General features: G+C 39.5%; 58 protein-coding genes, 1 other RNA gene, 2 pseudogenes and 1 other annotated feature (2 of these 62 running past the window's edge). Of the genes and pseudogenes, 49 read left to right on the top strand and 12 right to left on the bottom strand.

What is annotated here, in order from left to right; genetic code table 11:
- From DWV68_RS03740 to ilvC, 7 genes are all read left to right on the top strand, one after another.
- Positions 1-731, top strand: partial view of a hypothetical protein gene (locus DWV68_RS03740; RefSeq protein ID WP_118057346.1) — the 3' portion only. The gene continues 382 nt to the left of window position 1, outside the view; 731 of the gene's 1,113 nt are visible here — the last part of the coding sequence; its start codon lies beyond the left edge, outside the window; its stop codon occupies positions 729-731.
- Positions 732-750: 19 nt separating this feature from the next.
- The gene (locus DWV68_RS03735) at positions 751-1,725 is read left to right on the top strand and encodes a ribosomal protein L7/L12 (RefSeq protein ID WP_158552123.1); all 975 of its coding nucleotides are present in this window, start codon (positions 751-753) and stop codon (positions 1,723-1,725) included.
- 347 nt (positions 1,726-2,072) lie between these two features.
- Positions 2,073-3,032: a hypothetical protein gene (locus DWV68_RS03730; RefSeq protein ID WP_118665071.1), complete on the top strand. Its 960-nt coding sequence runs from the start codon at positions 2,073-2,075 to the stop codon at positions 3,030-3,032.
- Positions 3,033-3,355: 323 nt separating this feature from the next.
- Positions 3,356-3,580, top strand: a complete 225-nt coding sequence (locus tag DWV68_RS14655; protein ID WP_243089437.1) for a hypothetical protein — start codon at positions 3,356-3,358, stop codon at positions 3,578-3,580.
- Positions 3,581-3,651: 71 nt separating this feature from the next.
- Positions 3,652-4,020 carry an Hpt domain-containing protein gene (locus DWV68_RS03720; RefSeq protein ID WP_117698981.1) on the top strand — a complete coding sequence of 123 codons (369 nt, stop codon included), beginning with the start codon at positions 3,652-3,654 and terminating at the stop codon, positions 4,018-4,020.
- Between the two features lie 187 nt (positions 4,021-4,207).
- Entirely contained in the window at positions 4,208-4,708 is a 501-nt protein-coding gene (ilvN, locus tag DWV68_RS03715) for an acetolactate synthase small subunit (RefSeq protein WP_022242269.1), read from the top strand.
- Positions 4,709-4,732: 24 nt separating this feature from the next.
- A complete protein-coding gene (gene ilvC, locus DWV68_RS03710) occupies positions 4,733-5,755 on the top strand; it encodes a ketol-acid reductoisomerase (RefSeq protein ID WP_117698982.1) in 1,023 nt (340 codons plus the stop codon).
- 126 nt (positions 5,756-5,881) lie between these two features.
- Here ilvC and DWV68_RS03705 read toward each other — a convergent pair whose 3' ends face one another.
- Complete coding sequence (locus DWV68_RS03705) at positions 5,882-6,784, bottom strand: LysR family transcriptional regulator (protein WP_022243893.1); 903 nt, start codon at positions 6,782-6,784, stop codon at positions 5,882-5,884.
- A 131-nt stretch (positions 6,785-6,915) separates the two neighbouring features.
- On the opposite strand from DWV68_RS03705, the gene leuC reads away from it, so the two are divergent.
- Together leuC and leuD are read left to right on the top strand one after the other, a co-directional pair.
- Positions 6,916-8,175 carry a 3-isopropylmalate dehydratase large subunit gene (gene leuC / locus DWV68_RS03700; protein WP_022243892.1) on the top strand — a complete coding sequence of 420 codons (1,260 nt, stop codon included), beginning with the start codon at positions 6,916-6,918 and terminating at the stop codon, positions 8,173-8,175.
- Positions 8,176-8,187: 12 nt separating this feature from the next.
- A complete protein-coding gene (gene leuD / locus DWV68_RS03695) occupies positions 8,188-8,676 on the top strand; it encodes a 3-isopropylmalate dehydratase small subunit (RefSeq protein ID WP_022243891.1) in 489 nt (162 codons plus the stop codon).
- On the opposite strand, the gene DWV68_RS03690 is transcribed toward leuD, so the two are convergent.
- Positions 8,663-9,472, bottom strand: coding sequence for a hypothetical protein (locus tag DWV68_RS03690; RefSeq protein WP_117841096.1), 810 nt, complete (start codon positions 9,470-9,472; stop codon positions 8,663-8,665). The genes leuD and DWV68_RS03690 overlap by 14 nt on opposite strands.
- A gap of 281 nt (positions 9,473-9,753) precedes the next feature.
- Here DWV68_RS03690 and DWV68_RS03685 point away from each other — a divergent pair, with 281 nt between their 5' ends.
- Both DWV68_RS03685 and thrC read left to right on the top strand, forming a co-directional pair.
- Positions 9,754-11,169: a WD40/YVTN/BNR-like repeat-containing protein gene (locus tag DWV68_RS03685; RefSeq protein WP_118665069.1), complete on the top strand. Its 1,416-nt coding sequence runs from the start codon at positions 9,754-9,756 to the stop codon at positions 11,167-11,169.
- Positions 11,170-11,241: 72 nt separating this feature from the next.
- The gene (thrC, locus tag DWV68_RS03680; RefSeq protein ID WP_118665111.1) at positions 11,242-12,732 is read left to right on the top strand and encodes a threonine synthase; all 1,491 of its coding nucleotides are present in this window, start codon (positions 11,242-11,244) and stop codon (positions 12,730-12,732) included.
- 122 nt (positions 12,733-12,854) lie between these two features.
- Here thrC and DWV68_RS03675 read toward each other — a convergent pair whose 3' ends face one another.
- Positions 12,855-13,736 (bottom strand): chemotaxis protein CheX, encoded by an 882-nt coding sequence (locus DWV68_RS03675; protein ID WP_118665067.1) that lies wholly within the window; start codon positions 13,734-13,736, stop codon positions 12,855-12,857.
- A gap of 2 nt (positions 13,737-13,738) precedes the next feature.
- Positions 13,739-14,116, bottom strand: coding sequence for a response regulator (locus DWV68_RS03670; RefSeq protein ID WP_117698987.1), 378 nt, complete (start codon positions 14,114-14,116; stop codon positions 13,739-13,741).
- A gap of 216 nt (positions 14,117-14,332) precedes the next feature.
- Between DWV68_RS03670 and DWV68_RS03665 the strand changes: the two genes are divergently transcribed.
- Positions 14,333-14,677: a hypothetical protein gene (locus DWV68_RS03665; protein WP_117946991.1), complete on the top strand. Its 345-nt coding sequence runs from the start codon at positions 14,333-14,335 to the stop codon at positions 14,675-14,677.
- A 126-nt stretch (positions 14,678-14,803) separates the two neighbouring features.
- On the opposite strand, the gene DWV68_RS03660 is transcribed toward DWV68_RS03665, so the two are convergent.
- Positions 14,804-16,165 (bottom strand): citrate/2-methylcitrate synthase, encoded by a 1,362-nt coding sequence (locus tag DWV68_RS03660; RefSeq protein ID WP_118665065.1) that lies wholly within the window; start codon positions 16,163-16,165, stop codon positions 14,804-14,806.
- Between the two features lie 220 nt (positions 16,166-16,385).
- Here DWV68_RS03660 and deoC point away from each other — a divergent pair, with 220 nt between their 5' ends.
- The 9 genes from deoC to DWV68_RS03615 all read left to right on the top strand — a co-directional run bounded on the left by deoC (position 16,386) and on the right by DWV68_RS03615 (position 26,399).
- Positions 16,386-17,030, top strand: a complete 645-nt coding sequence (deoC, locus tag DWV68_RS03655) for a deoxyribose-phosphate aldolase (protein WP_117699001.1) — start codon at positions 16,386-16,388, stop codon at positions 17,028-17,030.
- 80 nt (positions 17,031-17,110) lie between these two features.
- Complete coding sequence (locus DWV68_RS03650; protein WP_022243882.1) at positions 17,111-17,518, top strand: cytidine deaminase; 408 nt, start codon at positions 17,111-17,113, stop codon at positions 17,516-17,518.
- Between the two features lie 83 nt (positions 17,519-17,601).
- Positions 17,602-17,781, top strand: a non-coding RNA gene (gene ssrS / locus DWV68_RS03645) — 6S RNA.
- A gap of 182 nt (positions 17,782-17,963) precedes the next feature.
- On the top strand, positions 17,964-20,192 hold the full coding sequence (locus DWV68_RS03640; RefSeq protein ID WP_197420808.1) for a SpoIID/LytB domain-containing protein: 2,229 nt from the start codon (positions 17,964-17,966) through the stop codon (positions 20,190-20,192).
- 2 nt (positions 20,193-20,194) lie between these two features.
- Entirely contained in the window at positions 20,195-21,049 is an 855-nt protein-coding gene (locus DWV68_RS03635) for a YihY/virulence factor BrkB family protein (RefSeq protein ID WP_117698998.1), read from the top strand.
- A 47-nt stretch (positions 21,050-21,096) separates the two neighbouring features.
- Positions 21,097-21,313, top strand: a binding site (T-box leader).
- A gap of 101 nt (positions 21,314-21,414) precedes the next feature.
- Positions 21,415-22,434: a phenylalanine--tRNA ligase subunit alpha gene (gene pheS / locus DWV68_RS03630; protein ID WP_117698997.1), complete on the top strand. Its 1,020-nt coding sequence runs from the start codon at positions 21,415-21,417 to the stop codon at positions 22,432-22,434.
- An 82-nt stretch (positions 22,435-22,516) separates the two neighbouring features.
- Complete coding sequence (gene pheT, locus DWV68_RS03625; RefSeq protein ID WP_118172546.1) at positions 22,517-24,940, top strand: phenylalanine--tRNA ligase subunit beta; 2,424 nt, start codon at positions 22,517-22,519, stop codon at positions 24,938-24,940.
- Positions 24,941-24,957: 17 nt separating this feature from the next.
- Complete coding sequence (gene queA / locus DWV68_RS03620; protein WP_117841091.1) at positions 24,958-25,983, top strand: tRNA preQ1(34) S-adenosylmethionine ribosyltransferase-isomerase QueA; 1,026 nt, start codon at positions 24,958-24,960, stop codon at positions 25,981-25,983.
- A 74-nt stretch (positions 25,984-26,057) separates the two neighbouring features.
- Entirely contained in the window at positions 26,058-26,399 is a 342-nt protein-coding gene (locus tag DWV68_RS03615; RefSeq protein WP_022243876.1) for a PilZ domain-containing protein, read from the top strand.
- Positions 26,400-26,546: 147 nt separating this feature from the next.
- Here DWV68_RS03615 and aroA read toward each other — a convergent pair whose 3' ends face one another.
- The 3 genes from aroA to aroF are packed head-to-tail and all read right to left on the bottom strand — an operon-like array spanning position 26,547 to position 29,993.
- Entirely contained in the window at positions 26,547-27,824 is a 1,278-nt protein-coding gene (aroA, locus tag DWV68_RS03610; protein ID WP_118665061.1) for a 3-phosphoshikimate 1-carboxyvinyltransferase, read from the bottom strand.
- A gap of 53 nt (positions 27,825-27,877) precedes the next feature.
- Positions 27,878-28,975 (bottom strand): prephenate dehydrogenase, encoded by a 1,098-nt coding sequence (locus DWV68_RS03605; protein ID WP_118172549.1) that lies wholly within the window; start codon positions 28,973-28,975, stop codon positions 27,878-27,880.
- Position 28,976: 1 nt separating this feature from the next.
- Positions 28,977-29,993: a 3-deoxy-7-phosphoheptulonate synthase gene (gene aroF / locus DWV68_RS03600; protein WP_022243873.1), complete on the bottom strand. Its 1,017-nt coding sequence runs from the start codon at positions 29,991-29,993 to the stop codon at positions 28,977-28,979.
- 319 nt (positions 29,994-30,312) lie between these two features.
- On the opposite strand from aroF, the gene DWV68_RS03595 reads away from it, so the two are divergent.
- From DWV68_RS03595 to DWV68_RS15045, 20 genes and pseudogenes are all read left to right on the top strand, one after another.
- Positions 30,313-32,406: an elongation factor G gene (locus DWV68_RS03595; RefSeq protein WP_117698992.1), complete on the top strand. Its 2,094-nt coding sequence runs from the start codon at positions 30,313-30,315 to the stop codon at positions 32,404-32,406.
- Between the two features lie 73 nt (positions 32,407-32,479).
- Positions 32,480-33,781, top strand: coding sequence for an InlB B-repeat-containing protein (locus DWV68_RS03590; RefSeq protein WP_118172550.1), 1,302 nt, complete (start codon positions 32,480-32,482; stop codon positions 33,779-33,781).
- A 111-nt stretch (positions 33,782-33,892) separates the two neighbouring features.
- The gene (gene leuS / locus DWV68_RS03585; RefSeq protein WP_117698990.1) at positions 33,893-36,313 is read left to right on the top strand and encodes a leucine--tRNA ligase; all 2,421 of its coding nucleotides are present in this window, start codon (positions 33,893-33,895) and stop codon (positions 36,311-36,313) included.
- A gap of 316 nt (positions 36,314-36,629) precedes the next feature.
- Positions 36,630-38,012, top strand: a complete 1,383-nt coding sequence (locus DWV68_RS03580; RefSeq protein WP_117841087.1) for an HNH endonuclease — start codon at positions 36,630-36,632, stop codon at positions 38,010-38,012.
- Between the two features lie 425 nt (positions 38,013-38,437).
- Positions 38,438-38,830 (top strand): annotated as a pseudogene (locus tag DWV68_RS03570) (YodL domain-containing protein); the annotation flags it as partial.
- Between the two features lie 299 nt (positions 38,831-39,129).
- Positions 39,130-39,336, top strand: a complete 207-nt coding sequence (locus tag DWV68_RS03565; RefSeq protein WP_012744284.1) for a hypothetical protein — start codon at positions 39,130-39,132, stop codon at positions 39,334-39,336.
- Complete coding sequence (locus DWV68_RS03560) at positions 39,314-40,504, top strand: CHAP domain-containing protein (protein WP_008703824.1); 1,191 nt, start codon at positions 39,314-39,316, stop codon at positions 40,502-40,504. The genes DWV68_RS03565 and DWV68_RS03560 overlap by 23 nt, the downstream gene beginning before the upstream one ends.
- Before the next feature lie 158 nt (positions 40,505-40,662).
- Positions 40,663-40,875 carry a helix-turn-helix domain-containing protein gene (locus DWV68_RS03555; RefSeq protein ID WP_008703822.1) on the top strand — a complete coding sequence of 71 codons (213 nt, stop codon included), beginning with the start codon at positions 40,663-40,665 and terminating at the stop codon, positions 40,873-40,875.
- Between the two features lie 5 nt (positions 40,876-40,880).
- Positions 40,881-41,582 (top strand): VanR-ABDEGLN family response regulator transcription factor, encoded by a 702-nt coding sequence (gene vanR, locus DWV68_RS03550; protein ID WP_004853366.1) that lies wholly within the window; start codon positions 40,881-40,883, stop codon positions 41,580-41,582.
- Positions 41,569-42,654, top strand: a complete 1,086-nt coding sequence (locus tag DWV68_RS03545) for a sensor histidine kinase (RefSeq protein WP_008703821.1) — start codon at positions 41,569-41,571, stop codon at positions 42,652-42,654. Before vanR ends, DWV68_RS03545 begins: the two co-directional genes overlap by 14 nt.
- Positions 42,655-42,791: 137 nt before the next feature.
- Positions 42,792-43,646, top strand: coding sequence for a hypothetical protein (locus DWV68_RS03540; protein ID WP_226841040.1), 855 nt, complete (start codon positions 42,792-42,794; stop codon positions 43,644-43,646).
- A gap of 4 nt (positions 43,647-43,650) precedes the next feature.
- Entirely contained in the window at positions 43,651-44,364 is a 714-nt protein-coding gene (locus DWV68_RS03535) for an ABC transporter ATP-binding protein (RefSeq protein WP_004853372.1), read from the top strand.
- Positions 44,354-45,538, top strand: a complete 1,185-nt coding sequence (locus tag DWV68_RS03530) for an ABC transporter permease (RefSeq protein ID WP_117456454.1) — start codon at positions 44,354-44,356, stop codon at positions 45,536-45,538. Before DWV68_RS03535 ends, DWV68_RS03530 begins: the two co-directional genes overlap by 11 nt.
- A gap of 27 nt (positions 45,539-45,565) precedes the next feature.
- Positions 45,566-46,069 carry a hypothetical protein gene (locus tag DWV68_RS03525; protein WP_118665059.1) on the top strand — a complete coding sequence of 168 codons (504 nt, stop codon included), beginning with the start codon at positions 45,566-45,568 and terminating at the stop codon, positions 46,067-46,069.
- A 43-nt stretch (positions 46,070-46,112) separates the two neighbouring features.
- On the top strand, positions 46,113-47,069 hold the full coding sequence (locus DWV68_RS03520; protein ID WP_118665057.1) for a D-alanyl-D-alanine carboxypeptidase family protein: 957 nt from the start codon (positions 46,113-46,115) through the stop codon (positions 47,067-47,069).
- 5 nt (positions 47,070-47,074) lie between these two features.
- Complete coding sequence (locus DWV68_RS03515; RefSeq protein ID WP_243089435.1) at positions 47,075-47,491, top strand: winged helix-turn-helix domain-containing protein; 417 nt, start codon at positions 47,075-47,077, stop codon at positions 47,489-47,491.
- A gap of 482 nt (positions 47,492-47,973) precedes the next feature.
- A complete protein-coding gene (locus DWV68_RS03510; RefSeq protein ID WP_015514507.1) occupies positions 47,974-48,576 on the top strand; it encodes a hypothetical protein in 603 nt (200 codons plus the stop codon).
- Between the two features lie 42 nt (positions 48,577-48,618).
- Entirely contained in the window at positions 48,619-49,203 is a 585-nt protein-coding gene (locus DWV68_RS03505; protein ID WP_012744277.1) for an SOS response-associated peptidase, read from the top strand.
- A 23-nt stretch (positions 49,204-49,226) separates the two neighbouring features.
- Positions 49,227-49,685, top strand: a complete 459-nt coding sequence (locus DWV68_RS03500; RefSeq protein ID WP_015514506.1) for a YaiI/YqxD family protein — start codon at positions 49,227-49,229, stop codon at positions 49,683-49,685.
- 132 nt (positions 49,686-49,817) lie between these two features.
- Positions 49,818-49,961 (top strand): annotated as a pseudogene (locus DWV68_RS15045) (tyrosine-type recombinase/integrase); the annotation flags it as partial.
- 151 nt (positions 49,962-50,112) lie between these two features.
- Here DWV68_RS15045 and DWV68_RS03490 read toward each other — a convergent pair.
- Together DWV68_RS03490 and DWV68_RS03485 are read right to left on the bottom strand one after the other, a co-directional pair.
- The gene (locus DWV68_RS03490) at positions 50,113-50,403 is read right to left on the bottom strand and encodes a hypothetical protein (RefSeq protein WP_117698642.1); all 291 of its coding nucleotides are present in this window, start codon (positions 50,401-50,403) and stop codon (positions 50,113-50,115) included.
- Positions 50,404-50,467: 64 nt separating this feature from the next.
- Entirely contained in the window at positions 50,468-50,797 is a 330-nt protein-coding gene (locus DWV68_RS03485; RefSeq protein ID WP_117841084.1) for a hypothetical protein, read from the bottom strand.
- A gap of 112 nt (positions 50,798-50,909) precedes the next feature.
- Here DWV68_RS03485 and DWV68_RS14535 point away from each other — a divergent pair, with 112 nt between their 5' ends.
- Positions 50,910-51,050: a hypothetical protein gene (locus tag DWV68_RS14535; RefSeq protein ID WP_197420807.1), complete on the top strand. Its 141-nt coding sequence runs from the start codon at positions 50,910-50,912 to the stop codon at positions 51,048-51,050.
- A 151-nt stretch (positions 51,051-51,201) separates the two neighbouring features.
- Here DWV68_RS14535 and DWV68_RS03480 read toward each other — a convergent pair whose 3' ends face one another.
- Together DWV68_RS03480 and DWV68_RS03475 are read right to left on the bottom strand one after the other, a co-directional pair.
- Positions 51,202-51,429 (bottom strand): hypothetical protein, encoded by a 228-nt coding sequence (locus DWV68_RS03480; protein WP_022243866.1) that lies wholly within the window; start codon positions 51,427-51,429, stop codon positions 51,202-51,204.
- Positions 51,430-51,494: 65 nt separating this feature from the next.
- Entirely contained in the window at positions 51,495-53,246 is a 1,752-nt protein-coding gene (locus tag DWV68_RS03475; RefSeq protein WP_118665055.1) for an Rqc2 family fibronectin-binding protein, read from the bottom strand.
- A gap of 151 nt (positions 53,247-53,397) precedes the next feature.
- Here DWV68_RS03475 and DWV68_RS03470 point away from each other — a divergent pair, with 151 nt between their 5' ends.
- The 7 genes from DWV68_RS03470 to DWV68_RS03440 all read left to right on the top strand — a co-directional run.
- Positions 53,398-54,276, top strand: a complete 879-nt coding sequence (locus tag DWV68_RS03470; protein WP_117698640.1) for a YicC/YloC family endoribonuclease — start codon at positions 53,398-53,400, stop codon at positions 54,274-54,276.
- Positions 54,277-54,318: 42 nt separating this feature from the next.
- A complete protein-coding gene (locus DWV68_RS03465) occupies positions 54,319-54,582 on the top strand; it encodes a DUF370 domain-containing protein (protein WP_117698639.1) in 264 nt (87 codons plus the stop codon).
- Positions 54,583-54,585: 3 nt separating this feature from the next.
- Positions 54,586-55,221 (top strand): guanylate kinase, encoded by a 636-nt coding sequence (gene gmk / locus DWV68_RS03460; RefSeq protein ID WP_117946976.1) that lies wholly within the window; start codon positions 54,586-54,588, stop codon positions 55,219-55,221.
- Positions 55,222-55,224: 3 nt separating this feature from the next.
- The gene (rpoZ, locus tag DWV68_RS03455) at positions 55,225-55,479 is read left to right on the top strand and encodes a DNA-directed RNA polymerase subunit omega (protein ID WP_022243861.1); all 255 of its coding nucleotides are present in this window, start codon (positions 55,225-55,227) and stop codon (positions 55,477-55,479) included.
- 89 nt (positions 55,480-55,568) lie between these two features.
- Positions 55,569-56,891 carry a 30S ribosomal protein S12 methylthiotransferase RimO gene (gene rimO / locus DWV68_RS03450; RefSeq protein WP_118057481.1) on the top strand — a complete coding sequence of 441 codons (1,323 nt, stop codon included), beginning with the start codon at positions 55,569-55,571 and terminating at the stop codon, positions 56,889-56,891.
- Positions 56,888-57,430 carry a CDP-diacylglycerol--glycerol-3-phosphate 3-phosphatidyltransferase gene (gene pgsA / locus DWV68_RS03445; protein WP_022243859.1) on the top strand — a complete coding sequence of 181 codons (543 nt, stop codon included), beginning with the start codon at positions 56,888-56,890 and terminating at the stop codon, positions 57,428-57,430. The genes rimO and pgsA overlap by 4 nt, the downstream gene beginning before the upstream one ends.
- A gap of 11 nt (positions 57,431-57,441) precedes the next feature.
- Positions 57,442-57,671 carry the 5' end (the start) of a CinA family protein gene (locus tag DWV68_RS03440; protein WP_118665053.1) on the top strand. It continues 265 nt past the right edge of the window, so only the first 230 of its 495 coding nucleotides appear in the window; its start codon is at positions 57,442-57,444; its stop codon lies beyond the right edge, outside the window.

Genomic DNA, 57,671 nt, shown 5'->3' with positions numbered 1-57,671 from the left:
GGGGGGAGATAGGAGATTATATTCAGCAAATATATCGCTGTGAGGATGTTACTCCAGAGATTCTTCAGGAGATGGAAGGCATTTTAAATGACGGCAGACAGATCGCTTTAGCAAGTCTTGGAAAGTCATTGAATGAGCGGAATGTACAGCAGAATGAGATTAGTTCTAAAATACAACAGGTAACTGAAATGTCTAAATTGCAGGAAAACACACTGACACGGAAAAAGGAAGAGTTTGCAGAGCGTTGGAGCCAGACTTCCCCTGTCCGCAAGGCAATTTCTATTGCAATCGGTATTATCTGTGCGTTAGTACTGGTATGGTGTGCTGTTTCCCTGTTCCGCTGGATTATTGATGTGAGACATTTATTTGCCAATGCAATGAATTATGGATTTTTTGCAGGAATTTTACGCATTTTATGGAGCTGTGTCCGGACAATTCTCCGTGTTGCAGTGTCTGTTGGTGTAATTATTCTGGGTATTTTGATTTACTTTGTTATTCTTGGGTTCATTACGGCAAATCCACAGAAAGATGATGCACAGCTTAATATTGATAAAATGGATGAACAGATTCAGAAATTACAGGAAAGACATGAGATTTTACAGCGTCGCTTTGATGAGGAACAAATGAATATACAGAATATCAATCGTATCGGAAGCAGATTAGAACAACTGCAGCAGATAAAACCGGAAGAAATTATTCCTTTATTAATTGAAGCCGGAAAATACTACTAGTAGAAAAGGAGAAATGAAAATGGGATTCATGAAATCATTATTTGGAAATAAGGGAGTACAGCAGGAGATACCGGAATATAGAATTGTAATTACAGATGTTGGTCCTAACCCGGTACAGATTATATCAATTATTCAAAAATATCTGCAGTCAGATTATACGGAGTTAAGCAATTTAATTAATGGCAATATTTTAGATGAACAGTCAACCGTGTGTACATTAGAGTCTTTAGAATTATTACAGCAGATGCAACAGGAATTGGATGAGGCAGGTGCATTTACTTATATTCAAAAGAATTGGCAAGATGAAGATGATGCAGAAATGAATACATCTATTGCAATTTTTTCATTAGGAGATCAGGGAGAAAAAGTAATCGAAGCATATCATCAGATACTTGGATTAGATAGAAAAGATTTGGAATTAAAACTTTTAAATGATTTGTCAGAAAATAATGGATTTCAAATTTCAGCCAGAAATGAAAGAGTAGAAGAGTTAATAAAAGTTTTGGATAATCTTGGAGCAGATTATGAAATGGATATGAATGAAAATGATTCAGATGTGGATGAAGATGATATGTATGTAGAAATGGACACAGAAGCAGCATTGATTATTACATCTACAGGAGACAAGAGGGTTCAGCTGATTAAATTGATTCGAGAATATACAGGATCAGATCTTAGGGAAGCAAAAGAATGTATTGATGAAATTGAAGCTGGAAATGGTTTCTTTATAAAAGGTTCTTTGGAAGTATTAGAAGAAATGAAACAGGAACTTGATGCAATTGGTGCAACAAGTAAAATGAAGTATAGAGATAAACAGGAACAAGGTGGTTGTTATTGCAATAATTGTGGTGCCGAACTTGCATCCGGCACAAAATTCTGCCCGAAATGCGGCACCAAAGTTGAGGAAGCTCAGAAAATGTTCTGTTCACAGTGTGGAAATGAAATTATGCCCGGGGCAAAATTCTGCACAAAGTGCGGAGCAAGATGCATGTAACAGATACAAAAATAGAAGTTGAAAGAAATTGAGATGGAAAACATCTGCTTATCCGATTAAGGGAGGGCAGATGCTTTCTTTTTTTACTGACATTTTCATTTCATCATGTTATAATGCAATCAAAGCTTGATATTTCTATATACATTTCAATGGCACATAGCCTGTCAGAAGTATACCGGTATTCTATCATTTCGCCGGGTTCACCACATAACCTGATATGATAACAGGAATTTTCAAAGCTTTTATTTCACATTAAATGAAGCGGAGAGAATTCTTTCAGACAAAGGTTGTTGCGGTTAAGTGACATTGCAAAAGTATACTCTCCAAGACAAAAGAAAGGAGAAGAAATGTCAGGAAAAGCAGAAAAATTACAATGGCATCCGGCGTTTTGTGCAGCAACAGAACTGGAACTGCGACAAGATCTGGATGTACTGGAATTAATTCCGGAGTATAATTTGAGTAAGAAACCACTTCAGATTAATCTTGTGATTATTAAAAAGATGGATTGGAAGCGGACGTTACAAAATGAAATTGGTCATATTATGAGGGGACACAATATTTTAGAGTATAAGGGACCGGGAGATGAATTGACGATAGATTCCTTCTTTAAGGTAATTGGATACGCCAGCTTATATAAGGCGCAGGGGATAGCAGTCAATAAAATTCCAGCATCTGAGGTGACCGTATCCTTTTTTCGGAATGCTTATCCGAAGGCACTTTTTCTGGAACTGAAAAAAGAAGGATATATCCTGAAAAAAATGTATCCTGGAATTTATTATGTAAGAGGAAAAGTTCCGTTCCCAGTACAAGTTGTAGTAACAAGTCAGTTGGAAAGAAAAGCTCATTGCAGCCTGCGGGTATTGACTACACAGGTAGAGATGCAGGATGCAGAACTATTTTTGGAACAGATACATTATTTGGAAAGTAAGAATGAACGGAGCAATATTGATTCGGTACTTCAAGTAAGTGTAAATGCAAATAAGCAGGTATATAGTCTGTTAAGGAGGCAAAATGAGATGTGTGAAGCATTGCGTGAATTAATGAAAGATGAAATTGAAAAAGAACTGGAAAATAAATTACAGCAGGGACGAAAACAAGGTCTGGAACAGGGGTTGGAAGAAGGTTTGGAGCAGGGCGAAAAACTGCAACTAATTCGTCAGGTAATCAAGAAACTGCAAAAAGGCAACTCCGTAGAAGAAACATCTGATATGCTGGAAGAAGAGCCGGAAAATATCAGGAAGATATATGAAATTGCAGCAACTATGGCGCCGGATTATGACGTAGAAAAAATATATCAAAAACTGTAGAAATTCAAATGGAAATATACCGGAAATATACCCAAGTAAGTCCCTAAGAAAAATTGTAGGGAAACACTTGACAAACATATTTTTATAAGATATAGTATAAAAGTACTAGCTATTAAGCTAATATAATTTTTCATAACTCATGCCTCTCGGGCTCTTCGGAGTTCGGGAGGTACTCCCCGAAAATATAGTCAGGATTTTATCCTGGCTTTTTTATTTTGTAGGAAATTGCTTTCCTGCAAAATGTGTTTTCTATAGTTCCAAAATGCTTGTAGGAAGCTAGCTATGGTATGCCTGACAGGTTATGCAGCAAGGAGGATGTTTTTATGAAGTTACTCTATGCAGAAGACGAAGAAAGCATGGCAGAAGCTGTTACAGATATTCTTGTATTTCGTAAGTACCAGGTTGATACGGTATATGATGGAGAAGAGACATTGGAATATGCAAGAAAAGAAATAGCCTGGACGCTTATTATGCTCTCGGAAGGACAACAAAGTGTAAAGCAACAGAATGAACTGCCGGTGCAGCCGGATGGAAACACCAGACAATAAGGAAGAATTGCTTGAAAAAGAAAAAACGGTGGTGTACTATAATGCTATGAGAAAATCAACAGAAAGGGAATATGAGTATGGATTTAGAGCAATGCTACAAGGAACTGGAGGGAGATTATGCAGAGGTCATGCGCAGACTCCGGAAGGAAGAGCTGGTACACCGTTTTTTGATAAAATTCTTAGAAAGCGATGAAGTACAGCGGATTGATGAAGCTTTACAGGAAAGGGATTATGAGAAAGCCTTTGATCTGGTACATACCTTAAAGGGAGAGACCATGACGCTCGGGTTGGGACGGCTGAGCAAATCAAGCATAATTCTGTGCGAACAGCTCCGCTATAAAATATACGGAGAAGAGATGCTGCAGCAATTTAGGAAAGTCAGAATGGATTATCAGAAGACAATTGATATTATCCGGAAATACAGGGATTCACAGCCGTAATTTATGCAGGCAGCCTGCCAGATTGCAAAATGTGTTTCTTGTAGTTTTATGTTATTGTTATCAATGATATAACCATAGGTTATTGCATAAAAAAATATTATTACTTTAAGCCATTTTAGTATTGACAAACAGAACTGATATGCTAGAATAACTGTAATGTGAATGAAAGAAAAAGGATGGTTTTCGCATGAGAAAACAGGCATTATCTATTTTAGTAGAGAATACTTCTGGTGTATTAAGTCATATTTCAGGACTTTTCAGCCGGAGAGGATACAATATCGATAGTTTTTCTTCTGGTGTAACTGCAGATCCAAGATATACCAGAATTACGATAGTAGCAAGTGGTGACGAACAGATTTTAGAGCAGATTGAGAAGCAGTTGGCAAAGTTAGAAGATGTGCGCAATATTAAGAAATTAGAGCCGGGTACATCCGTTACAAGAGAACTGATTCTGGTTAAGATTAAAGCAAAGGATACAGAACGTCAGGCAATCTTAAGCGTTACCAATATTTTCCATGGCAAGGTGGTTGATGTCACCAACGATTCCATGGTAATTGAACTGACAGGGCATCAGGATAAATTAGATGCATTTATGGATCTGTTACAGGGCTATGAGATATTAGAGCTCGCTAGAACCGGTATCACAGGTTTGACCAGAGGGTCTGCCGATGTTACATATTTAGATTAATCATTAAAACAGGAGGCTGAAAAAATGGCAGCAAAAATTTATTATCAGGAAGATTGTAACCTTTCCTTACTGGATGGTAAGAAAATCGCCATCATTGGTTACGGTAGCCAGGGACATGCACATGCATTAAATTTAAAGGAATCAGGCTGTGATGTCATTATTGGACTTTACAATGGTAGCAAATCCTGGGCAAAAGCAGAAAAACAGGGATTCAAAGTATATACAGCAGCAGAAGCTGCAAAACAGGCTGATATTATTATGATTCTTATCAATGACGAGTTACAGGCAGATATGTATAAGAACGATATTGAGCCAAACCTTGAGCCAGGAAACATGTTAATGTTCGCTCACGGATTTAACATTCATTTCGGATGTATCAAACCTCCAAAGGATGTTGACGTAACAATGATCGCTCCTAAGGCACCAGGACATACTGTACGTTCTGAGTATCAGGCTGGAAAAGGAACTCCTTGTCTGGTAGCAGTAGAGCAGGATGCAACCGGTAAAGCACTTGACCTGGCATTAGCATATGGTCTTGGAATTGGTGGAGCAAGAGCAGGACTTCTTGAGACAACCTTCCGTACAGAGACAGAGACAGACCTCTTCGGTGAGCAGGCAGTTCTTTGTGGCGGTGTTTGTGCGCTTATGCAGGCTGGTTTCGAAACACTTTGCGAAGCTGGTTATGACCCAAGAAATGCATACTTCGAGTGTATCCATGAGATGAAACTGATTGTTGACTTAATCTACCAGTCAGGATTCGCTGGAATGAGATATTCTATCTCTAACACTGCTGAGTATGGTGATTATATCACAGGACCTAAGATTGTTACTGCTGAGACAAAGAAAGCAATGAAACAGATTTTAACAGATATTCAGGATGGTACTTTTGCAAAAGAATTCTTACTTGATATGTCACCGGCAGGACGCCAGGTACACTTCAAAGCTATGAGAAAGCTTGCTTCTGAGCATCCATCAGAGAAAGTCGGCGAAGAAATTCGTAAGCTGTATAGCTGGAACAACGAAGAAGATAAGCTGGTTAACAATTAATCTGATACTTCAAAAAGATGATAAAAAAGCTGTCGCAATTGCGGCAGCTTTTTTTGACGAGAGAAACGCTCAAAGTATGTTTCTCGTAGCTGACAGGCATTTGTAAGAAACTGACAGAGATGCATCTTATTCGCCCGGATGAAAATTCTGGTAGAAATCAATAAATAATTCCAAGGATTTCGAAGGCTTTAAGGTGTTTTTATAAGCGAAGCCAATTTCACGCTTGTGAATTGGAAAACCAAGTGGAATCTCTAATAACTCTTTATTTGCAAGTTCGTTCTGGACAAATTGGCGGATGACGCAGGCAACACCCAGATTGGTTTTGGCAAAGTCAATTAAGAGGTCCATCGTAGAGACTTCGATTAAATCTCTGGTCTCGATTTTATTTTCCTGTAAATAATCATCAATATACTGACGGGTCATGTTGTGCTTATCAAGAAGCATCAGTGTAGAATGCTGTAAGATTGCATCGGAAGAAATGCCCCTTGCATTCAATACGTTTAAGTAAGCTTCCGTTGCAACAAAAATATCTTCAATTTCAGCCACATTGCTGAAATTTAAAGTTTTCTGGTTTTCCGGCCTTGCAATCAGACCGATATCAATTTTGTTTTCTTCTAACATCTGTAAGGATTCGTTAGTAGACTGGCATACGATAGAAATATTAATATGCGGATAACGTTTTGTGAAATCCTTTAAATAAGGCAAAAGCATGTATTTGCAGAGAGTGGAACTGACACCGATTTTTAAGTGGCCGACACCAAGTTCTAAGGAGTTCTTTAATTTATCTTCCCCTAAAGTCAGGGTTTCGAAAGCGGAACTGACATGAGTAAAAAGAAGTTCGCCTTCTTCGGTCAGCAATACGCCGCGGGAACTTCGGCGGAAGAGTTCGCAGCCCAGGCTTTCCTCTAGTTTCTGTATGGATTTACTGATGGCAGGCTGGCTGATATAAAGCTCTTTGGCTGCCTTTGATATATTCTGTGTTTTTGCTACGGTATAGAAAATACGGTAACTGGATAAACTCTGCAACATTTATAGATTCCTCCGTGTTTATAACTAAAAATCATAATAAATATGTTTAATATGTATTTCCATTATACCACTAGCTGTGCTATAATAGCAACAGTATAGAAAAAATGATTTAATTTCAGGAGGAATTTCAAATGGGAATGACAATGACACAGAAGATTCTTGCGGCACATGCGGGACTTGATTCTGTTCAGGCTGGCCAGTTGATTGAAGCAGATTTAGACTTGGTATTGGGAAATGATATTACTTCACCGGTGGCTATCCATGAGATAGAGAAAATGAAAGTAGACGGAGTGTTCCATAAGGATAAAATTGCACTGGTTATGGACCACTTTGTACCAAATAAAGACATCAAATCTGCACAGCATTGTAAATGCGTCAGAGAGTTTGCATGCAAAAACGAAATCACCAACTACTTTGATGTAGGAGAAATGGGTATCGAACATGCACTTCTTCCGGAAAAAGGACTGACTGTTGCAGGAGATGTTATTATCGGAGCAGATTCACATACCTGTACTTATGGAGCATTGGGAGCATTTTCCACCGGTGTTGGAAGTACTGATATGGCGGCAGGAATGGCAACCGGAAAAGCATGGTTTAAAGTACCATCCGCGATTAAATTCAATATCACAGGAAAACCAGCACCATGGATTAGCGGTAAAGATGTTATTTTACATATCATCGGAATGATTGGTGTGGATGGAGCATTATATAAGTCTATGGAATTCGTAGGTGATGGTATCCGGTATCTTTCCATGGATGACCGTTTTACCATTGCAAATATGGCAATTGAAGCCGGCGGAAAGAACGGAATCTTCCCGGTAGACGAGAAAGCAGAAGCATATATGAAAGAGCATTCCAAGCGCCCTTATAAAGTATATGAAGCAGATGAGGATGCTGTATATGATGAGGAGTATACCATTGACCTTAGTACACTTCGCCCAACCGTAGCATTTCCACATCTTCCGGAAAATACAAAGACCATTGATGAAGTAGGCGACATTACTATTGATCAGGTAGTAATCGGTTCCTGTACGAATGGAAGATTAGATGACCTTAAGATTGCAGCTTCTATCCTGAAAGGAAAGAAAGTAAAGAAAGGTTTACGTGTAATCGTAATTCCTGCAACCCAGCAGATTTATCTGGATGCCATGGAAGCCGGATATATCAGAACCTTTATTGAAGCAGGTGCTATTGTCAGCACACCGACCTGCGGACCTTGCCTTGGTGGCTATATGGGAATCCTTGCTGAGAATGAAAGATGCGTATCTACAACCAACCGTAACTTTGTGGGACGTATGGGACATGTGGATTCGGAAATTTATCTGGCAAGCCCGGCAGTTGCAGCAGCAAGTGCAATTACAGGAAAGATTTCCAGCCCGGAAGAAGTATAGGAGGATTAGAACATGAAAGCAGCAGAAGGAAAAGTATTTAAATTCGGTGACAACGTAGACACAGATGTTATTATACCGGCAAGATATCTGAATTCTTCCGACCCTAAGGAACTTGCCTTACATTGTATGGAAGATATTGATAAGGAATTCGTAAATAAAGTATCTGCAGGAGATATTATTGTAGCGGAGAAGAACTTTGGATGCGGTTCATCCAGAGAACATGCACCAATTGCAATTAAAGCCGCTGGTGTAAGTTGCGTCATAGCAGAGACTTTTGCACGTATTTTCTATCGTAATGCAATCAATATCGGACTTCCGATTATTGAATGTAAGGAAGCAGCTTTGGAAATCAAAGCAGGAGATGAGGTAGAGGTAAATTTTGATACTGGTGTCATTACCGACAAGACCACTGGAAAGAGTTTCCAGGGTCAGGCATTCCCACCATTTATGCAGAAGATTATCGATTGCGAGGGACTGGTAAATTACATCAATCAGAAATAGCAGAAAGTGTAGAAAGATAATTGATATATTTTGGAGAGATTTTAAGATTAGTATAAATTTCTGCATATTCTCTAGCGGATAGCTCTGTAATATAGTTTTCTTCAAAATTCTTATGAATACCGGCTGCCTTTGCCAGATCAACAGCTTTGTTGTAGGCAATGGCAGCTTTTTCTTCGGAAGAATAAGTACCAATGGAATAATTGCCATTGATATGGATAAAAGCCTGATAACGGAGGAGTCCGTTGTGTTCTGTTTGGGCAACTCCACGGTAGCGGTTAATGACAATAATATTGGCGTAGCTGTAATCGAAGGGGTTACCATTGGCGAAAGTGTAATCTACATCCAGTACCGCATGATTACGGACTCCATAGCGGGAAAGAATCCCGGTCTGCATGCCGTATTCATTTACAAAAAGCCGGCCACCACGCTGCATAATCTTGTGGCTGGAATAAAAGAATAAATCATCAATATCAAATTTATATTCCGTCTGTGGTGCGAGAAAATAGAGAAAATAATTCTGCTTCAGATAAATCGGATTCTTGATATAGACGCCGTTGTCACGGAAATTTAAAAGTGTAATGGCTTTGGCAAAATCTAAAAGTTTAATATATGCGGTATAATTTTCCAGTGTGATTTCAGACTCAGAAAGTAGAGAAGTCCCCTCTTTATAGGCAAGATGGGCTTCTTCTTCCGTTGGAAAGCTTCCAAGACTAATATGTTTTCTTTTATAGGTAAGGCTGGAACGGTAGTAGATGGTTCCGTCTTTTGTTTTGGCTGAAAAAGCACCGGAAAGCATGGTAAATCCTCACATTCTAAAATTCTTAGTTACAAATCATCTGTAAGAAGCTGCCGGTGGCGAGTTCTTACGGTAAGCGTCACTTTAAGTATAACATTTTTAGGAAAGCATGAAAACAGGAAAATATCTTAAGAAAATATCAAACTTTTGAAATGAAAAATATGCTATGATGCCAATATATATTGGAAATTGCAAGGATATAAAAATTCGTGGAAATATCAGGAATATTTGGCGGCGTTATTGGAATAGTGATATGATTGCAGGTGGAAAGGAGCAATTCGTTGAAGCAGGAAAATACAAGAAAGAAATATCAATTAAAAAACTGGCTAAAAGCAGGGATGATTCTGTTGCTGGTATGCCTTGGAGGGTTATATTTTTTCAAGACATCCGAACGGTTTCAAAAAAGTGATGAAGTAAAGATAACATTAAAGCATGACAATTTCTTTGATGACAGTGTGGCAGGGATATTGGAGGATCTGGATAATGAAATCGGGCTTCCTAAGAAAATTTATCTGGTGAACCATTTTAATGTGACTTTCTATGCTACCGGAGAGATTGCTGCAATAGATACGTTTTTCTATGGTGAGGATGAGAATGGAGAAACCAGAACCTATCTTGTGGACTATAACCGGAAGAAAAGCAGCAAAATGACAGTTTACATCAATAATTATGCCAAGACAGATTATGAAGAAGATATGTGCCTGACACCGCTTTTTGAACTATTGGGAAATATAAAGGTGAAAGAACGTGTAGATAGCTGGGCAGAAGAAACAAAGAGCCATACCTTTGGAATAAGTTATTCGGGGAAAAGAGCTTTTACCAGTGCAGATAGCCTGCAGGTGATAAATGCAGAAAGTGCAGAGATAGATGAAAATGAAAATATAGATGGAAATGCAGATACAAATGAAAATTCAATTTTAAGCCAGTTGGAATATGGCGGAGAAGTTACAGGTTTTGCAGTTACATTTTCTACTGGTGGCGAAGAAAATACAGGTGAAATTATAACTTATATCATAAATCCAAAATATACCAGTGCTGCAGTGTTAGCCCAGCAAAACCGGCAGGAGCAGATTGATGAAGCAAAAAACGGTGCTGGAAATGACACAACGGATAACAACGGGAATGCAGACACCAATGCTGTAGCCGGCAATGATGGCAATGATGAGGAAGAGAGCGGAGATGGCACTCCGTGGACGGAAAACAGGGAAGATGGAAGCGTATACTTTTTCCTGGACAGCAATACCGGTTATCGTCTGTTGGTGGCGGATGCAGCTGCCGGCAGCCGTTTTTATGAGCTTGAAATGACAAAGGATGGCGGGCAGAGCTGGAATCAGCAAAATGCAGATCCGTTTGATGGAAATATTGGTGTGGCAGAAGGAATAGAATTCTATAATGAAAATCTGGGCGTTATCGGATTGGCTGGAGCGTCAGGTGATTATTCCACACTTTATCTGACACAGGATGGCGGGAAAACATTTTCCATGATTGAACTTTCCATGGATGAAGTGACAGAACTTCCGGACACGGCAGCAGAGTATGGATTTTCCATATCAGACTATGATTATTGCAAGATGCCACAGCAGAAAGATGGAAAACTTATAATAAAAGTAATATCTGCTATGGGTGAAAACGATGGAATTCTTTTTGAATCCATAGATAGTGGGAATACATGGAATTATTCTGGGATAAGTTATTGACAGTAAACTGCAGGTTCTTATATAATGAAAGACAGAACAAATTTTATGCAGAGAGCAAAAGAGGGACAAAAAATGGATTTGATTTACACAAGTACAAGAAACTCAGATGAAAAGGCAACAGCTTCACAGGCAATTTTAAAGGGTCTTGCAGGAGACGGTGGTTTATTTGTGCCGGATTCATTACCAAAACTTGACGTTGATATGGATACCCTGGCAAAAATGAGCTATCAGGAGACTGCTTATGAGGTAATGAAACTTTTCTTAACAGACTTTACAGAAGAAGAGTTAAAGCATTGTATCAATAGTGCGTATGATTCTAAATTTGATACAGAAGAGATTGCTCCGTTAGTAGATGCAGACGGTGCATATTATCTGGAGCTTTTTCATGGAGCTACGATAGCATTTAAGGATATGGCATTATCCATTCTGCCTTACCTTATGACAACTGCTGCAAAGAAAAACCATGTAAAGAATGAAATTGTTATTTTAACAGCAACTTCCGGTGATACCGGAAAAGCTGCTTTAGCAGGCTTTGCAGACGTTCCTGGTACTAAGATTATTGTATTCTATCCAAAGAATGGTGTCAGCCCGATTCAGGAGAAGCAGATGGTTACCCAGAAAGGGGCAAATACACATGTAGTTGGTATTCATGGTAACTTTGACCAGGCACAGACCGGCGTTAAGAAAATGTTTTCTGATAAAGAACTGGCAGAATTAATGGACAAAGCCGGATATCAGTTTTCCTCTGCTAACTCTATTAATATCGGCCGTCTTGTTCCTCAGATTGTTTATTATGTATATGCATATGCAAAATTATATGAAAATGGTGCAATTGCAAAAGATGAAAAGATTAATATTGTAGTTCCAACCGGTAACTTCGGAAATATCTTAGCAGCTTTCTATGCAAAGAACTTAGGACTTCCGATTGCAAAATTAATCTGTGCTTCCAATGAGAACAAAGTATTATTTGACTTCTTCTCAACCGGAACCTATGACAGAAACCGTGAATTTGTACTAACTTCTTCTCCATCCATGGATATCCTGATTTCCAGCAACTTAGAGCGTCTGATTTATCGTATTGCCGGAAATGATGCAGAGAAAAATGCTGAATTCATGCGTGCATTAACAGAAGAGGGCAAATATATGATTACCGATGAGATGCGTGCCCAGCTTGCTGACTTCTATGGCAATTACACCACAGAGGAAGAAACAGCAGAAGTAATCCGTGACCTCTATGAGAAGACCGGCTATGTGATTGATACACATACTGCTGTAGCAACCGGTGTATACCATAAATATGTAAAAGAGACCGGTGATAATACCAAGACTGTTATTGCATCAACAGCAAGCCCGTTCAAGTTTACCAGAAGCGTAATGGATGCCATTGATAAAGAAAAATATGATTCCATGACTGATTTTGAACTGGTAGATGAGTTAAGCAAGATTGCAAATGTAACAGTTCCACAGGCAATTGAAGACATCCGCAGTGCAGAAGTACTTCATAAGACAGAATGCGATGTAGAAGATATGCCTAAGACGGTAAAAGCATTTTTAAATATCTAAATGCTTATGTAAAACATAGAGAATCTGCTACCGGCAGTTTCTTATGGATACAAGGTAACAAAACCCTGTCAGAGAAATCTGACAGGGTTTCGTTTATGTAAATAAAATGTAAAGGTTTAAGATTAGATTTCCATTAGGAAGTGAATGGTTCCAAATGGGAAAATAATTGGAAATACATAAATCTTAGTGGCATTTGTAAGCTTTTCTTCCTCATGAACTTCCGGAGGACATAAGTTTAATTCCAGGGAAAATTCATTAGACATATTTACATTAAATAATCCATTGTGAAGATTTAAGAAATCTTCGATAGAAGCTTTTACATACTCATCGAATTCGTGGAATTCTTCTTTAGCATAACGGGATGCAAAAGCAATTGCAACAGATTTACTCATGTCTACACCAGAATTGAAAGAAAGTAAACCTTCATCTTTCTGGGTAACACAATAGTTGGTCATATACTCGGATTTCATCAGTGGATTTAACGGTGTAAAATCCTTTCCGATGAAACGAACGATATCATTAAAGAGAAGATTAAGGTATGCAACAATCTTTCCTGACATATCAGAATTATCAAAATGGAAGAATTTATGAATCAGCTTTTCAACCATATCATTCTGTTCGTTAGCAACATTTAAATCATCAATTTCATTACTTGCCTGATATTCTGCAAGTAATTCCTCAAACTGACTGTTGGTAAGCAGTCCGTCTTCAATCAAAATCTGACCTAAAAGCAGGTAGTCTGGTTTCTGCGAGGAGAGTAATTTGTCAACCTGTTCCTTTGTAAGATATCCGCCTTCGATTGCAATTTCACCAAATTTCTTGTCTTCATGGGTCTGACGGCATACAATAGCGTCAACCTGGGAAGCATTTAATAATCCGGCATGAATTGCCAGAGTACCTAATTTCAGATAGGAAGAGGACTGCCTCTCTAATGCATCTACCAGTTTATCCGCAGGAACAGCACTTTTGCTTAAAAGAAAATTACCAAAAAACTGTGTATACATAATTATCTCCCTTCAAAATAATTCTTCAGTACCCGCTCAATCTGTTCAACATTCAACGGTTTCTGGATAAAGTCCTTTGCACCGGCTTCAATTGCATTCTTTAACTGAGCCTGTGTACCAACAGAAGATACGATAATAATAACCGCTTTCGGGTCAGATTCTCTAATTTCTTTTACAGCGGCAATACCATCTTTTACAGGCATAACAATATCAAGAAAAACGATATCAGGTTTATCGGATTTGAATTTGTCAATTGCTTCCTGACCATTTGCTGCCTCAACAAAAGTTGTACCACCATACTGCGCAATAATGTCTTTTAACTGTTTTCTTGCAAGAATGGAGTCATCTCCAATCAGGATTTTTGCTTCGTCTAATTTCATATATAATCCCTCCAAATACAACTAGAATAATTAGAACATATTAATATACTACAATAGTTGACCAAAAGTTTCAATGGCTTTTTCGATAAAATTCGTGGTTTTGCATAAAAAACAAATAAGAATAGAAGGTTATATGATAAATATGTTCACATAGCAATGTAAAGTGTGGTAAGATAAATCAGAGTCAGGAAAAAAGAGTAAAAGAGGTTACATATTATGAAAGTAAACTGGAATTTAGTAGTAGATGTTGTAGTAGCACTGGTAGGTATCTATGTTCTTATGAATGGCATATGGATGAAAAGTACCGGAAAGACAAGCAGCCTTCTGGCAACGCCGGAGGAATTAAAGAAATGTAAACATCCGGAGAAGATAAGAGAAGAGGTAACACCGAAAATGCTTCTTTGCGGGGCATTGGCATTAGTATATGGCATTGTGACGGCATTGGGTGAGACCATCTTTAAACTGCCGATTATTATTAAATCAGGAATCCTGCTGCTGCTGGTGTTATCCTGTCTTTTTTTGGTCAGTACATTAAAGAATGCCAGAGAGAAGTATTTATAAAAAATATTTATTTAGAATAATTTATAAAAAACTGTAGTTTATATCTGGAAAAGATACCGGATAAGAACTACAGTTTTTTGTGTCTAAGCATTCCATAAGAAGCTGCAGGCGGCAGAATCATGCGGTTTAACGTTTGTCAATCGGAACATATTCTTTGCGTTCACCGATGTTACGATATGCAGGACGCATAATTTTTCCATTCTGGGAAAGCTCTTCTAAGCGGTGGGCACTCCAGCCGGCAATTCTTGCAATTGCAAAAATCGGTGTATAAAGCTCTAATGGAAGGTCAAGCATATGATAAACAAATCCGCTGAAGAAGTCTACGTTCGGACTTACGCCTTTATAGATTTTACGCTCTTTGGCGATGATTTCCGGTGCAAGACGTTCTACTAAAGAGTAGAGTGCAAACTCTTTCTCATAGCCCTTTTCCTGGGAAAGTTTTTCCACAAAACCGCGGAAGATGACTGCTCTTGGGTCGGAAAGAGAATATACTGCATGACCCATTCCATAGATAAGACCGGCATGGTCAAAAGCTTCTTTATGAAGAAGTGCGGTAAGGTATTTACCTACTTCGTCTTCATCTGTCCAGTCTTTTACAGTGCGTTTCATATCTTCAAACATCTGAACCACTTTGATATTGGCACCACCATGTTTCGGACCCTTCAGGGAACCAAGGGATGCAGCAATAACAGAATAAGTATCGGTTCCGGAAGAAGATACCAGATGGGTAGTAAAGGTAGAGTTATTTCCACCACCATGCTCCATATGTAAGATTAATGCAATATCTAAAAGTTTTGCCTCTAATGGGGTATATTTACTGTCTGGCCGCAGAATATGAAGAATTGTTTCTGCAGTAGATAATTCCGGCTGTGGGGTATGAATATAAAGACTGGCACCATCATGATAATGGCGGTAAGCCTGATAACCATATACAGAAAGCAGTGGAAATAAGCTGATAAGCTGTAAACACTGTCTCAATACATTTGGAAGTGAAATATCATTGGCACGGTCATCATAGGAATAAAGTGTAAGCACACTTCTTGCCAGTGTATTCATCATATCTTTGCTTGGAGCTTTCATAATAATATCACGCACAAAGCTGGTTGGAAGTGTACGGTATTCGGAAAGCAGTCCACAGAAGTTTTTCAACTGTTCTTTGGTTGGAAGCTCACCAAACATCAGAAGATAAGCACATTCCTCAAATCCAAAATGGCTGTCCGGTGCAATTCCTTTTACTAAATCTTTTACATTATAGCCACGGTAATAAAGTTCGCCCTCAGATGGAATGTATTCTCCATTTACCAGCTTGGTAGAGCATACATCAGAAATGTGTGTAAGTCCTACCAGAACACCCTTTCCATTTAAATCACGAAGACCACGGTTAACATTATATTTCGTATATAATTCAGAAGGAATGATGGATGATGCGGAGCATTTATTCGCAAGTTCCATTATTTCCGGTGTGATTTCATAAAAACGTCCTGTCATATTGTTCCTCCTCTTTTAATTATTTTAATATGTTATCATATTTCGGTTGTAGAAAACAAGAAAAAAGTGTAAATTTTAAAGAAAGTTTAAAATTGTTTTCTAAAAAATTTAGAATTATAGGAAGATAGTACTAATGTAAAAATGTTCTCTGATAAAATGTTTTTTGCTGGATAAATTACAGAATATATATTACAATTAAAAAAAATACCGGAGGTACAAAATGGAAAAAGAAGAATTATATCGTTATGTGGATCATACTGCGTTAAAAGCCTTTACCACATGGAAGGACATAGAAAAATTATGTGAAGAAGCAATAAAATACCATACCGCATCGGTCTGTATCCCAAGCTGTTACATCAGCCGGGTAAAAGAAACTTACGGCGATAAAATCAAAATCTGTACCGTAGTAGGATTTCCGTTAGGATATGCGAACACTGAAGGAAAGCTGGCAGAGACAAAGAAAGCATTGGAAGACGGCGCAGACGAAATTGATATGGTAATTAATATCTGCGATGTAAAGAATGGGGCATATCATAAAGTAGAAGAGGAAATCCGTCTTTTAAAAGAGGCAACAGGAGGTAGGATCTTAAAGGTTATTATCGAAACCTGTTATCTTACAAAAGAAGAAAAGATTGCCATGTGCCATGCGGTAACCAATGCCGGAGCAGATTTTATCAAGACATCTACCGGATTTGGAACGGCAGGTGCTACCATGGAAGATGTATTATTAATGAAAGAACACATTGGAGCAGAGGTTAAGATTAAGGCGGCCGGAGGAATCCGTACCAAAGAAGATATGGAAAATTATATTAAGGCAGGCTGTTCACGGCTTGGCACAAGTTCTGCCGTTGATATTCTGGGATAGCAGATATTAAGAGCAATGAAGAATGATAAGATAATGAAAAAAATTTGTAAAACAGAAATAATTTAGAAAAGGTGAGTGTCATGGAGACGGACAAAAGACAATTATTAGAAGCGGCAAAAGAAGCCAAAAAATATTCCTATGCACCGTATTCCAATTTTCATGTAGGTGCAGCCCTTTATTGTAAGGATGGCAGTATCTATACCGGATGTAATATCGAAAATGCAGCCTTTACGCCGACAAACTGTGCGGAGCGGACAGCAGTTTTTAAAGCAGTATCGGAAGGAAAAAAAGATTTTCTGGCGATTGCTGTGGTAGGCGATAGGGAAGAACCGCTTACACCTTGTGGTGTCTGCCGGCAGGTGTTGACGGAATTTGTAGATGGAAGCACGTTTGAGGTAATTATGGAAGATGGAGCTGGCGGTATCAAAGTTATGAAATTAGAAGAGCTTTTTCCGGCATCCTTTTCACCGAAAGATCTGCAATCATAAATTGTTCCACAATTTGACAGGAATTTTACATTGAAAAACAACACATATTAGAGTATAATAACAATTACAAAAAGCAGATAGTTTTATGCCTGGGATGTTCGACATGCCTGTTATTTTGAACCTACATTTACTTTAAACGGGATTCCAATATTTCCAATAGGATGTCAGGCCTCCGTTTGCAGTGGAAGGCAGAGTATTGGTTGAGGTTACCCACCTAGCTTTGCTAGGAGTCAAAATACAGGAAACGGCATTTTGGGTATATTTGCTAAAGATAAGGTATGAATAGACGAAAGAATCTTTGTGTACAAAAGAATCATAAGGTACGGAAGATAAACATATAGTATACCAAAGAAGCATGTTTACAAAAGAACCGAAAATACAAAAGAGAAAAAAGAAGCTGCTGAAAAGCAGCTTCTTTTCTGCAACAGGCAATAAAGGAGTTATTATGCGAAAAGTGAAAAGTAAAAAAAGTAATTATCTGTTGCTGTTTTGTGGAGCACTTCTGGTTTTTATACTGGTGGTTCTGATAACGGATACAAAAGGGGAGAAAAATGGATATTCCGAACAATGTGTTTATCGGAATGAGATTCCCTCCTTGCTGCAGTTTACTTATTATTCCAAGGACGAATGGGCTGAGAAACTGCCGCAACAGGGAACACTTACCTATGATGATGTAAGTGGCATTCTGGAATTGCTTCATTTAAAAGAATATATTCCTTTGGATGATTCGAAAAAAAACATTGACCGGGCAGCCTGGTTTGCTATATATGATGAAATTTTAAGTTATCTTGATACCGATACGTCTGTCTTAAAAAAGGACATTCTTGTATTGAAAAAAGAAAAAAAACAGCTTACCACACAGGATGGCACTTATGCCATTATATCCAATCCAAAGTGGTATCAAAAGCTTCACAGTTATGGTGTTTATCTGTTGGAGGATAAAGTAATCGGGGTCGCCGCAAAGGATAAAGAAGATGTGGCATTGAAAAATGCCTATCTCATTTCAAATATAGAAGGAAATCTTACATTTCTTTATCAGGGAACAGAATACCAGCTGCCGGTTGATACCGATGAAGAATTATCAAATGTCGTAGCAGATATTTCTTTCAGTGAAAAAGAGATACATAAAATCAGCCGGAAGGAAGATACCATTACCGGGAAGCTGATATCAAAAACAGATACCGCAATGGAGATTAAGGGATATGGACAAGTTGCGATAGATGAAGCCATGAAAATATATGCAACTTATGATGGAATCCGGGAAGTCTCCATGGATGCACTGATGCTGGAAAACATGGAAATTACATTTGTAGTGGCAGAAAAACAGATCTGCGCCATTCTTTTGACAGAGCCTGCTAAAATAGAAAACATCCGTGTTTTGTTATTAGACAATGATAATATGTTCCGCTCTGACGTATCCTTAGTATCGGATGTGCCGGTGCATCTTTATTATGGAGAAACAGAAACTGTATTAGAAGCAGGCAGCGTGATTACGGCGTCCAATTATGCCAATATACTTGCAACATCGTCTGTTTCATTAGTCGCAGAGGATGGCACATCACCATTCTATTTTACTGACAATCAGGGCAATCGCATATCTCCGGCTTATGCAGGCAGCATGGAGCTTCGTATGTATCCGGAAGGATATACCGTGGTAAATGTAGTGGATTTAGAATCCTATGTAAAGGGCGTTATCCCAAGTGAGGTTCCATCTTCTTATGGAATGGAAGCCTTAAAAGCACAGGCTGTCTGTGCCAGAAGCTATGCTTATATCCAGATGATGCACAATAAATATGAAGCTTATGGAGCACATGTAGATGACAGTGTGAATTTTCAGGTGTATAATAAGCAGAATCAGACACCGGAAACGGTAGCTGCGGTAGATGAGACGAAAGGTCAGGTACTTTCTTATAAAGGTGATATTATAGAGACTTATTATTATTCCACATCCTATGGCCATACCGGAGATTACGAAGCCTGGAATCTTGATAAAGATGCTTATGGATATTTGCAGGGCGTCTGGGTGCGCAGTGAAGAAAATCCTATTGATTTATCGGATGAAAAAAGCTTCCTGGATTATATCAGTAACGTAGACAGTGCCTGCTATGAATCGGATTTGAAATATTTCCGTTGGAATACTGTGCTTGATTTCCAGGGAAAAGATGAGACATTGCTTCATACGATAGCCGATAGAAAAGAGCACCAGCCAGAGGCAATTAGTTATTATAAAGATACATCTAAGACGGAAACAACAGACAGTTGCAGCAACTTTGGCTCATTGCAGGCAATAAAGGTGGTAAAACGCAATCAGAGTGGTGTTATTTTAGAACTGGAACTTGATTTCCAGAATGGTGCAGTCAGCGTACAGTCCGAATATAATATGCGTGCAATTTTGGGTTGTGGTATTACGAATATTAACCTTTTGGATGGAAGCAGTGTGGAAATGAGTATTCTGCCCAGTGCTTATATCAGTATACAGGAAAAAGGGGATGGAACTTATGCAGTCCTTGGCGGTGGTTACGGTCATGGCATTGGCATGAGCCAGAATGGGGCACAAAAGCTTTGCGGGCAGGGCTTTGATTATAAAAGGATATTAAATTATTTTTATCAGGATACAGAATTGACTGAGTTATATCAGCCACAAAATACGACGAAGGAAGAAGGGGGTGCATAAGTTTGCTCTGGAAACTGATTGGAAATGTAAAATCATTTTTAGATAAATGTAAACGGGATAATATCAATGCATTTGCAGCACAGGCAGCATTTTTTATCCTCTTATCCAGTATCCCGTTTCTTATGGTGTTCAGTTCCCTTTTGCAGTACACGCCGGTAACGGAAGGGATGATTTTACAGATTGTAAATGAAACAATGCCTGAATATATTGCGCCGTTTCTGGTAAATATTATCAATGAAGTCTATACCAAATCCTTTGGAATCGTATCGATTGCAGCCATTGCAGCAGTGTGGTCGGCAGCCAAGGGTGTGCAGTATATGGCAAATGGGTTGAATGTGGTAAATGATATTGTGGAGACCAGAAACTGGTTTGTTCTCCGTTTCTGGGCGATTATTTATACCGTTGTATTTGTCATTGCTATTGTAATCTCGCTGGTATTACTGGTATTTGGCAAATCATTAGAACATCTTCTGGTGAAGCATATTCCGATAATGACACATATTGTAAGCCTCATATTTGAACGTGGAAGCCTTATTATGATACTGGTGTTAGTCATTCTCTTTGTAGTGATTTTTACATTGATACCAAACCGTAAGGCAACCTTTCGTTCCCAGCTTCCGGGTGCAGTACTTTGTGCCATTGCCTGGTGTGTGTTTTCTGCCGGATTATCTATCTATGTGAATTATTTTAATGGATTTTCCATGTATGGAAGCCTGACTACATTGGTATTAATTATGTTGTGGATGTATTTTTGCATGTATATCCTGATGTTATGTGCGGAATTCAATGTGGTATTCGACGAATATATTGCAGGATTCATACAGCAGAAGAAGGAGCGGAAACGGGATAAAAAATAACTTGAAGTTTTAGAAACCCTGTGGTATTATAACATTTAGTGAAAAAGTAAAAGGCAATGAAAGTGTTCAGTAGGTTATTGTACTTTTTAAAGAGAGAGGAAATCATCGGCTGAAAGTTTCCTTAAGGTAAGGCAGTAATTGAATTTCGCACGGAAGCTGCACAGGTGAATGTTAGTAGTCTGTGACGTGATACGCGTTAAGTATTTATAAGTGTCTAATGATTTAGAAATCAGGGTGGTACCGCGGAGTAATTTCGTCCCTATGGGAAGAAAATGCTTCGCGTTTTTTTTACGTGAAAAATTCGCAAAGCGTGTTTCTCGTAGTTTATTTATGAATGAAATAAAATGATAGAAGGAGATATTATTATGAAAGAAAAGCTGCAGAAAATCAGGGAAGAGGCAATTCATCAGATTGAATCATCCGGCGAACTTGGCAAACTGAATGATGTCAGAGTTGCATTTCTCGGAAAGAAAGGTGAACTCACCGCAGTATTAAAAGGAATGAAGGATGTTGCACCGGAGGACAGACCTCTGGTAGGACAGCTGGTAAACGAGACCAGGGAAGCTATTGAAAAGAAATTAGATGAGACAAAGCAGAAATTAGAAGCTGCCCAGATGGAACTGAAATTAAAACATGAAGTAATTGATGTTACACTTCCGGCTAAAAAGAACCGTGTCGGCCATCGTCATCCGAATACCATTGCATTGGAAGAAGTAGAGCGTATCTTTACCGGTATGGGCTATGAAGTAGTGGAAGGACCGGAAGTAGAATATGATTATTATAACTTTGAAGCGTTAAATATTCCTGCAAATCATCCTGCAAAAGACGAGCAGGATACGTTCTATATTAATGATAAAATCGTGCTTCGTACCCAGACTTCACCGGTACAGGTCCGTGTCATGGAAAAAGGCAAGCTGCCAATCCGCATGATTGCACCGGGAAGAGTATTCCGTGCAGATGAAGTAGATGCAACCCATTCACCTTCCTTCCATCAGATAGAAGGAATGGTAATTGATAAGAATATTACATTTGCAGATTTAAAGGGAACGCTGCAGGAGTTTGCAGCCCGTCTGTTCGGACCGGAAACCAAAGTAAAATTCCGTCCGCATCACTTCCCATTTACAGAGCCAAGTGCAGAGATGGATGTCACCTGCTTTAAATGTGGCGGTAAAGGATGCCGTTTCTGTAAGGGAGAAGGATGGATTGAAATCTTAGGCTGTGGAATGGTTCATCCGAAGGTGCTTCGTATGAGCGGTATTGATCCGGAAGAATATTCAGGATTTGCATTCGGAGTTGGTCTTGAGCGTATTGCTTTATTGAAATATGAAATTGATGATATGCGTCTCTTGTATGAGAATGATGACCGTTTCTTAAGACAGTTTTAATGAACAGGGAAGTTGAAGGGACATGTTTCCTGTAGTCGGAAAGAAAAGAACACAGTAGAGAGTTGATAGAAGGAGAAACAATATGAATACATCATTAAAATGGATAGAAGCTTTGGTTCCGGGACTTAATGTAGATGCACAGGAATATACCGATGCAATGATTCTGTCCGGTTCAAAAGTAGAATTTTACAAGAAAATGGATGCCGATTTAGAGAAAATCGTCGTTGGACAGATTAAGAAAATCGAGCCGCATCCGGATGCTGATAAATTAATTATCTGTCAGGTAGATGTGGGAACAGGTGAGGACGTACAGATTGTAACCGGTGCTCCGAATGTAAAAGAAGGAGATAAAGTTCCGGTTGTATTAGATGGCGGACGTGTTGCCGGTGGACATGATGGAAAGATGACAGAAGGCGGCATTAAAATAAAAAAAGGGAAATTAAGAGGAATTGAGTCCAATGGAATGATGTGCTCCATTGAAGAACTTGGTTCTACCCGTGATATGTATCCGGAAGCTCCGGAATATGGTATCTACATCTTCGCAGAGGATGAGGTAAAACCGGGTGATGATGCAATTAAAGCATTAGGCCTTGACGATACTATTGTGGAATATGAGATTACAAACAACCGTGTAGACTGTTTCTCAATCCTTGGAATTGCCAGAGAAGCAGCAGCAACCTTTAAGAAAGAATTTGTACCGCCGGTTGTAACTGAGACCGGAAATGATGAGGATGTCAATGACTATATTAAAGTAAATGTAGTAGACAAAGAATTATGTCCTCGTTATACCGCCCGTGTGGTAAAGAATATTAAGATTGCTCCATCACCAAAGTGGATGCAGCGCAGACTTGCAGCCCAGGGAATCCGTCCAATCAATAACATTGTGGACATTACCAACTATGTTATGGAAGAATACGGACAGCCGATGCATGCATATGACTGGGATACCATCGAGGGAAAAGAGATTGTTGTAAGACGTGCCGGAAAAGGCGAATTATTTACAACTTTGGATGGTCAGGAGCGTACTTTGGATGAAAACGTTCTGATGATTTGTGATGGCAGGAAAGCAATCGGTATTGCAGGTATTATGGGTGGCGAGAATTCCATGATTACAGACAATGTAAAAACCATGCTTTTTGAAGCTGCATGCTTCGATGGAACCAATATCCGCCTTTCCGGTAAGAAAATCGGGCTTCGTACCGATGCGTCTTCCAAATTTGAAAAAGGTCTGGATCCGAACCTTGCTATGGAAGCTATGAACAGAGCCTGCCAGTTAATCGAAGAATTAGGCGCTGGTGAAGTAGTTGGCGGAGCCATTGATATTTACGAGAATAAGAAAGAAGGCAGACGGATTCCTTTTGAACCGGAGAAATATAATAAATTATTAGGAACCAATATTAAGCCGGAAGAAATGCTTTCCTATTTTAAACGTCTGGAATTAGGTTATGATAAAGAAACCAATGAAGTATTAGTTCCATCCTGGAGACAGGACTTAGAATGTGATGCAGACCTTGCAGAAGAGGTAGCAAGATTCTTTGGTTATGCAAACATTCCAACAACCCTGCCAAGCGGAGAAGCTACTACCGGAATGTTATCCTATAAATTAAGAATCGAAGCAATTGCAAGAGAAATTGCAGAGTTCTGCGGCTTTTCACAGGGCATGAATTATTCCTTCGAAAGCCCGAAGGTATTTGATAAATTATTACTTCCGGAAGATTCACCATTACGCCAGACCGTAACAATTTCCAATCCTTTGGGAGAAGATTTCAGTATTATGCGTACCACATCCTTAAATGGAATGCTGACATCTTTATCAACCAACTACAACAGAAGAAATAAAGATGTACGTCTCTATGAATTAGGCAACATTTATCTGCCAAAGAGTGTACCGGTAACGGAACTTCCGGACGAGAGAATGCAGTTTACCCTTGGTATGTATGGTGAAGGTGATTTCTTTACCATGAAGGGAGTGGTAGAAGAATTCTTCTATAAAGTTGGAATGACGATGAAAGCTGAATATGATCCGAAGTCCGGAAGACCTTATCTGCATCCGGGCCGTCAGGCAAACATTGTATATGATGGTAAAGTAGTTGGTTACTTAGGAGAGGTTCATCCGATTGTAGCTGCTAATTACAATATCAAAGATAGAGTATACGTTGCAGTGATTGATATGCCATCTATTATGGATGAAACAACCTTTGACCGTAAATACGAAGGTATTGCCAAATTCCCGGCAGCAACCCGTGATATCAGTATGGTTGTTCCAAAAGAGATTCTTGCAGGAGATATCGAAAAAGTATTCGACAGCAAGGGCGGCGCTTACTTAGAAAGCTACACACTGTTCGATATTTATGAAGGAGCCCAGATTAAACCGGGTTATAAATCTATTGCTTATTCACTGACCTTCCGTGCAAAGGATAAGAACTTAGAGGAAGCAGATTTAAGCGGAGCAATGAACCGCATTGTAAAAGCATTAGAAGCAATGAAGATTGAACTGAGAGCTTAGAAATAGAGGAAAGAAACATGGATGTAAAAGCTTTTGATTACGATTTACCGGAGGAACTGATTGCGCAGGATCCTCTGGAGGATCGTTCCAGTTCCAGACTCATGGTCTTAGATAAGAAAACAGGAGATATTGAACATAAAATATTCCGTGATGTAGTAGATTATCTGCAGCCGGGAGACTGTCTTGTGTTAAATAATACCAAGGTAATTCCGGCAAGATTGTTTGGAGTCAAAGAGGGAACGGAAGCCAAAATAGAGATTCTTCTTTTAAAGAGAAAAGAAAATGATATCTGGGAAACACTGGTAAAACCGGGAAAGAAATGTAAGCCTGGTGTTAAGATTTCTTTTGGAGAGGGACTTTTGACCGGAGAAGTCTTAGAGGTCGTAGAAGATGGTAACAGGCTGATTCAGTTTCACTATGATGGAATCTTTGAAGAGATTTTAGACCAGCTTGGTCAGATGCCATTGCCGCCTTATATTACCCATCAGTTAAAGGATAAGAACCGTTATCAGACAGTATATGCCAAATATGATGGTTCTGCCGCTGCCCCAACAGCGGGACTTCATTTTACACCGGAATTATTACAGCAGATTCGTGATATGGGCATAGATATAGCAGAAGTTACCCTTCATGTGGGACTTGGCACTTTCCGTCCGGTAAAAGTAGATACCATCGAAGAGCACCATATGCATTCGGAATTCTACCGGATCGAACAGTCGGAAGCCGATAAAATCAATCGTGCCAAAGCAAATGGCCACCGGGTAATTGCCGTAGGAACCACCAGTACAAGAACTTTAGAGTCTGCAGCAGAAGAAGATGGCACCTTACGGGAAAAGAGCGGATGGACGGATATCTTTATCTATCCGGGCTATAAGTTTAAAGTTATAGATGCTCTGATTACGAATTTCCACCTGCCACAGTCTACCCTTGTGATGTTGGTGTCTGCTCTTGCAGGCAGGGAACATATTCTGGCTGCCTATAAGAAAGCAGTAGAAGAAAAATACCGTTTCTTTAGTTTTGGGGATGCTATGCTGATAAAATAATTTCTTATTGTCAGAATTCGAAATATAGGATAAAATAATTTTATTAGCTTTAATCTTGATAGAAGGAGAGGACTATGGACGAGAGAAGAAAACATAAACGATTGGATTTAGATGTATCTGTTCAGCTGGAACGTCTGGATCAGGATGATATTACTACTTTAAAATTTATTCATGTGGTAGTTACCGATATTTCACGTTCCGGAATCGGATTTGTTTCTGACCAGAATTTGAAAGTTGGAACCTACTATGATACCAAGATTCAGATTTGGACGAAAGAGGTCATTGATGCGGTACTTGAGATTGTCAGATGTGACCCGAAGGGGGACGGAACCTATAAATATGGCTGTGTATTTGTTGGAATGTCAGATACCGATGCATTAAAAATTGATATTTATCAGATTTTCAATGATGTCTAAAAGAAAAACTGAGTTACAGAATAAAATGTGTTGATGAAAACCGCTTTTAACCCTTGAAAATAAAGGGCTGAAAGCGGTTTGATGTTTTCAAAACTGCCTGTAGCAGATTTTGTGCTTTTTAAGTGGATTTATAATCTGACATATGATTTACATAGATAATTTTTCTAAATCTTTGTAGAAATCAGGGTAAGAAACCTCTGCAATTTCAGAATGCTCTAATTCGATACCGCCATCAATATTTAACGCAGCAATGGCAAAGCTCATGGCAATCCGGTGGTCAAGTCCTGCATCTATGGCTGCGGTGTGTAAGGCCTTTCCGCCGTGAATAATCATGCCATCATCCGTTGGGGTAACATCACAGCCTAATAACTTTAAGTTTTCTGTTACCGTAAGAATACGGTCGGTTTCCTTTACCTTAAGTTCTGCAGCATCCCGGATAATAGTGATTCCTTCTGCAAAGGCTGCCATAACAGCAATCACAGGGATTTCATCGATTAAAGTCGGGATGAGTTCCCCTTCCACCACGGTACCATGAAGTGAACTGCCTTTTACCAGAAGGTCGCAGACCGGCTCACCGGATGCGGTTCTTGGATTCAGCCGTTCGATGGAGCCGCCCATTGCTTTGGCAACTTTTAAGATGCCATCTCTTGTGGGATTGACTCCAACATTGCGGATTAAGACTTCGGAACCAGGAGTAAGCAACGCTGCCGCAATAAAATAGGCTGCCGAAGAAATATCTCCAGGAACTTCCACTTTCTGTCCGTTTAAAACAGGATCCGGTGCAATGGATGCAGTTGTTCCTTCAGAGATGACTTTAGCACCGAACGAGCGAAGCATTAGTTCTGTGTGGTTGCGGGAGAGTACCGGTTCCGTTACTCTGGTTATTCCGTCGGCGTATAAGCCAGCTAAAAGAATACAGGATTTTACCTGGGCAGATGCAACCTTTGAAGTATAATCAATGGCATGTAATTCATGTCCGGTTATTTTTAAAGGAACACAGTTGTTATCCTTTAAACTTTCGATATCTGCCTGCATGAGACGAAGCGGTTCCATGATACGCTTCATGGGACGGGTGCGAAGGGAATCATCGCCATCTAACTGGCTGACAAACGGATTACCGGCTAAGATACCGGAAATCAGCCGGGTAGTAGTTCCACTGTTCCCTGCATCTAAGATATGCTGTGGAGCCTTTAGACCGTGTAATCCTTTTCCATGGACGAGTACACGGCTTTTTTCCCGTTCAATTTCAATGCCCATTTCCTGAAAGCAGGAAATCGTAGAAAGACAGTCAGCACCTTCTAAGAAATTGGTGATTTCGGTGGTGCCGTTGGAAAGAGAACCAAACATAATCGCACGATGGGAAATGGATTTGTCTCCCGGAATATTTATTTCTCCATGTAAGGCATGGGCTTTTTTGATCTGCATAATAAATCCTTTCTGGATGTATTCTGAAATATTGTCAATATTTTATCTAAATATTATCGTTCATAAACTGTATAATGATATTTGTGAAGCAGTGCAATGGCACAGTTAAGTGCTTCTTCTTCATATAATTCAATACGAAGTACACCGTTTTCAAATTCACGGTTATGGATAATTCCAATATTTTTAATACTGATATTGTTGCTGGCAAGAATCGTAGCAATGGTTGCAATTCCACCGGCTTCATCAATCAGATCACAATAACATTCAAAGACTTTACGCAATGGACCGGAAGAAGTAATGGTGATAGAATCCCGGTAATCCTTGGCATGAGAGAAGAAATCATAGATTTCCTTTTCTTTTTTTTCTGCAATCAGACTACGCATGGTATTTAATTCTTCCGTATAGCGGTCAATGAGTGTTAAAATCTGCCCCTGGTTAGAGGCACAGATATGCTGCCACATTACAGGTGAAGAGGATGCAATTCTTGTAATATCTTTAAATCCGCCTGCTGCAATCGTCTTCATCGTCTCATTCTCATCATCGGTTTCACGAATCAGATTCACAAGACTTGCTGCAATAATATGCGGCAGATGACTGATAGAAGCGGTTGCATAGTCATGGGTTTTCGCATCCATAATCATAGGAACTGAGCCTAATGATGCAATATAATCCCGGAACGCATGAAGCACTGCGGTATCAGTTTTTGCAGTCGGGGTTAAAATATAATAAGCATTTTCCAATAAATAGGCGGTTGCAGCCTGATAGCCGGTCTTTTCAGAACCTGCCATAGGATGTCCGCCAATAAAAAAGGATTCTAACTCAAGGGCTGTAATACTTTCATGAATATCCCCTTTGACACTTCCTACATCAGAAAGAATACAGCCCTTTTTCAAAAAGGGCTTTAATTCTTTTATGTATTCAATATTTTTCTGTACCGGACAGCAGAGAAAGATAATATCACAGTCGGAGAAATCTTTCATTGCAAGCAGCGTATCATTGGAAATAGTATGGTCCTCAAAAGCTGCAGTTATGGTAGAAAGATGACCGGATGTGGCAATCAGTTCTGTTTCCGGGTAAATGCGTTTTATGGTCTTAGCCATCGAACCGCCGATAAGACCAAGACCAATAAAACCGATTTTCTTAAAGTCCATGTTACATTAAGCTCCTTCCGCTTAAGGAAATATATGGTTTGATATGTTCCATAACAGAATCGAACTGTTCGAAGTTCAGAGACTGCGGACCATCGGAAAGTGCATGTGCAGGGTCATTATGTACTTCAATCATCAGACCATCGGCACCGCAGGCAATACCGGCTTTAGCAAGCGGCTCAACGAAAGAGCGGACACCGGTTGCATGGCTTGGGTCAACGATGACCGGAAGATGGGTACGTTCCTTTAAGACACATACTGCACTTAAGTCTAAGGTATTTCTGGTGGAAGTCTCAAAAGTACGGATACCACGTTCACATAATGCAACGTTTGGACTTCCGGAAGAGATAATATATTCTGCTGCATTCAGCCATTCATCAATCGTAGCAGACAGACCTCTCTTTAATAAGACAGGAAGACCGGCACGGCCAACTTCTTTTAATAATTCGAAGTTCTGCATATTTCTGGCACCGACCTGAAGCATGCTGACATATTTTACAGCAGATTCTACGGCATGTGCACTGGTTACTTCACAAATGGTTGCAAGACCTGTTTCATCAGAAGCGGTCTTCATATATTTTAAACCTTCTTCCTCAAGACCCTGGAAAGAGTATGGGGAAGTACGAGGCTTGTAAGCACCACCACGAAGAATGGTTGCTCCTGCCTTCTTGACTGCACGGGCAATGCAAAGAAGCTGTTCTTCTGTTTCGACGGCACAGGGACCAGCCATAATTGTCATGGTATCAGGACCGATTACGGTATCCTTAACCTTGAAGCTGGTTGGCTGTGGGTGGAACTTCTTATTGGCAAGCTTGTAGCTTTCGGTAATTGGAACTACCTTTTCTACTTCAGGGCTGGCTTCAATGCGCTGAATATCTAATTTGGTTTTATCGCCGACAACTCCGATAATGGTAACTTCTTCACCATGTGAAAGATGTGTTTTTAATCCTTCTTTTTCCACTGCATCTACAATTTTATCTACATCCTGTGGAAGAGCGGATGGTTTCATAACAATAATCATAATTTATAATCCTCACTTAAAAAAATGTCACCTGACCGGACTATTATAATATGAGAAGAAACGGAATGCAACCGCATCTCTCCGGTGGTGCATGTATACTATAACGGAATCAGAATATAATGTCAATACTTTAAAGCGTTAAAGTTTAACGTACGAAAATATAAAATTTCACAATAAAATTATCAAAAATAGTGCAAAATGTTTACTACACATTTACAATTCATTCATAAATGTTGTGTATAATACATAATATAGTTGAAGAAAATAACTTGATTTAGTAAAATATATACATAAATCTATAGTACAGGAGGAATAACATATGGAAGTATTTACAACGGACAGAATCAGAAACGTCGTGCTTTTAGGACATGGTGGAGCGGGAAAGACCAGTCTGGTGGAAGCAATGGCATATTTATCCGGCATGACAACCCGTATGGGAAAGATTTCTGATGGAAATACTATCAGTGATTTTGATAAAGAAGAAATCAAAAGACAGTTTTCCATCCATACTTCGGTTGTTCCGGTTATCTGGGATAATACCAAGATTAATTTCTTAGATACTCCGGGATATTTCGACTTTGTCGGTGAAGTGGAAGAAGCAGTCAGTGCCGCAGATGCAGCAATTATCGTGGTATCCGGCAAGAACGGAATTGAAGTGGGTACGAAGAAAGCCTGGGACATCTGCGAGAAATACAATCTTCCGAGAATGATATTTGTTACGGAGATGGATATTGATAATGCAAGCTTCCGGCAGGTAGTAGAAGATTTACAGCAGTTATATGGCAAGCGGATTGCTCCATTCCATCTGCCGATTCGTGAAAACGAGAAATTTGTAGGCTATATCAATGTGGTTCGTAAGAGTGCCCAGAGATGGAATGATAAGGGTGAAGTAGTAGAATGTGAGATTCCGGAATACAGCCAGAATAACCTTGGAATCTGTACCGATGCCCTGATGGAAGCGGTAGCAGAAACCAGTGAAGAATTCATGGAGCGGTATTTTAATGGTGATGAATTCTCAGAAAACGAAATACGTCAGGCACTTCGCGTGAATGTGGCGGATGCCAGCATGGTTCCGGTTTCCATGGGTTCCAGTATTCTTGCACAGGGTATGTACACCTTGTTAGATGACATTATAAAATACTTCCCAAGCCCGGATAAGCGTTCCTGTACCGGAATCAATGCCAAGAGCAATGAAGTATATTCTGCAGATTATGATTTCTCAAAGCCAAAATCAGCATATATTTTTAAAACAATTGTAGACCCGTTTATTGGAAAATATTCTCTGATAAAAGTAAATTCCGGTGTGTTAAAAACCGATGATTTGCTTTTTAATCATCATCGGGATACAGAAGGCAGGATTGGAAAGCTCTATGTAATGTGCGGCAGCAAACCACAGGAAGTACCGGAGCTTCATGCCGGAGATATCGGAGCATTAGCAAAGCTTTCCGGAGCTATGACAACCGATTCCCTGTCTACAAAAGCCAATCCGATACTCTTTATCCGGACAAGTATTTCAGAGCCATATACCGGCATGAGGTATAAAGCAAAGAATAAAGGTGATGAAGATAAAATTTCCCAGGCACTGCAGAAAATCATGCAGGAAGACTTAACCATTAAGACGGTAAATGACAGTGCTAATCACCAGACACTGATTTATGGTATCGGGGAACAGCAGTTGGAGGTTCTGGTAGAAACCTTAAAAAATAAATATAAAGTAGAGATTGAACTGAGCCGTCCGAAGGTTGCATTCCGTGAAACCATCCGAGGAACCTCAGATGTGGAATATAAATATAAGAAACAGTCTGGTGGACATGGCCAGTATGGACATGTAAAGATGCGTTTTTCACCATCGGGAAATCTTGAGGAAGCTTATGAGTTCTCGCAGGAAGTGGTTGGCGGAGCGGTTCCGAAGAATTTCTTCCCTGCAGTAGAAAAAGGGCTTCAGGAGGGCGTGCAGAAAGGACCTTTGGCGGCATATCCGGTACTTGGTATTAAGGCAGTGCTTTATGACGGTTCCTATCATGCAGTAGATTCTTCGGAAATGGCATTTAAGGTTGCTGCAAGAGAAGCCTTAAAGAAAGGAATCTTAGAAGCAAAGCCGGTGCTTTTAGAACCGATTGCCAGCCTTAAGATTACATTACCAGACGTTTATACCGGAGATGTAATGGGAGATTTAAATAAGAAGCGGGCAAGAGTTCTTGGCATGACACCGGATAACAAAGGAGCCACCGAGATTTTAGCGGATATTCCTTATATTGAATTATATGGTTATGGCACAAGACTTCGTTCCATGACACAGGGAAGCGGAGATTTCTCCTACCAGTTTGCCAGATACGAACAGGCACCGGAGGAAGTCGCAAGGGTACAGATGGAAGAACGGGCATCCAAGCTTGCTTCAGAAGAAGATAAATAGTGTAGTGAGATAAGTGTAATGAGAAAAAATATCTGTTAAGACAAACGGATGACGAAAGAGAGGTGGTGGTGACATGGGAAAGAAAAGAACTTTTTTTGCAATTGTTTTGATTATTGCGCTGTTTTTCGATAATTCGCAGTTTTCAGAAGCAAAAGCACTTCGTTCTCTGCCAATCACTACCTCTCTTTATTACAGCATGGAGCCGGAAGATGCCAATGTATTAAAGGAAGATTATGATATCACCTATTACTTAAATGGTGGAATCCCTTCTTCTGATTTGACTTATAACTATATTATAGAAGAACTTCCTCTAACCCTTGATATACCGGAAAAACCGGGATATAATTTCGCTGGCTGGTATACCGAAAGCAGTTATCAGAATAAGATTACAGAGATAAACATTGATAATTTCGGAGACGTATCTTTATACGCAAAATGGACCAAGAAGATTGATTCTTCTTACAGCGTGGAAATGTATCCATATTCCACGGCATCACAGATGAGCGGAAATGACCGGATGTTAAAGGATTGTGGATTCAGCTTTGCCTATGATGTAAATATTCCGGGAATGCCATCCACCAGGGAACAGGATTATGCACAGAATATGACATCCACGGACAACCAGTGTCCGCAGGGAATCTGCATTACCGAAGATTATTATATGATTACAGCATATAATACGGATGATTCGGAAAGCCTTGGAGCTCTTTATATCTTTGACAAAGAGACCGGAGAATATATGGTTACTCTTGGCATGAAAAAGAACAGCCATCTTGGAGGACTTACCTACGATGGAAGAAATGTCTGGATCTGCCATTCGGACACAAGGTCTTTGGAGCGGCTTAGTTACAGTTATATAAAAAAGATTGCAGAGTCCAAACCGAAGATTTTTGTGGATGCCACCGGAATGTTTGAAGAATACCGTGTAGCGAATATGCCATCCTGCATTACCTGGCATGATGGAATTCTCTGGGTAGCAACACACAATGCCTTATTCAAATCCATTATGATTTCTTATAAATATCAGGATGGAGAACTGATGGAACAGCAGCGCTACCAGATACCGGAAAAGGTGCAGGGAATTGCTTTTGATGAACAGGACAGAGTGTATTTAAGCACATCCTATGGAAGAAGCAATTCATCCTATTTAAAGATTTACCAGAATGTAGATGCAATGGATACAAAGCCGCGGACACCGGAACTTAAGGTGGAAATGCCACCATGTTCCGAAGAAATTAATTATGCAGACGGCAATATCTATGTGCTGTTTGAATCGGCAAGCTCGAAATATTTTGAAGGCACAGACGGAAAAGGGAAGAGCATTTGTCCGATAGACCGGATTCTTACAATTGATACAAATACCATTTTTCCTTGACAAATTGAGGGCATGTGATAGAATTTTATGAGTATAAGTCTCTAAAAAGGCATTCTATCAGCATGTCCTTATTTTATGGACGAAAGCTGTTTAAATTAGGAGGAATTGAAGATGTCACAAACAACAGTACCGTATAATCATAGAGCGGTAGAGCAGAAATGGCGTAAAGTCTGGGAAGATAAGCCAATTAACGTAAATGATGGCAAGAAGCCGAAATACTATTGTCTGGATATGTTTCCATACCCATCCGGAAACGGACTCCATGTAGGTCACTGGAGAGGCTATGTAATATCTGATGTATGGAGCCGCTATAAGCTTATGCATGGATATTATGTCATTCATCCGATGGGATGGGATGCATTTGGTCTTCCGGCAGAGAACTACGCAATTAAGATGGGTGTTCATCCGGAAAAATCTACCGCTGAAAATATCAGGAATATCAAGCGTCAGATTCAGGAAATTGCTGCAATCTATGACTGGGATATGGAAGTAAATACCACCGATCCTGAATTCTACAAATGGACACAGTGGATTTTTGTAAAAATGTTTAAAGCCGGACTTGCTTATGAGAAAGAGATGCCAATTAACTGGTGCCCATCCTGTAAGACTGGTCTTGCCAATGAAGAAGTTGTAAATGGTAAATGTGAGCGTTGTGGTGCTGATGTTACCAAGAAGAACTTAAAGCAGTGGATGCTTAAGATTACCAAATATGCTGACCGTCTTCTTGCAGACCTTGATAAGCTTGACTGGCCGGAAAAGGTTAAGAAAATGCAGACTGACTGGATTGGTAAGAGTAATGGAGCAGAAGTCAACTTTAAGGTGGATGGAAGCGATAAAGAGATTACTGTTTATACCACAAGACCGGATACTCTTCACGGAGCAACCTTCATGGTACTTGCACCGGAGCATGCTTTGGCAAAAGAGCTTGCAACTGATGAGACAAGAGCTGCAGTAGAGGATTATATCTATCAGTCATCCCTGAAATCTTCTGTAGATCGTTTGCAGGATAAAGAAAAGACTGGTGTTTTTACCGGTTCTTATGCAATCAATCCGCTGAATGGTGCAAAGGTTCCAATCTGGCTTTCTGATTATGTATTAGCTGATTATGGTACCGGAGCAATTATGTGTGTTCCTGCACATGATGACCGTGACTTTGAATTTGCAAAGAAATTCAATATTCCAATCATCCAGGTTATTGCCAAAGATGGTAAGGAAATTGAAAATATGACCGAAGCTTATACCGAAGCAAAAGGTATTATGATTAACTCTGGTGACTGGAATGGAATGGAGTCATCCGTTCTTAAGAAAGAAGCTCCGGAAATGATTGAAAAGATGGGCTTTGGTAAGAAGACAACCAACTATAAATTAAGAGACTGGGTATTCTCCCGCCAGCGTTACTGGGGCGAGCCAATTCCAATCGTACATTGTCCGGATTGTGGAGCAGTTCCGGTTCCGGAAGAAGAGCTTCCATTACTGTTACCAGAGGTTGAATCTTATCAGCCGACAGGTACCGGAGAATCACCGTTGGCAGATATTACGGAGTGGGTAAATACCACATGTCCTTGCTGTGGTAAGCCTGCAAAACGTGAGACCAATACCATGCCTCAGTGGGCAGGTTCATCCTGGTATTTCTTACGTTATGTAGATAACAAGAACAAAGATGAATTAGTAAGCCGCGAGAAAGCAGATAAATATCTTCCAGTTGATATGTATATCGGTGGAGTAGAGCATGCAGTACTGCATCTTCTGTATTCCCGTTTCTATACCAAATTCTTATATGATATCGGAGTAATTGACTTTGATGAGCCATTTACCAAACTGTTTAATCAGGGTATGATTACCGGTAAGAATGGTATCAAGATGAGTAAATCTAAAGGAAATGTCGTCTCACCGGATGATCTGGTTCGTGACTACGGCTGTGATTCCTTAAGATTATATGAGCTGTTTGTTGGACCACCGGAATTGGATTCTGAGTGGGATGATCGTGGAATCGATGGTGTATACCGTTTCATCACCAGATTCTGGAATCTTGTAATGAGCCAGAAGGATGCAGATGTTGCTGAGACTAAAGAACTGGTTAAGATTCGTCATAAACTGGTATATGATATTACCCAGAGACTGGAAAGCTTCAGCTTAAATACTGTAATTTCAGGATTCATGGAATACAACAACAAACTGATCGACCTTTCCAAGAAGGGCGGCGTAGATAAGAAGACACTTGAAACTTATGTGCTTCTTCTTGCTCCATTTGCACCACATATTGCAGAAGAACTGTGGAGCGAGCTTGGTCATGATACTTCTGTATTTGCAGAAAGATGGCCGGAGTATGATAAAGATGCAATGGAAGATGATGAAGTTGAAATTGCAGTACAGATTAACGGCAAGACAAAGGGTGTTGTCAGCATTGCAAAAGATGCTTCCAAAGAGGATGCACTTGCTGCAGGAAAAGCTGCAATTGCAGATAAGCTTACCGGCAATGTGATCAAAGAGATTTATGTACCGGGCAAAATTATTAACATTGTAATGAAATAATTGAGAAGAAATTCTCACAACAGAATAAAGTGCTTGGAAATATTGAAAAGTTCGCTTAAAATCAAGGTTTGCAGACATTTTTCTTCAAAGAAAAGGTATCATAGAATACCGCATAATATCGTAACAGATTTTTAAAATGGAGTAAATTTGGAGTAAAAGTTGAAAGAAAATGGAGTAAATATTTCAAATAAACAAGGATATGCATTTTTGCATATCCTTGTTTGCTATAATCCTTTTATAGAAATGTGACTTTGCTTGTCAATTATGGTAAAATCTATTCAGATAGTTATATGTTTATGTAGGGAGATAAATTGTAATGGGAAATACAGAAAAATATCGGGGTACTACTTCGGAATTAGATTCGGAGGCAATACAGAAATTATATTACGAGTATCAGATGACAAATCAAGAAATAGCAGATATGACATGGAGTACAAAAGCAAATGTCAATAAAGTGTTAATTCATGGGATAAAGCATTATACATCTTGGTTTATGGAAATGTTATCAGAAGATGATGAGAAAATTTTTAGAAAAATGTTAATGTACCACAAATTCAGTTATTGGAATGAGAAACAGCAAAGACGGTATCTTATTAAAAATAGTAGGGATGGAAAAATATGTTTAATATATTTTGATGAAAAATGTGTTAAATGTATGTTTGATGAATTTGTTCCAGAGGATTTAAAAACTCTTTCAATAGTTGAAAAAATGAATATATATAATGAAATGGACTATGAGGTGCTGAAATGTAGTGAACGGGATAGCATTTTGAAAAAGGAATGTATTTTACTAAATGGAGATTCTAAACAGCTTTTTAAAAAAGCGGCTCATAAAAGAAATATGAAAGGAAAAGAATATGCTCAATTTCTTGGATTTGAAAGTTGTTTAACAGAAAAGGATTCAATTAGAGATTCTAGAATAATCAAATTTTTTGAGGAACATATGGTTGATGGTGTTGTACAATTAAGTTCATCACCAGAAAATCAATGGATTCGAAATTATGCACATCGTTGTGGAATGCATTTAGATGAATTTCTTGATTTTTATGGATATAAAAAATCAAGGCGTGCTGATGAGTATGTTTCTGAAAATAAGAATATAAAGTATAAGAAAGAGTTAAGTAAATACATTATAGAGCCACCCAATATCGTATATTTTTCTTCACAAGACAAAATTTATCAAACAATATATAATGTAGCAAAGTTGAATGAAATGTCAATAGATGAGTATATTTTGTCATTAGGGTATGTTCGTTCTAAAAAAAGTAATACGATAAAAGAACTAACAGAGGAAATTGATGAAATTATAGATTTGGAAGAGCAGGAAATCAGAAAAAAAGAAATATCAGAAAATAAGATAGAACGAAATCATAAGTTAATAGATAAACTAAAAAGAGCATATGATTATGAATGCCAATTATGTTCAAATGAGCAAAGAATGCCAATAGAAAAACAAGATGGAACAAAATACGTAGAAGTACATCATATAAAAAATCTGTCTGAAGAATATGATGAAGAAGGAACTTTGGATAGGCTTAATAATCTCATAGTTGTTTGTTCAAATCATCATAAGATGTTGCATTATCATAAAGGTGGTTATCGGAAGATTAAGATAGTAAATGAAGTTTTAGCGTTTGTAAATGATTCAGAAGAAGTTATTCCAATTATTACAAACAAACATTTAAAAAGTGATGAATAGTATGGAATGACAGAAGAACGGATTGTGCAAATGTAGTGAGGTCAAGGAACAAGGCGTAGCCGATACGCCGTAGGGCAGTCCTTGACGGAACGGACATGGCTAACAGTACCATGATATAGCAGAGGACTTGAAAGGTTAGAAACCTTGCAAGTCCTCTTGTTTGTTATTGGGCGTTATATTTTAAGTAAAGTGATTCTTTTATTTGCTCTTTTTCAAATGCTTTTATGTGAGCGTCTTGTATTCCGTTGTCGATATAAAAGCAATCGTCAGTTTTTGAGTAGGCAAGTTTGGTAACTTTCGGTTCATAGGTTTTTGTATCAATTCCATAATAGTAAATTGTGGCGGTTGTTAATACCATGTTAATACTTTCAAAATCTCTTGTAAAAATAGTATGCCTGTCGGAATAGAAGAAATCAGACGGACATGAGTATTGGATCAATTACCAGAAAGGCAAAGGAAGTGAAGAGTTCCAAAAGTATATGGAAGATCTGACAGACATGCAGAATCATGTGCTTCCGTATCTGCAGAGTTTTTGCAATCTGGAGGAAAAAGGTGTGAAGGAGAGACGAGAACAGCAGATAGCAGAAAGATATGAAGGAAGAGCAGATGAGAGGGTAACAAGTACCGAAGCGAATGAAGTTGTTAAGGATGTAGGAAAAACAGATAGAAAACCGGCACAGCAGAAGCAGGCGGTAGATGGAAAAGATAAGAAATTATCCATTCATGAACGGCTTGAGATCAATAAGAGGATTATTCAAGAAAAGCAGGGAAAAGATAAAACGGAGAGAGGAGTTGATTTGGGTGTAAGGACAGTGTAGAATAAGCAGAACGAGTCGGAGGTCATGGATGATAACGTGGCTTCCGGCTTTATTGCGTATTGTCGGAAGAATTATAAATGGTATAATGAATGTAAATGCGATAAAAGAATGTCGCCTGTTATGCGACTTCCAAATGAGAAAAGTGTGTTATTCTGAGATCAAACAAGAGGCTAATAGAGTCAGGAGGATGACATTATGAGTAAAAAAGGATATAGCAGACCAGGATTCTTTGGATCCATAAACCATTATGATGCAAACGGAAAAAAGTAGGCGAGAGCAGACCAGGATTCTTTGGTGGTATGAACGACTATGATGCAAATGGAAAGAAAATCGGACATAGTTCGCCTTCCTTTTTTGGTGGTATGAATCATTATGACAATAACGGGCATAAAGTAGGTGAGAGTCGACCAGGATTCTTTGGCGGTTTAAACCATTATGATGACAAGGGGCATAAGCGGGGGCATAGCAATCCAGGATTTTTAGGTGGATTCAATCATTACGGTTAAAACTGCACAGAGAGCAGCACAAGCGGCAAGGGCTGCGGCAAAAGCCGCCGTGGTTACGGTAAAGGCGATTGCCAAAGCGACCGCACTTGCCATTAAAGCGATTATTGCCGGAACGAAAGCCTTGATTGCCGCTATCGCCGCAGGCGGCTGGGTGGCGGTTTTGGTTATTATCGTGATTTGCCTGATTGGTATGATCCTCGGCTCAGTATTTGGCATTTTCTTCTCAGACGAAGATTCCGGCACTGGAATGAGTATGCAGACCGTTGTGCAGGAAATCAATACCGAATACGATACCAAGCTGCAAGAGGAAAAGAACTCGGTATCCTATGATGTTCTTGAAATGAGTGGCAGCAGAGCCGTTTGGAAAGAGGTGCTTGCCGTTTACTCTGTAAAAACGAATACGGATCAAGATAACCCCCAAGAGGTTGCCACAATGGACGATGGCAAAAAGCAACTCTTAAAAGACATCTTTTGGGAGATGAATCAAATATCTTCCCGAACAGAGAGCAAGACCGAAACAGTTATTACCGAAACCGATGACGGACACGGTAATATCGTGGAAACTGAAAGCACGGTCACACAAACCTATCTGTATATTACCGTCAGCCACAAGACTGCCGAGGAAATGGCGGCGCAATATGGTTTTAACGAAGAACAGAAAGGCTACCTCGCTGAACTGCTTGCAGATGAAAACAATTACCTTTGGTCACAGGTGCTTTACGGCATTACAGGCGGCGACGGACAGATCGTGACCGTTGCACTCTCTCTGGTTGGCAATGTGGGCGGTCAGCCGTATTGGTCGTGGTACGGTTTTAACTCCCGTGTAGAATGGTGTGCTTGCTTTGTATCTTGGTGTGCCAACGAGTGCGGCTATATCGACGCTGGAGTTATCCCAAAATATGCAGGCTGTGTCAACGGAGTACAATGGTTTAAGGATCGTGGACAATGGCTGGATGGCAGCGCCGAGCCTGCCCCCGGAATGATTATTTTCTTCGATTGGGCAGACGAAAGTGGTCAGGATGGATTATCCGACCATACGGGTATTGTTCAAAAGGTCGAAAACGGCAAGGTTTATACGGTCGAGGGCAACTCCGGCGACAGTTGCCGAGTCAATGAGTATTCTATCGGTTATTACGAGATTCTTGGCTACGGCGCACCTGCCTATTAAAATACACAAGCCGCCTGCATTTTGCAGGCGGTTGGATTACATATCAGAAAGATATTGTGCCGGTTTGAAAACTAAAAGTCTCAAAATACAGACTTAATAATTGCGATTTCACTCTCAAAGTGCTATAATACAAACTATATTTGGGTGGAGGTGCGGAAATGAAAGTACGGTACAACAAACTTTGGAAACTTCTGATTGACAAGGGAATGAAAAAGAGTCAATTACGAGAAGCGGTCGGGGCAAGCAAAAGTACATTTGCGAAACTCGGAAAAAATGAAAATGTTACCCTTCCCGTGCTGTTGAATATATGCGAATACTTAGAGTGTGATTTTGGCGACATAATGGAAGCCGTACCCGAAAATGAGGTGTAGGATCAATGAACAAGAAGATTTTAATTGTGGATGACGAAAAAGAAATCGTTGATCTGCTTGAAGTGTATTTGAGTAACGATGGTTATTCAGTATATAAATGTTATAATGGGTTAGAGGCGATGAAATGTATCAAACAGTCGCAGATTGATTTAGCGATACTTGATATTATGCTGCCGGATATTGATGGTTTTCGACTTTGCCAAAAAATTCGGGAAAAGTTTTACTTCCCTATTATTATGCTTACCGCCAAAATTGAGGATAGCGACAAGATTATGGGGCTTACGATTGGTGCGGATGATTATATAACGAAACCGTTTAATCCTTTAGAGGTTGTGGCAAGAGTAAAGACGCAATTAAGGCGTTATCAGAGCTATAACAGTCCTAATTTGAGCCAATCCGAAGAAAAAGACGAGTATGACATCAGAGGTCTACTGATAAACAGAGTCAGCCACAAGTGCTACTTGTATGGCAAAGAAATAGCCTTGACTCCGTTGGAGTTTTCTATTCTGTGGTATCTGTGCGAACATCAGGGTAAAGTTGTCGCCTCGGAGGAATTATTTGAAGCCGTGTGGAAAGAAAAGTATCTTCGCAACAGTAACAATACGGTAATGGCGCACATTGGGCGGCTTCGGGAAAAATTGAATGAACCTTCAAAAAATCCGAAGTTCATTAAAACTGTTTGGGGTGTAGGGTATGAAATTGAATAAAAAAGAAAAAAACTATCTGCTCTCTACCTTGTTCAAAGGGTATGTAATTCAATGTGCGATTTGCTCTGTGCTTATTTTTGGCGGTACTTTTCTTTTAGGAATTATGGCAGAGGAAATTCTCCGCAAGTATGTTTTGTATTATTACTTGTATTACAGAACAGTATATCTTTATATAGTGGCTGTAATCGTGTGGGGTGGCTGTATTATATACATGACATACCTACTTTTGAAAAAAGTAGTCGCCTATGTGTACGAGGTACAGGCTGCGACAGGAAAAATGTTCGATCAGAATGTCAGTTACATTGAAATGTCCCCGGAGTTGAGTGAAATCGCCGCTAACATCAATCAGTTAAAACAAGAGGCTGAAAGTAATGCAAGGCTTGCAAAAGAAAATGAGCAGCGAAAAAATGACCTGATTATGTATCTTGCACACGATTTGAAAACACCGCTTTCTTCTGTAATCGGGTATCTTACTTTACTGCGTGATGAGTCGCAAATCTCAAAGGAACTTCGAGAAAAGTACCTTTCAATCACTCTTGGTAAGGCAGAACGGTTAGAGGATCTGATTAACGAGTTTTTCGAGATAACACGATTCAATATATACGATATTACATTACAATACACGAAAATCAATTTAACTCGCCTGCTGGAGCAACTTGTATATGAATTTAAGCCTATGCTCAAATCAAAGAATTTGCAATGTAATCTTTGTGTTGATGATGATATAATGCTTCGATGTGACGCAGACAAAATTCAGCGTGTTTTTGATAACCTTTTGAGAAATGCGGTTATCTACAGTTTTGAAAATACGGATATCACGATCAGCGCACAATGTCAGGAAGATACGGTCAGCATTATTTTTTGTAACCACGGCGATACTCTGCCGGAAGAAAAGTTAAACAGGATTTTCGAGCAGTTTTATCGGCTTGACGCAGCGAGAAGTACAAGCAGTGGAGGAGCTGGATTAGGTTTGGCGATTGCAAAGCAGATTGTTGAACTACACAATGGTACAATCGTTGCAGAGAGCCAAGAGGATCAAAACAAGTTTTCAATTACTTTGCCGTTGGCGTAGGAAAATTGTAAGAATTTGCATAGAAAAAAAGAGGAATATCTTACGAGCAATCAAGAAAATACGGGCTTCTGTTTTGGTACAATAAAAGTATCAAGATAGAGGCTCGTATTTTTTGTGATACAGCATAAGGAGGAATGATGAAGTTGCTAAGAAAACAAATGCTGCTATGTTCTATTTTGTTTCTTGTATTTACGCTATCTGCCTGCTCTGCAATTGGGCAGACAGACGAAAACAATCTTACAGATAGCGCAACATCCGCAGAAAAAACGGTATCAGTTGTACGAGGGACAATTACTCCAACCGTTTCAACGCAAACGACTATTGTTCCGGCAGTACCGTTTATTATTTTCTCACCCGAAAATGGCATATTTAATACAGCGGTAGAATTAGAAGAAAAAATCACTGCCGGGCAAATTATTGGAACTGTGAACGGCAAAGAATTGAAATCTCCGGTGGATGGTACAATTACCTCTATTGCCCCATCCAATGAAAGCGTACCGAGTAATTATCCCGTAGCGATAGTGCATTATACAGGATTTGCCCTCAATGTAGAGGCAGATAATTTTTTGAGTACCTTACCGGAGTATGCAGAGTTGAAAGCAAAATTTCAAGTATATGATGGTGTAGGACCAACCGATATGATTGCCGTGGTGTCGCCTGCCGCAGATGAAAATGCGTTTACGGGAATCGTGCCGCAAGAGGGCATTCTGCAATGCTTGATCAGTCAAACAGTCGATGTGAAATCGGGGCAAAGTGCAACGGTAGTCATAACGGCGACAACGAGAAATGATGTCCTTATATTGCCGCTGTCGGTAATAGCGGGTAGACAAGGGACGGGATTGGTTACTGTAATTACTCCGAATGGAGAAAGAGTGGAAACAAAAGTGACATTGGGTGTGACAGACGGAGCCAATATAGAAATACTGTCCGGCTTAGAGGAGGGCGATGTAGTTTCTGCTACTCCGCCAAACCTTGATCCGAGGGGGATTTGATAAAATGAAAGGAATTTCCGAAAAGACTTTAATCAAAATAAAGGATTTGAAAGCAAGCGTCAAATTGAATAATGGCGATATGCTGACAACAGTAACCAACGCTAATATGGAATTGCAACGAGGGCGCAGTTATGCCATTGTCGGAAAGTCCGGCTCAGGCAAAACAAGCCTTATATCCATTATTGGCTTGTTAAATCGGGAATATGAGGGCGAGTATCTTTATGATGGTATATCTATTTCTGCTTTGAAAGACCGTGATCTGTCTATACTGCGAGCCAATAATATCGGATTTGTATTTCAGAACTACTCTCTGATTAAGCACTTGCGGGTATGGGAAAATATCGAATTACCCCTACTCTATGCCAAAAAGTCGTTTACCGCCAAACAGCGTCACGAGATAATTACAGGCTTGCTAAAAAGTGTCGGCTTAGAAAGCAAGGAAAATGATTACCCAATCAATTTGTCCGGCGGTGAACAACAAAGAGTTGCAATCGCAAGGGCGCTTGCAGTATCTCCGGAAGCCATTTTATGTGATGAGCCTACGGGAGCGTTGGATAAAAAGACGGGAACGCAGATTATGGAACTGTTGCACAGCGTCGTAAAAGAAAATGGAATTATGCTGCTGTTGGTTACGCACGATCCTGATATTGCAGATACCTGTGATACGATTTTTGAAATGGATGGAGGGAGGATAACTTGTGCTAAAAATGATACTTAAAGACCTTCGTCTGTCTCCACTTAGAAGTATTCTGACAAGTGTTTCAATGCTTGTAGGCATTATCGCAATGCTTGGATCGGTATTAGTTGGTACGCTTGGACGGGAGTATTTGATTTCCGTAAACGCACAGGTATATGGCTGGTCACCTACTTACTCATTCGTGATAACGGAATCCGATTTTCACGATAGAAATAAAATGGAACAATTATTCCAGAGATTTGAAGCCATTGATGATGTAGCCGCTGTTACTTTTTCTATGGGAGAAGATATTCGATTTGCACCAATGAAAGATTTAACGCCAATACCGCCGAATGATGTTTACCAAAACCTGATGGCTTTTGATTTAGTTTGCACCACGGAGGCATATAGTCAAGTCTATAATCTTCCAATGACATCCGGTAGATGGTTAGAGCCTTCGAGTGAGGGCGGATCGCTTGAAGTGGTCATAAACAAAGAAGCTAAAAACTATTTTAATGATTCGCCCTATGCTGCAGGAAATGTAAAAAGCACACTTTCGTTAACCCCATTCAATATTGTCGGAGTAGTAAACGATGGCAGGGATTTTCCGACTATCTATGCGGATTCTGCGGCGATCCTCAATTTCGCACCAGCAATGTGGCAAGTACAAAATGCAAATGTGTATTGGCATCCCACAACAGGACTGACAATCGAACAGATACATTCTGCCCTTGGCGACATTTTGACTGATACCATTGGCGGTTACTGGGAAAGTGCTGGGCGGAGTGATATTGGAGATACCTATGATTCGGTATTGTCCATACTGCAATTAGGGCTTTTGGTTACTTCGCTTTTGTTGCTGTTTGTTTCCGTATTAGGGCAGATCAATATCGGACTATCTTCATTGGAACAGCGCACACATGAGTTGCTGATCCGCAGAGCGATAGGTGCTTCACGAACAAATATTGTGGCATTGGTTTTAGGCTCACAGTTGATTTTATCAATATTCGTTTGCTTTGCAGCTATTTTGATTTCGCTGATTTTGGTGCATTGTATTGGAGCGTTGCTCCCTGTGGATTCCCCGGTGGGAACACCGAGTTATCCAATCAGCGTTGCTGTTGTTGCAGTTGCTGTGTCTGTGCTTACAGCATTATTGGGCGGATTATTACCAGCATTGAAAGCAGCAAAATTAGAGCCTGCATTGGCTCTTAGATAATAAAACTCAATTCAAGGAGGAAACAAAATGAAACGAACAATCTCAAAATCCGAAAGACCGTACAGACTGTTATTGTGTGTTATGATTTCTTTGCTGGTGATTATGCTGGCAGGCTGCTCCACTTCTTCGGACTCCGACACAAACACAAGAGGTTTCACGGACTTTGCTACCATTGAAGAAGAATACCTAACGACCATTGAGAGTTTGAATTGGCCGGAGGGCTTTACGCCGCCTGATGCTTTGGAAGGCGAAGATACGGGAGCGTCTTTTCAGATAGGATATGGCGATACAAGAGCATCTAACCTTTGGGAATATTCTTGGATGCAGGAATGGCTTGATACTTACAATACGGATTCGGAAAGGGCGGCAAAAGCCTTAGCTGAACTCGAAAAAGCCTTTGATATGACTTATATGGGAACAGATCGCTGTGATGACGCCACACGCAAATATCTTCGTGATAATATTGATAAAGCTAAGTTGGGAGATCCGTCTGGATTTACAGAGTGTATTCAGGCAAATTATGCCGATTAAAAATGGCACATAGGAGTTTTGGTGTTGGGAGGTGAGCACATATATGCAGAGAAAACGCCGTAAGAAAAAACGATTTGGAGTATTTTTGTTTTTGCTTGTAGTTTGTATCGGCATAGGTATAATGTTTGTGCCGTGGGCAATGCAGCCGGAAAATTTCAGAGAGGTAAAGAATAAAATAAATGGTTTTCTCTACAAAGAAGATTTTCCTGACTCTTATAATGCAAAATCGCTGATTTTGGTGGATTGTTCTGATGATGAAATATTTGTTTCAAAAAACGAGAACGAGCCACAAATTCCTGCAAGTTTAGCCAAGCTGTTTGTTATTGAGTATGCGTCAACTTTAGCAGACCTTGATAGTGTCGTTGTTGCAGACTATGGTGCTATTTCACTCACGAAACCTGGCTCGTCTGTTGCTCAAATCAAGGAAAAAGAATACTTTTTACACAATCTATTTGCGGCAATGTTAGTACCGTCAGGGAATGACGCAGCTTATGTGGTTGCTGATTATTGTGGAGGATTACTTTCGCCGCAAGCAGAAAGCTGTCAAGAGCGTGTGAGGATTTTCATGGAGAACTTAAACCTGCATTTGCAACAGCAGGGGTACTTAGACACAGTTTTATATGATCCGAGTGGTTTTGATATGGAGGCACTTACCACCACTTTAGATTTGAAAGAAGTAGTATATCGGTTGTTGGAATACTCGTGGTTTAGAGAAATTGTATCTCAAAACACTTATACGGCAACACTGCCTGATGGCAGTACACAAATATGGCAGAATACAAACGCCTTCCTTGATCCGACATCCAAATATTACAACGAAAATGTATGCGGAATTAAGACTGGCTCTCTGTCTGACGACTATAACTTGATTGTGCTTTATCAGCAGCACGGAAAAGAGTTTTTGATATGCAGTTTAGGCTCTCAGTCCGATTCCTCTCGTTATGACGATGTGAATTTTATTCTGAAAACGATTGATGAATCGTATTATCTCACGCAATAAATCTTATGTTGTCCAAGACAAAAAAACTAACCAAGGGGGGTGATAATATCGGACGAATCGTAATAATGGAGTTCAAAGCACTAGACTCAACAGCCTTTGACGATATGCTGGCTTTTGTAAAACAGCACCCTGATTTTGAAAAATTAGAGATTTCATATGAGCCGACATTATCCCTTTCCGGCTTAGAAATCAATTTGAGCCGGCGCAGAGTTATCAATAACGGTCAGGAAATTGAACTGACCGTCAAAGAGTACGATATACTCTGCTTGCTCGCAGCCAATAAAGGTCGTGTTCTTACATACGAGCAGATTTATGATAAGGTGTGGGGCGAAATATCAGCAGGCAATGAAAAGGATACCGTAGGCTTTTACATTCGGAATCTTCGTAAAAACTTTGTCATACAAACTCTCACTTTTCCATAGATAGTGTTCGTGAGATCGGCTACCGCTTTAACAGTCAGTAAGCAGTCCCTCGTAGTTCATAATGAATTGCGAGGGATTATTCATTTTCTAAGACGGTATGTCGGAATTTGATAAATCCCTGCAAATGTTGATTTTATACGACTGTTAAGAGCAATATCGTGTCTAAACTTGCGACTGGACTTTGCATTTTCTACGAGTTATCTTCGTAATATCTCGGCATTATACTACTGGAATGTTTATCATAAACAGGGCATGATTTATGGCAGAATGGGCAGTCGTTCTCGTGCCATTTATTAGGTCTTGCTTGGATACGAATATGTTTAACTCCATTCTTATCAGAGTAAAGATTACAATTTTTTATAACTGTGTTCTTGACATTAAGGACACTTTTGCATAATGTATTAACTGAAGCCACTTGTGAATACTCCTTTTGTGTTTTTCTTCGCAGTTAATACATTAAAGAACACAAGTGTTTTTTCAATATGGTGTTGTTAATTTATGGTGTTAGGCTTCCACCATTATGCCAGAAGCCTCATATAAATTTATTGGGAAGAGTTACCGATCAAGTTTTCTCAGAATCCGAAGAATGGGATATTGATACGGTGTCAGAAACTATTGCATCGGAATATGAAAGAGCAACGAATCTTTCGATAAATAAAGAGAAGCAGAATTTGCCAATAGAAGAAAAACGAACGATAGATGTTAAAGAAATACGAGAATGGCTGAACTTTATTATTACGATTATATCAGTTGTTTTGGGAGTTACGAATTCTTCAGCAACAACGATAAATAATTACAATTATACACAACAAGTCAATAATTATTACATCGTTGGAATGGGATATGATGCGAAGGAGCTAAATACGACTAAATATAGAATCGTTAATAGAGAATCTATTGTACGACTGAAGCATGACTGCCATTCGATTGTAATTGAAAAGCTTGAGGAAGGGAAAGTTGTTAGAATTATAGATAAATATAAAAAGTGGCGACAGATAATTTGGGAGAATGAAGATGGTGAAGAATGTATGGGGTGGATTCAAAATTATAGATTAACTGAGTTTAAAGTGCCTAGAAATAAATGATGTATATTTGATGAAATAGAATCTATAAGTGAAGGAAGTATTATGTGTGGTAGATATTATATTGATTCTGATATGGCAGATGAAATCGAAAAAGTAGTGCATGATATAGACCAACGGATCCGGCAGGAACATTTTGCAGGAGATATCTTTCCAACCAATGTAGCACCGATCATTGAAAAATCAGAACATGGATTGAAACTGGATGTTTGCAAGTGGGGATATCCATTGTCACAAGGAAAGAATCTGGTTATAAATGCAAGAGCAGAATCTGTTATGGACAAACCTTCTTTTCGAAATGGAATCCTCTATCACCGCATTTTGATACCGGCAAGTGGGTTCTATGAATGGAATCGGTTAAAAGAGAAAAATACATTTTCCAGATATGATGCACCAGTATTGTATATGGCTGGCTTCTGTGATTGGTTTGAGAATGAACGACGATTTGTGATTATGACTACAGCAGCCAATGAATCTATGATAAAAGTACATGATCGTATGCCGCTGATATTGGAAAAAGGACAGCTGAAAGATTGGTTCGATGACAGGAAAATGGAGCAAATTCTGCATCAGGTACCGGTTCAGCTAAAACGAGAGGCAGAATACGAACAGCAGAGCTTATTCTTATAATGGTTCAGAGGAGAAATAGAAAGATGCAAATATTTGTTGATGCAGATGCCTGCCCAGTGGTTGCGATCATTGAAAAGATTGCAAAAGATAATAGTGTTCCGGTAATGTTGTTGTGTGATACAAACCATGTTCTGTCATCGACTTATAGTAAAGTTGTTGTTGTCGGTGCAGGAGCAGATGCAGTAGATTATAAACTGATTAGTATCTGCCATAAAGGAGATATTGTCGTATCACAGGACTATGGTGTGGCTGCAATGGCATTGGGAAAAGGTGCTTATGCTATTCATCAATCAGGTAAATGGTACACGGATGATAATATTGATCAGATGCTAATGGAACGTCACCTGAGTAAAAAAGCCAGAAGAAGTTCCCGTAAATGTCATGTCAAGGGACCGAAGAAGCGGACGGAGGAAGATGATGAAAGATTCGCTCAGTCTTTTGAAAAAATGCTTTTGATGGCACGGGAGAAAGAAGGCAGATGAGGAATTGTAGATGCAGAGGAACGACAGAAGCTATAAAGACTTAAAACAAAAACAGAAGAGTGCAATAGCAGATAAAACATACAAAATGCACTTGAAGTTTTATCTTGAGAATCAGCGAATACATACGCTACAAGGTGTTATGAAAATGGAGTAGACCAACAGGTAGTGCAGAAACTCTTAGGTCACTCAATATTGGCAATGACAACCGATTTATACACTCACGTTTCAGAAGAGAAGAAAAAAGAAGAAGTAGCTGAACTGAAAATATTGGCTTAAATTTGGAGTAAAAATAGAGTAAATCAGAAGATAAATAGCGAAAAACAGCGTAAAACCAACATTCTCAAGTAGATATAAATATTGTTCAGAAATAAATATTTCAAAAAACGAGGATGTGCATTTTGCATATCCTCGCTTGCGTTATAAGAGACTATTTTTTCTTTTTCTGTAACATCTGCATCATCTGCAGCATTTTATCTGCTTTTACACGTTCTGCTTCGGACATATTCTGCTTTAATAATTCAATTAATAAAGTTGTTTCAGTATTCGAAAATGTCATACCGTTTTGTTTGGCATTATTGGCGGCGTTCATGACCGTGGAAGCCATGGATTTGGCATCCTTTGTATCAGTATTATTAGAAGCAAAATCCATAAGAAACTGCAGCTTTTCCGGTGAAATATCATTTAAGGCAGGATTGCCTTTCAAAAAGTCTAAATTCATAAAATCCTCCGTTCTTAACAAGTTGACAGGGAACCATAAAATAACAAATGATAAAGTGATGAAATCAGGAAAACAGGGTATCATAAGCAGACAGCATCTGATACATATTTAAAAAGTTTTCAATATTTTCTTTCTCGCCGGGTGTACACTGTTCGCTGATATCGGTAAGCATCTGAAACATCCGCTCCTGGGGAGAATGGCTGCTGACTTCCTGAATCGTAAGCGTGTCATTGGAAAAAAGCTGGGCTGTTTTTTGTAGTTCCATATATTTGATGAGAAGCGCAAAGGGACGCTGCTGACCGGCGGAAAGATATGGAATCATGGTTTTCATAATCTGTAACTGGTGGTTTTGTAACTGCGAGTCAAAGAAGGTTGGTTTATACTCAGAATCCATAAAATAATCCTTTTTCTTTTAAATTATGATGGAACAGCGGAAAATATAACTTTGACGCATATAATAAAATGTAGAACCTTTTTATAGAAACAGGAAAGGATTTGATGCCAGCATGGGAAAATTAATCATTGACGGAAATGAAGTATATGAAATAGATGAAGAATGTATGAAGAAAAAAGAAACGGAAAAGAAGAAACTGACCGCACCGGAAAAAGGCGGTCAAAGATATGACAGAACAAAGAATGTGTCTTGACACATTCTTGTGCCTGCGGCGGTCGCTTGCGACATCTACCTTATACGCCGCAGTGCGCATCCTCGCGGAGCATTTTTTTGCTTTACAGGAAAGCAATTTCCTGTAAAGTGAAAAAGGGACCTCGTTGAGAGGCCCCCGCTTTGCAGATGAATTAGCATCCACAACCGTTGTTGTTAAATCCGAAGCTGTCACCACAGCCGCCACAGAAGAGCAACAGTAAAATAATCCAGATACAGCTGTCGTTGCCGCATCCATTGCCACATCCTCCAAATCCATTGTTGCCGCAGCAGGAGAGTAACAGGATAATCCAGATTAAAGAACAGCAGTTATTTCCTTCGTTACATCCACATCCGCAGCCAGTAGCAGCTAAATCACTCATTTTCAAATCCTCCAAAATTTATCTTACACTTCATAATATGGAAGAAGTAAAAATGTGTGACTAAATTATTCTGAAATTTTTTCGATGCCGGAAATGTCCGGGTGAATTGTCAGGGAATAATTCGTATAGTAAATGACATAACCGGCAACAGCACCGTTTGGTTTCTTTACATTTTTACGCTGTAAATAATCGATTTCAATTTTTTCGTTATCACGGCCGGAAGAATAGTAGCCTGCCAGTCTGCCGGCCTCTTCGAAAGTCCGATCCGGCAGCTCCCTGCCTTCGGTTTTTACAATAACATGGGAGCCGGGCATTCCTTTGGCGTGGAACCACCAGTCATTTCCATTGGCAACCTTAAAAGTAAGTTCGTCATTCTGGAAATTATTTTTTCCAACATAAATATCAAAGCCATCACTGGAACGATAATGGAATGGTTTACTTTTGAATTTCTGTTTTTTCTTACCGTTCATTTTTCTGCGGATATAGCCATAGGTTTCCAGCTCGTCCCGGATCTGGGCAAGGTCATCTTCGGATTCCGCAATGGCAAGCGCAGCCTGAATGGTCTGTAAGTGTGCTATTTCTGCCTTGGTTTCTTCGGTCTGGGTATTTAATGCTTCAAAGGTACGCTTTAATTTATTGTACCGGGCAAAATATTTTTTTGCATTGTCCAGTGGAGAAAGTGTTTCATCCAGAGGAATGGTAAGCATTTCACCGGTATAGTAATTTGGCACCTCTACTGATTTGGCTCCTTCGGTAACCTGATAGCCGTAGGTATTTAATAATTCGCCGTATACTTTAAATTTATCACGTTTTTCCGTATCTTTTAACTGTTTTAACTGTAAATCCAGTTTTTTACTGCTTCGCTCTAAGTGAGTGGATACAATTTTACGCAAATCCACAGATTTCTGACGCATACGGGTGTAGAGGCTGCGGCTGGCATAAAATTGTTCTAATACGGCGGAAATAGAATCTGCCGGTTCAATGTGATAGCCTTCCGTATGTTCATAGCGGGTTGGTAAGATGGCAGCATATTCTGCCGGTTCTTCTCCTTTATAAAGAATACATGGCTTGAAATTTTTATTTTCGACATCCTCCATCAGCCAGCTGAAATTATGATAAAGGTGCAGCAGTGCGTCTTCTTCTAAGGTATTAATCGGTGTATCTGCATCTAAAGAAGCACGGTAACAGATTTCTGCTGCAACCTGTCCACTGATTCCGGTAAAAGCAGAAGTAAGTGCTTTGGCAAGTGGCAGTGGAAGAGAAGACGCTTTTTCACAGAACTGTTCATAGGAACAGTCAAGGGGATTCCGCTTGTTCTGGGTCTCCGGGATAAAATATTCTCTTCCCGGCAGAACTTCACGGACGGAACTCATCTGGGATGGAACCCGTTTGATACTGTCAATGATGCGTTCGTTTTCATCACAGAAAATAATATTGCTGTATTTCCCCATTAATTCTATAATCAGGTTTTTCTTTTTCAGGTCGCCCATTTCATCCAAATGCTCGACCGTAATCCGGATGATTCGTTCTAATCCGGGCTGACTGATGGCAATAATCCGGCCGTTGGCAATATGTTTTCGTAATACCATGCAGAAATTCGGTGCAGTCATGGGACTGACTTTATTCTGAGCTGTAAGATAGATATAAGGCAGGGAAGCACTGGCACTTAAAGAAAGCCGGTACTGGCCGGATGGTGCCTTTATGGTAAGCAGCAGCTCGTCCGCCTCAGGCTGGGCTATTTTGCTGATTCGTCCATTTAAAATTGTCTGATTTAATTCTGCAGTAAGTGCAGCTACGGTAATTCCGTCTAGCGCCATATAATATGACCTCCTTTGGAAAGACTAGATTCTTTTACAGGATTTTATTATAAAGAAATCTTTCTAAAATTTCAATAAATACGGCATTTTGAATTTGACTAATAAAGAAAATTCTACTATAATACATATATCTATGCATTAGGAGGCAGCTATGATTAAAAGTATGACCGGCTTCGGCAGGTGTGAGATAGAGGAAGACAACCGTAAGATAACGGTAGAGATTAAATCAGTAAATCACCGCTATCTGGATGTAAATGTTAAGCTTCCTAAAAAATTAAGTTTCTTTGAAAGTGCCGTGCGTAACTTAATCAAAGAATACATACAGCGTGGAAAAGTAGATATCTTCATTACCTGTGAAGATTTCAACGAAGCCAACTTCTCACTGAAATACAACGAAGAACTTGCTGGCGAATATTTAAAATATTTACAGCAGATGGCAGAGCATTTCCAGCTGGAAAATGATATCCGTGTCAGCACATTGTCACGTTATCCGGATGTTTTTATAATGGAAGAACAGGATAATGACGAAGAAGAACTTTGGGCACTTCTTGAGAAGACATTGCGTAATGCATGTGAGGCATTTGTTGAAACCAGAGAAAAAGAAGGCGAGAATTTAAAAACTGACCTTCTGAATAAATTAGATGAAATGATTGGCTATGTGGACTTTATCGAAGAACGTTCGCCAATCGTTATGAAAGAATACCGTGAGCGATTAGAAACCAAGGTAAAAGAAATTTTAGAAGATAAGCAGATGGATGATGCAAGAATTGCAACGGAGGTTACAATATTTGCTGATAAAATATGTGTGGATGAAGAAACTGTCCGCTTAAAGAGCCATATTGAAGCGATGAAAGCTGCTTTAACAGGCGGTGGAACCGTTGGAAGGAAGCTTGACTTCATTGCCCAGGAGATGAACCGGGAAGCAAATACGATTCTTTCCAAGGCAAGTGATCTTGCAATTTCAGATACCGGTATTAATCTGAAAACGGATATTGAAAAAGTCCGCGAACAGATTCAGAATATTGAATAAATGATTTCCGTAAACCCTGTAGTAAGAATGGAATGGTGAAAAATGGCAGCACTTATGAATATTGGATTTGGAAATGTAGTAAATACAGATAAGATTGTTGCTGTGATTCAGCCGGATTCTGCACCTGCCAAGCGCATGATTCAGAAAGCCAAAGAAGAAGAGTGCGTGGTGGATGCAACCCAGGGAAGACGTACCCGTGCAGTGATTATTACAAATGCCGGATATATCGTTCTTTCTGCATTACAGCCGGATACACTGACTGGCAGATTTAACGAGATTAGTGGAAATAAACTGAGTGAGGAATAGTAAATGAAAAGAAAAGGTATATTAACCGTAGTATCCGGTTTCTCCGGTGCCGGAAAAGGCACTGTGATGAAAGCTCTGATGGCGGAGTACAAGGATACATATGCATTATCTGTTTCAGCTACCACGAGAAATCCGAGACCCGGAGAAGTGGATGGTGTTGATTATTTCTTTCGTACCAGAGAAGAATTTGAACAGATGATAGCAGACAATGCGTTAATTGAGCATGCCTGTTATGTGGGAAATTATTATGGTACACCAAAAGCCTATGTAGATGAACAGTTAGAGGCTGGAAAAGATGTAATTCTTGAGATAGAGATTCAGGGAGCACTTGACGTAAAGAAACGTTTTCCGGACACCATCTTAATCTTTGTAACACCACCGGATGCGGATGAATTAAAGAACCGCCTGGTGAACCGTGGAACTGAAGATATGGCAACCATCAATGCAAGATTAAACAGAGCATCCCAGGAAGCAGAGTTTATGAATCAGTATGATTACATTGTGGTGAACGATACCGTCCCTGCATGTGTGGAGAATATCCACAGCATCATTGAGAACGAACATGATTGTGCATCACGTAATATAAATTTCATCAATAAAATCAGAGAAGAGCTGAAGTGCTTTTCGAAAGGAGAATAAATTATGATACATCCATCTTATGTTGAGTTAATGAAGGTCGTAAATAACGACGTTGAAATCGGAGAAGAACCGGTAGTAAACAGCAGATATTCTATTGTAATTGCTACTGCAAAGAGAGCAAGACAGATTATCGGTGGAGATGAACCATTGGTTGAAAATGCCAAAGGAAAGAAACCACTTTCTATCGCAGTAGAAGAGCTTTATACCGGAAAGGTAAAAATCATGGGAGAAGATGCTGTTTCAGAAGATAACGAGTAGCATAGCGGGGTTGCCAACATGGTTTGGTAACCCTTTCATCATGTAAGAGAAAAATATATACAGGACTTTTTCCTGTTACGGAGGAATGAATGAATATTTTCTTTGTATCACTGGGTTGTGATAAGAATCTGGTAGATTCAGAATATATGCTTGGTATGATCCGTGATGCCGGATATACCATTATTGATGATGAAACGCAGGCAGATGTGATAGTAATTAATACCTGTTGTTTTATCAATGATGCCAAAGAAGAGAGTATTAACACAATACTTGAAATGGCAGAATATAAGAAAACCGGACATGCAAAGGCATTGATTGTAACCGGGTGCCTTGCCCAGCGTTACCGGAATGAGATTGAGGAAGAAATACCGGAAGTAGATGCAATTCTTGGAACTAATTCCTATGATAATATTGTTTCTGCTGTGAAAGAGGTTATGGCAGGAAAACATTATACCAATTTAAATTCGCTGGAAGGGCTTCCAACCTTGCATACCAAACGATGTGTTACCACCGGCGGACATTATGCCCATTTAAAAATTGCAGAAGGCTGTAACAAGCGCTGTACTTACTGCATCATTCCATATATCAGAGGAAACTACCGCAGTATACCGATTGAAGAACTGATAGCAACAGCCAGAGAACTGGTAGCGGGCGGAGTAAAGGAACTGATTCTGGTAGCCCAGGAGACCACGCTTTACGGAATTGACCTCTATGGAAAAAAATCCCTGCACCGGCTTTTAGATGAATTAAATAAGATTCCGGGATTGTACTGGATTCGTATTCTTTACTGTTATCCGGAAGAAATTGATGATGAACTGATTGAAGCAATCAAACGAAATGATAAAGTCTGCCATTATCTGGATATTCCGATTCAGCATGCAAATTCAGACGTATTAAAGAGAATGGGAAGAAAGACCAATAAGGATGACCTTGTTCGTATTATTCATCATCTGCGGGAAGAAATTCCGGATATTACGCTCCGGACCACTTTGATCTGTGGCTTCCCGGGAGAGACAGAAGAGCAGCATAAAGAGCTGTTGGAATTCGTACAGGAAATGAAATTTGACCGTCTGGGTGCATTTACCTATTCTCCGGAAGAAGGAACGAAAGCAGCTGAGATGGAAAATCAGATTCCGGAAGAGACGAAGAAGCTGTGGCAACAGGAAGTCATGGAGCTTCAGGAAGAAATTATTTTTGAGAAAAATGAAGATATGGCTGACCGTGAACTTTACGCTTTTATCGAAGGAAAAGTTGCAGATGAGAATGCTTATGTAGGAAGAACCTACCGTGATGCACCATCTATTGACGGATATATTTTTGTAAATACAGAGGAAACCTTAATGACCGGAGACTTTGCCAAAGTGAAAGTAACCGGAGCTTATGAATATGATTTGATAGGAGAATTAGCATGAATTTACCAAACAAATTAACAATTTTCAGAGTAATTTTGATTCCGTTTTTTGTAGTGTTTATGTTGGCACCGATTTGTCCGGGTTATGCAAATTATATTGCTGTAGCAATCTTTATTGTAGCAAGTCTTACAGACCTTTTGGATGGGAAGATTGCAAGAAAGTATAATCTTGTGACAGATTTCGGCAAATTTATGGACCCGCTTGCGGATAAACTGCTGGTATGTGCCGCAATGATCTGCCTGATTGAAACCGGACAGCTTGCAGCCTGGATTGTAATCGTAATTATCAGCCGTGAGTTTATCATCAGTGGTTTCCGTCTGGTAGCAGCTGATAACGGCGTTGTAATTGCAGCCAGCTACTGGGGCAAATTTAAGACCACATTCCAGATGCTTATGGTCATTGTATTGATTCTTAATTTTGATAACTGTTACTTCCAGTTATTAGGAACCGTACTTACTTATATTGCACTGGTATTAACGGTTGTATCTCTAATTGATTATCTCTGGAAAAACAGAGCTGTTTTAAAAGAACAGAAATAAAGAGGATTCCCATGGAAAAAAGACAGGAAAATCTGGAAGATAAAATTGTAAAACGGCTGACGGAGAATCATTTATCCATTGCTACCGCAGAATCCTGTACCGGAGGACTTGTAGCCGCAACTTTGATTAATGTGCCGGGTGCTTCGGATGTGCTGGAAGAATCTTATATCACTTACTCGGATGCGGTAAAGCATAAAGTACTAGGTGTATCGGAAGAGACCTTGCAAAAACACACTGCAGT

It is taken from the genome of Roseburia sp. AF12-17LB, from assembly GCF_003479605.1.
GTDB lineage: Bacteria > Bacillota > Clostridia > Lachnospirales > Lachnospiraceae > Roseburia_C > Roseburia_C amylophila.
This window is presented reverse-complemented; position numbering and strand designations above follow the sequence as displayed.

What these genes read in the sequence shown, in the direction of transcription:
- DWV68_RS03605 (WP_118172549.1), bottom strand. Translation starts at nt 28,975, where the DNA reads ATGGACTTTAAGAAAATCGGTTTTATTGGTCTTGGTCTTATCGGCGGT.
- DWV68_RS03735 (WP_158552123.1), top strand. Translation starts at nt 751, where the DNA reads ATGGGATTCATGAAATCATTATTTGGAAATAAGGGAGTACAGCAGGAG.
- DWV68_RS03485 (WP_117841084.1), bottom strand. Translation starts at nt 50,797, where the DNA reads ATGGATTCTGAGTATAAACCAACCTTCTTTGACTCGCAGTTACAAAAC.
- queA (WP_117841091.1), top strand. Translation starts at nt 24,958, where the DNA reads ATGGATGTAAAAGCTTTTGATTACGATTTACCGGAGGAACTGATTGCG.
- pheS (WP_117698997.1), top strand. Translation starts at nt 21,415, where the DNA reads ATGAAAGAAAAGCTGCAGAAAATCAGGGAAGAGGCAATTCATCAGATT.
- rimO (WP_118057481.1), top strand. Translation starts at nt 55,569, where the DNA reads ATGAATATTTTCTTTGTATCACTGGGTTGTGATAAGAATCTGGTAGAT.
- aroA (WP_118665061.1), bottom strand. Translation starts at nt 27,824, where the DNA reads ATGCAGATCAAAAAAGCCCATGCCTTACATGGAGAAATAAATATTCCG.
- DWV68_RS03500 (WP_015514506.1), top strand. Translation starts at nt 49,227, where the DNA reads ATGCAAATATTTGTTGATGCAGATGCCTGCCCAGTGGTTGCGATCATT.
- gmk (WP_117946976.1), top strand. Translation starts at nt 54,586, where the DNA reads ATGAAAAGAAAAGGTATATTAACCGTAGTATCCGGTTTCTCCGGTGCC.
- DWV68_RS03470 (WP_117698640.1), top strand. Translation starts at nt 53,398, where the DNA reads ATGATTAAAAGTATGACCGGCTTCGGCAGGTGTGAGATAGAGGAAGAC.
- DWV68_RS03515 (WP_243089435.1), top strand. Translation starts at nt 47,075, where the DNA reads ATGTTGTCCAAGACAAAAAAACTAACCAAGGGGGGTGATAATATCGGA.
- DWV68_RS03675 (WP_118665067.1), bottom strand. Translation starts at nt 13,736, where the DNA reads ATGTATACACAGTTTTTTGGTAATTTTCTTTTAAGCAAAAGTGCTGTT.
- DWV68_RS03640 (WP_197420808.1), top strand. Translation starts at nt 17,964, where the DNA reads ATGCGAAAAGTGAAAAGTAAAAAAAGTAATTATCTGTTGCTGTTTTGT.
- deoC (WP_117699001.1), top strand. Translation starts at nt 16,386, where the DNA reads ATGGAAAAAGAAGAATTATATCGTTATGTGGATCATACTGCGTTAAAA.
- DWV68_RS14535 (WP_197420807.1), top strand. Translation starts at nt 50,910, where the DNA reads ATGGGAAAATTAATCATTGACGGAAATGAAGTATATGAAATAGATGAA.
- DWV68_RS03665 (WP_117946991.1), top strand. Translation starts at nt 14,333, where the DNA reads ATGAAAGTAAACTGGAATTTAGTAGTAGATGTTGTAGTAGCACTGGTA.
- DWV68_RS03545 (WP_008703821.1), top strand. Translation starts at nt 41,569, where the DNA reads ATGAAATTGAATAAAAAAGAAAAAAACTATCTGCTCTCTACCTTGTTC.
- leuD (WP_022243891.1), top strand. Translation starts at nt 8,188, where the DNA reads ATGAAAGCAGCAGAAGGAAAAGTATTTAAATTCGGTGACAACGTAGAC.
- ilvN (WP_022242269.1), top strand. Translation starts at nt 4,208, where the DNA reads ATGAGAAAACAGGCATTATCTATTTTAGTAGAGAATACTTCTGGTGTA.
- vanR (WP_004853366.1), top strand. Translation starts at nt 40,881, where the DNA reads ATGAACAAGAAGATTTTAATTGTGGATGACGAAAAAGAAATCGTTGAT.
- pgsA (WP_022243859.1), top strand. Translation starts at nt 56,888, where the DNA reads ATGAATTTACCAAACAAATTAACAATTTTCAGAGTAATTTTGATTCCG.
- pheT (WP_118172546.1), top strand. Translation starts at nt 22,517, where the DNA reads ATGAATACATCATTAAAATGGATAGAAGCTTTGGTTCCGGGACTTAAT.
- leuC (WP_022243892.1), top strand. Translation starts at nt 6,916, where the DNA reads ATGGGAATGACAATGACACAGAAGATTCTTGCGGCACATGCGGGACTT.
- DWV68_RS03505 (WP_012744277.1), top strand. Translation starts at nt 48,619, where the DNA reads ATGTGTGGTAGATATTATATTGATTCTGATATGGCAGATGAAATCGAA.
- leuS (WP_117698990.1), top strand. Translation starts at nt 33,893, where the DNA reads ATGTCACAAACAACAGTACCGTATAATCATAGAGCGGTAGAGCAGAAA.
- DWV68_RS03660 (WP_118665065.1), bottom strand. Translation starts at nt 16,165, where the DNA reads ATGACAGGACGTTTTTATGAAATCACACCGGAAATAATGGAACTTGCG.
- DWV68_RS03525 (WP_118665059.1), top strand. Translation starts at nt 45,566, where the DNA reads ATGAAACGAACAATCTCAAAATCCGAAAGACCGTACAGACTGTTATTG.
- aroF (WP_022243873.1), bottom strand. Translation starts at nt 29,993, where the DNA reads ATGATTATTGTTATGAAACCATCCGCTCTTCCACAGGATGTAGATAAA.
- DWV68_RS03510 (WP_015514507.1), top strand. Translation starts at nt 47,974, where the DNA reads ATGGTGTTGTTAATTTATGGTGTTAGGCTTCCACCATTATGCCAGAAG.
- DWV68_RS03475 (WP_118665055.1), bottom strand. Translation starts at nt 53,246, where the DNA reads ATGGCGCTAGACGGAATTACCGTAGCTGCACTTACTGCAGAATTAAAT.
- DWV68_RS03590 (WP_118172550.1), top strand. Translation starts at nt 32,480, where the DNA reads ATGGGAAAGAAAAGAACTTTTTTTGCAATTGTTTTGATTATTGCGCTG.
- DWV68_RS03535 (WP_004853372.1), top strand. Translation starts at nt 43,651, where the DNA reads ATGAAAGGAATTTCCGAAAAGACTTTAATCAAAATAAAGGATTTGAAA.
- DWV68_RS03490 (WP_117698642.1), bottom strand. Translation starts at nt 50,403, where the DNA reads ATGAATTTAGACTTTTTGAAAGGCAATCCTGCCTTAAATGATATTTCA.
- DWV68_RS03650 (WP_022243882.1), top strand. Translation starts at nt 17,111, where the DNA reads ATGGAGACGGACAAAAGACAATTATTAGAAGCGGCAAAAGAAGCCAAA.
- DWV68_RS03530 (WP_117456454.1), top strand. Translation starts at nt 44,354, where the DNA reads ATGATACTTAAAGACCTTCGTCTGTCTCCACTTAGAAGTATTCTGACA.
- DWV68_RS03540 (WP_226841040.1), top strand. Translation starts at nt 42,792, where the DNA reads ATGAAGTTGCTAAGAAAACAAATGCTGCTATGTTCTATTTTGTTTCTT.
- ilvC (WP_117698982.1), top strand. Translation starts at nt 4,733, where the DNA reads ATGGCAGCAAAAATTTATTATCAGGAAGATTGTAACCTTTCCTTACTG.
- DWV68_RS03720 (WP_117698981.1), top strand. Translation starts at nt 3,652, where the DNA reads ATGAGTATGGATTTAGAGCAATGCTACAAGGAACTGGAGGGAGATTAT.
- DWV68_RS03465 (WP_117698639.1), top strand. Translation starts at nt 54,319, where the DNA reads ATGGCAGCACTTATGAATATTGGATTTGGAAATGTAGTAAATACAGAT.
- DWV68_RS03595 (WP_117698992.1), top strand. Translation starts at nt 30,313, where the DNA reads ATGGAAGTATTTACAACGGACAGAATCAGAAACGTCGTGCTTTTAGGA.
- DWV68_RS03565 (WP_012744284.1), top strand. Translation starts at nt 39,130, where the DNA reads ATGAACGACTATGATGCAAATGGAAAGAAAATCGGACATAGTTCGCCT.
- rpoZ (WP_022243861.1), top strand. Translation starts at nt 55,225, where the DNA reads ATGATACATCCATCTTATGTTGAGTTAATGAAGGTCGTAAATAACGAC.
- DWV68_RS03730 (WP_118665071.1), top strand. Translation starts at nt 2,073, where the DNA reads ATGTCAGGAAAAGCAGAAAAATTACAATGGCATCCGGCGTTTTGTGCA.
- DWV68_RS03670 (WP_117698987.1), bottom strand. Translation starts at nt 14,116, where the DNA reads ATGAAATTAGACGAAGCAAAAATCCTGATTGGAGATGACTCCATTCTT.
- DWV68_RS03555 (WP_008703822.1), top strand. Translation starts at nt 40,663, where the DNA reads ATGAAAGTACGGTACAACAAACTTTGGAAACTTCTGATTGACAAGGGA.
- DWV68_RS03705 (WP_022243893.1), bottom strand. Translation starts at nt 6,784, where the DNA reads ATGTTGCAGAGTTTATCCAGTTACCGTATTTTCTATACCGTAGCAAAA.
- DWV68_RS03580 (WP_117841087.1), top strand. Translation starts at nt 36,630, where the DNA reads ATGGGAAATACAGAAAAATATCGGGGTACTACTTCGGAATTAGATTCG.
- DWV68_RS03690 (WP_117841096.1), bottom strand. Translation starts at nt 9,472, where the DNA reads ATGCTTTCCGGTGCTTTTTCAGCCAAAACAAAAGACGGAACCATCTAC.
- DWV68_RS03520 (WP_118665057.1), top strand. Translation starts at nt 46,113, where the DNA reads ATGCAGAGAAAACGCCGTAAGAAAAAACGATTTGGAGTATTTTTGTTT.
- DWV68_RS14655 (WP_243089437.1), top strand. Translation starts at nt 3,356, where the DNA reads ATGAAGTTACTCTATGCAGAAGACGAAGAAAGCATGGCAGAAGCTGTT.
- thrC (WP_118665111.1), top strand. Translation starts at nt 11,242, where the DNA reads ATGGATTTGATTTACACAAGTACAAGAAACTCAGATGAAAAGGCAACA.
- DWV68_RS03480 (WP_022243866.1), bottom strand. Translation starts at nt 51,429, where the DNA reads ATGAGTGATTTAGCTGCTACTGGCTGCGGATGTGGATGTAACGAAGGA.
- DWV68_RS03615 (WP_022243876.1), top strand. Translation starts at nt 26,058, where the DNA reads ATGGACGAGAGAAGAAAACATAAACGATTGGATTTAGATGTATCTGTT.